At 53.3% G+C, this 57,239-nt stretch carries 56 protein-coding genes and 1 tRNA gene (1 of these 57 running past the window's edge); 22 read left to right on the top strand and 35 right to left on the bottom strand.

Features of this window, described 5'->3' with window-relative positions; all coding sequences use genetic code 11:
* On the bottom strand, positions 1-1,053 hold the 5' portion of the coding sequence (locus DYY88_RS22810) for a Zn-dependent hydrolase (RefSeq protein ID WP_039728797.1). It extends 225 nt beyond the left edge of the window; the window shows 1,053 of its 1,278 coding nt (coding positions 1-1,053); its start codon is at positions 1,051-1,053; its stop codon lies off the left edge, out of view.
* A 154-nt stretch (positions 1,054-1,207) separates the two neighbouring features.
* On the opposite strand from DYY88_RS22810, the gene DYY88_RS22805 reads away from it, so the two are divergent.
* The 3 genes from DYY88_RS22805 (at position 1,208) to hydA (ending at position 4,056) form a co-directional block, all read left to right on the top strand.
* Positions 1,208-1,909, top strand: coding sequence for a GntR family transcriptional regulator (locus tag DYY88_RS22805; RefSeq protein ID WP_039728796.1), 702 nt, complete (start codon positions 1,208-1,210; stop codon positions 1,907-1,909).
* A 296-nt stretch (positions 1,910-2,205) separates the two neighbouring features.
* Entirely contained in the window at positions 2,206-2,604 is a 399-nt protein-coding gene (locus DYY88_RS22800; protein WP_039728795.1) for an allophanate hydrolase-related protein, read from the top strand.
* A gap of 36 nt (positions 2,605-2,640) precedes the next feature.
* On the top strand, positions 2,641-4,056 hold the full coding sequence (gene hydA, locus DYY88_RS22795; RefSeq protein WP_039728794.1) for a dihydropyrimidinase: 1,416 nt from the start codon (positions 2,641-2,643) through the stop codon (positions 4,054-4,056).
* Positions 4,057-4,163: 107 nt separating this feature from the next.
* Here the strand turns inward: hydA and DYY88_RS22790 are convergent, their stop codons facing one another.
* Both DYY88_RS22790 and DYY88_RS22785 read right to left on the bottom strand, forming a co-directional pair.
* Positions 4,164-5,183 (bottom strand): glycosyltransferase, encoded by a 1,020-nt coding sequence (locus tag DYY88_RS22790; protein WP_242517663.1) that lies wholly within the window; start codon positions 5,181-5,183, stop codon positions 4,164-4,166.
* Positions 5,184-5,269: 86 nt separating this feature from the next.
* On the bottom strand, positions 5,270-6,175 hold the full coding sequence (locus DYY88_RS22785; protein ID WP_039728791.1) for a LysR family transcriptional regulator: 906 nt from the start codon (positions 6,173-6,175) through the stop codon (positions 5,270-5,272).
* Between the two features lie 266 nt (positions 6,176-6,441).
* Here DYY88_RS22785 and DYY88_RS22780 point away from each other — a divergent pair, with 266 nt between their 5' ends.
* Positions 6,442-6,741: a hypothetical protein gene (locus DYY88_RS22780; RefSeq protein ID WP_039728786.1), complete on the top strand. Its 300-nt coding sequence runs from the start codon at positions 6,442-6,444 to the stop codon at positions 6,739-6,741.
* Positions 6,742-6,922: 181 nt separating this feature from the next.
* Here the strand turns inward: DYY88_RS22780 and DYY88_RS22775 are convergent, their stop codons facing one another.
* A complete protein-coding gene (locus tag DYY88_RS22775; protein WP_039728784.1) occupies positions 6,923-7,303 on the bottom strand; it encodes an MGMT family protein in 381 nt (126 codons plus the stop codon).
* A 311-nt stretch (positions 7,304-7,614) separates the two neighbouring features.
* Here DYY88_RS22775 and DYY88_RS22770 point away from each other — a divergent pair, with 311 nt between their 5' ends.
* The 3 genes from DYY88_RS22770 (at position 7,615) to DYY88_RS22760 (ending at position 9,132) form a co-directional block, all read left to right on the top strand.
* Positions 7,615-8,409 (top strand): pentapeptide repeat-containing protein, encoded by a 795-nt coding sequence (locus DYY88_RS22770; protein ID WP_052288620.1) that lies wholly within the window; start codon positions 7,615-7,617, stop codon positions 8,407-8,409.
* Positions 8,410-8,607: 198 nt separating this feature from the next.
* Positions 8,608-8,748 carry a CAB/ELIP/HLIP family chlorophyll-binding protein gene (locus DYY88_RS22765; RefSeq protein WP_039728783.1) on the top strand — a complete coding sequence of 47 codons (141 nt, stop codon included), beginning with the start codon at positions 8,608-8,610 and terminating at the stop codon, positions 8,746-8,748.
* Between the two features lie 177 nt (positions 8,749-8,925).
* Positions 8,926-9,132, top strand: coding sequence for a hypothetical protein (locus DYY88_RS22760; RefSeq protein ID WP_039728782.1), 207 nt, complete (start codon positions 8,926-8,928; stop codon positions 9,130-9,132).
* Between the two features lie 56 nt (positions 9,133-9,188).
* On the opposite strand, the gene DYY88_RS22755 is transcribed toward DYY88_RS22760, so the two are convergent.
* Positions 9,189-9,677: a hypothetical protein gene (locus DYY88_RS22755; RefSeq protein ID WP_130199569.1), complete on the bottom strand. Its 489-nt coding sequence runs from the start codon at positions 9,675-9,677 to the stop codon at positions 9,189-9,191.
* A gap of 243 nt (positions 9,678-9,920) precedes the next feature.
* Between DYY88_RS22755 and DYY88_RS24375 the strand changes: the two genes are divergently transcribed.
* A complete protein-coding gene (locus tag DYY88_RS24375) occupies positions 9,921-10,082 on the top strand; it encodes a hypothetical protein (protein ID WP_160299602.1) in 162 nt (53 codons plus the stop codon).
* Here DYY88_RS24375 and DYY88_RS22750 read toward each other — a convergent pair.
* A complete protein-coding gene (locus DYY88_RS22750; protein WP_039728781.1) occupies positions 10,079-10,489 on the bottom strand; it encodes a bactofilin family protein in 411 nt (136 codons plus the stop codon). The genes DYY88_RS24375 and DYY88_RS22750 overlap by 4 nt on opposite strands.
* Before the next feature lie 585 nt (positions 10,490-11,074).
* Between DYY88_RS22750 and DYY88_RS22745 the strand changes: the two genes are divergently transcribed.
* Complete coding sequence (locus tag DYY88_RS22745; RefSeq protein WP_039728780.1) at positions 11,075-11,548, top strand: orange carotenoid protein N-terminal domain-containing protein; 474 nt, start codon at positions 11,075-11,077, stop codon at positions 11,546-11,548.
* Positions 11,549-11,692: 144 nt separating this feature from the next.
* On the opposite strand, the gene DYY88_RS22740 is transcribed toward DYY88_RS22745, so the two are convergent.
* Positions 11,693-11,920 (bottom strand): hypothetical protein, encoded by a 228-nt coding sequence (locus DYY88_RS22740; protein ID WP_039730375.1) that lies wholly within the window; start codon positions 11,918-11,920, stop codon positions 11,693-11,695.
* A gap of 466 nt (positions 11,921-12,386) precedes the next feature.
* On the opposite strand from DYY88_RS22740, the gene DYY88_RS22735 reads away from it, so the two are divergent.
* On the top strand, positions 12,387-14,324 hold the full coding sequence (locus tag DYY88_RS22735; protein ID WP_039728778.1) for an ABC-F family ATP-binding cassette domain-containing protein: 1,938 nt from the start codon (positions 12,387-12,389) through the stop codon (positions 14,322-14,324).
* Between the two features lie 30 nt (positions 14,325-14,354).
* Here the strand turns inward: DYY88_RS22735 and DYY88_RS22730 are convergent, their stop codons facing one another.
* The 6 genes from DYY88_RS22730 to DYY88_RS22705 all read right to left on the bottom strand — a co-directional run bounded on the left by DYY88_RS22730 (position 14,355) and on the right by DYY88_RS22705 (position 21,789).
* Entirely contained in the window at positions 14,355-15,653 is a 1,299-nt protein-coding gene (locus DYY88_RS22730; protein ID WP_052288618.1) for a putative bifunctional diguanylate cyclase/phosphodiesterase, read from the bottom strand.
* Between the two features lie 122 nt (positions 15,654-15,775).
* On the bottom strand, positions 15,776-16,747 hold the full coding sequence (locus DYY88_RS22725) for a response regulator (RefSeq protein ID WP_052288617.1): 972 nt from the start codon (positions 16,745-16,747) through the stop codon (positions 15,776-15,778).
* Between the two features lies 1 nt (position 16,748).
* Entirely contained in the window at positions 16,749-19,814 is a 3,066-nt protein-coding gene (locus tag DYY88_RS22720; protein WP_130199568.1) for an ATP-binding protein, read from the bottom strand.
* A 737-nt stretch (positions 19,815-20,551) separates the two neighbouring features.
* Positions 20,552-20,875, bottom strand: a complete 324-nt coding sequence (gene grxD / locus DYY88_RS22715; protein WP_039728777.1) for a Grx4 family monothiol glutaredoxin — start codon at positions 20,873-20,875, stop codon at positions 20,552-20,554.
* 54 nt (positions 20,876-20,929) lie between these two features.
* Complete coding sequence (locus tag DYY88_RS22710) at positions 20,930-21,190, bottom strand: BolA family protein (protein WP_039728776.1); 261 nt, start codon at positions 21,188-21,190, stop codon at positions 20,930-20,932.
* 56 nt (positions 21,191-21,246) lie between these two features.
* Entirely contained in the window at positions 21,247-21,789 is a 543-nt protein-coding gene (locus DYY88_RS22705) for a tetratricopeptide repeat protein (protein WP_039728775.1), read from the bottom strand.
* A 216-nt stretch (positions 21,790-22,005) separates the two neighbouring features.
* On the opposite strand from DYY88_RS22705, the gene DYY88_RS24975 reads away from it, so the two are divergent.
* On the top strand, positions 22,006-24,081 hold the full coding sequence (locus tag DYY88_RS24975; protein WP_044151387.1) for a S8 family serine peptidase: 2,076 nt from the start codon (positions 22,006-22,008) through the stop codon (positions 24,079-24,081).
* A gap of 389 nt (positions 24,082-24,470) precedes the next feature.
* Here DYY88_RS24975 and DYY88_RS22695 read toward each other — a convergent pair whose 3' ends face one another.
* The 6 genes from DYY88_RS22695 to DYY88_RS22670 all read right to left on the bottom strand — a co-directional run bounded on the left by DYY88_RS22695 (position 24,471) and on the right by DYY88_RS22670 (position 28,958).
* Positions 24,471-24,698 (bottom strand): ferredoxin family protein, encoded by a 228-nt coding sequence (locus DYY88_RS22695; RefSeq protein ID WP_039728772.1) that lies wholly within the window; start codon positions 24,696-24,698, stop codon positions 24,471-24,473.
* A 77-nt stretch (positions 24,699-24,775) separates the two neighbouring features.
* The gene (locus DYY88_RS22690) at positions 24,776-25,993 is read right to left on the bottom strand and encodes an ATP phosphoribosyltransferase regulatory subunit (RefSeq protein ID WP_039728770.1); all 1,218 of its coding nucleotides are present in this window, start codon (positions 25,991-25,993) and stop codon (positions 24,776-24,778) included.
* The gene (locus tag DYY88_RS22685) at positions 25,994-26,947 is read right to left on the bottom strand and encodes a J domain-containing protein (protein WP_039728769.1); all 954 of its coding nucleotides are present in this window, start codon (positions 26,945-26,947) and stop codon (positions 25,994-25,996) included. It abuts the gene before it with no gap.
* Between the two features lie 149 nt (positions 26,948-27,096).
* Positions 27,097-27,945 carry an inositol monophosphatase family protein gene (locus DYY88_RS22680; RefSeq protein WP_039728768.1) on the bottom strand — a complete coding sequence of 283 codons (849 nt, stop codon included), beginning with the start codon at positions 27,943-27,945 and terminating at the stop codon, positions 27,097-27,099.
* A 30-nt stretch (positions 27,946-27,975) separates the two neighbouring features.
* Entirely contained in the window at positions 27,976-28,518 is a 543-nt protein-coding gene (locus DYY88_RS22675; RefSeq protein WP_160299601.1) for a thermonuclease family protein, read from the bottom strand.
* 71 nt (positions 28,519-28,589) lie between these two features.
* Positions 28,590-28,958 carry a 2Fe-2S iron-sulfur cluster-binding protein gene (locus DYY88_RS22670; RefSeq protein WP_039728766.1) on the bottom strand — a complete coding sequence of 123 codons (369 nt, stop codon included), beginning with the start codon at positions 28,956-28,958 and terminating at the stop codon, positions 28,590-28,592.
* A 258-nt stretch (positions 28,959-29,216) separates the two neighbouring features.
* Between DYY88_RS22670 and DYY88_RS22665 the strand changes: the two genes are divergently transcribed.
* A tRNA-Ser gene (locus DYY88_RS22665) sits at positions 29,217-29,303 on the top strand.
* A 229-nt stretch (positions 29,304-29,532) separates the two neighbouring features.
* On the opposite strand, the gene DYY88_RS22660 is transcribed toward DYY88_RS22665, so the two are convergent.
* From DYY88_RS22660 to DYY88_RS22620, 9 genes are all read right to left on the bottom strand, one after another.
* Positions 29,533-30,450: an NAD(+) kinase gene (locus DYY88_RS22660; protein WP_039728765.1), complete on the bottom strand. Its 918-nt coding sequence runs from the start codon at positions 30,448-30,450 to the stop codon at positions 29,533-29,535.
* Positions 30,451-30,523: 73 nt separating this feature from the next.
* Positions 30,524-30,832 (bottom strand): NADH-quinone oxidoreductase subunit NuoK, encoded by a 309-nt coding sequence (gene nuoK, locus DYY88_RS22655; protein ID WP_039728763.1) that lies wholly within the window; start codon positions 30,830-30,832, stop codon positions 30,524-30,526.
* A gap of 112 nt (positions 30,833-30,944) precedes the next feature.
* Complete coding sequence (locus tag DYY88_RS22650) at positions 30,945-31,565, bottom strand: NADH-quinone oxidoreductase subunit J (protein ID WP_039728762.1); 621 nt, start codon at positions 31,563-31,565, stop codon at positions 30,945-30,947.
* Positions 31,566-31,629: 64 nt separating this feature from the next.
* The gene (gene ndhI, locus DYY88_RS22645) at positions 31,630-32,232 is read right to left on the bottom strand and encodes an NAD(P)H-quinone oxidoreductase subunit I (protein ID WP_201279223.1); all 603 of its coding nucleotides are present in this window, start codon (positions 32,230-32,232) and stop codon (positions 31,630-31,632) included.
* A 59-nt stretch (positions 32,233-32,291) separates the two neighbouring features.
* Positions 32,292-33,410: an NADH-quinone oxidoreductase subunit NuoH gene (nuoH, locus tag DYY88_RS22640; protein WP_039728760.1), complete on the bottom strand. Its 1,119-nt coding sequence runs from the start codon at positions 33,408-33,410 to the stop codon at positions 32,292-32,294.
* Positions 33,411-33,672: 262 nt separating this feature from the next.
* A complete protein-coding gene (locus DYY88_RS22635; protein ID WP_039728759.1) occupies positions 33,673-33,969 on the bottom strand; it encodes a DUF1816 domain-containing protein in 297 nt (98 codons plus the stop codon).
* An 80-nt stretch (positions 33,970-34,049) separates the two neighbouring features.
* Positions 34,050-35,057, bottom strand: coding sequence for a 23S rRNA (guanosine(2251)-2'-O)-methyltransferase RlmB (gene rlmB, locus DYY88_RS22630; protein WP_039728758.1), 1,008 nt, complete (start codon positions 35,055-35,057; stop codon positions 34,050-34,052).
* A 76-nt stretch (positions 35,058-35,133) separates the two neighbouring features.
* Positions 35,134-35,622, bottom strand: a complete 489-nt coding sequence (locus tag DYY88_RS22625) for a Mini-ribonuclease 3 (RefSeq protein WP_201279070.1) — start codon at positions 35,620-35,622, stop codon at positions 35,134-35,136.
* A 50-nt stretch (positions 35,623-35,672) separates the two neighbouring features.
* A complete protein-coding gene (locus DYY88_RS22620) occupies positions 35,673-36,014 on the bottom strand; it encodes an STAS domain-containing protein (protein ID WP_039728757.1) in 342 nt (113 codons plus the stop codon).
* Between the two features lie 394 nt (positions 36,015-36,408).
* Between DYY88_RS22620 and DYY88_RS22615 the strand changes: the two genes are divergently transcribed.
* Positions 36,409-36,753: a ribbon-helix-helix domain-containing protein gene (locus DYY88_RS22615; RefSeq protein ID WP_039728755.1), complete on the top strand. Its 345-nt coding sequence runs from the start codon at positions 36,409-36,411 to the stop codon at positions 36,751-36,753.
* A 360-nt stretch (positions 36,754-37,113) separates the two neighbouring features.
* Here DYY88_RS22615 and DYY88_RS22610 read toward each other — a convergent pair whose 3' ends face one another.
* Complete coding sequence (locus DYY88_RS22610) at positions 37,114-38,727, bottom strand: cation:proton antiporter (RefSeq protein WP_242517661.1); 1,614 nt, start codon at positions 38,725-38,727, stop codon at positions 37,114-37,116.
* Positions 38,728-38,973: 246 nt separating this feature from the next.
* On the opposite strand from DYY88_RS22610, the gene cysE reads away from it, so the two are divergent.
* Positions 38,974-39,705, top strand: a complete 732-nt coding sequence (gene cysE, locus DYY88_RS22605; protein ID WP_039730367.1) for a serine O-acetyltransferase — start codon at positions 38,974-38,976, stop codon at positions 39,703-39,705.
* A 17-nt stretch (positions 39,706-39,722) separates the two neighbouring features.
* On the opposite strand, the gene DYY88_RS22600 is transcribed toward cysE, so the two are convergent.
* The 3 genes from DYY88_RS22600 to DYY88_RS22590 form a co-directional block, all read right to left on the bottom strand.
* The gene (locus DYY88_RS22600) at positions 39,723-40,487 is read right to left on the bottom strand and encodes a hypothetical protein (RefSeq protein ID WP_039728754.1); all 765 of its coding nucleotides are present in this window, start codon (positions 40,485-40,487) and stop codon (positions 39,723-39,725) included.
* A 231-nt stretch (positions 40,488-40,718) separates the two neighbouring features.
* A complete protein-coding gene (locus DYY88_RS22595; protein WP_039728753.1) occupies positions 40,719-41,090 on the bottom strand; it encodes a DUF3082 domain-containing protein in 372 nt (123 codons plus the stop codon).
* Between the two features lie 26 nt (positions 41,091-41,116).
* The gene (locus tag DYY88_RS22590) at positions 41,117-41,662 is read right to left on the bottom strand and encodes a DUF1643 domain-containing protein (protein ID WP_044151385.1); all 546 of its coding nucleotides are present in this window, start codon (positions 41,660-41,662) and stop codon (positions 41,117-41,119) included.
* A 358-nt stretch (positions 41,663-42,020) separates the two neighbouring features.
* Here DYY88_RS22590 and DYY88_RS22585 point away from each other — a divergent pair, with 358 nt between their 5' ends.
* From DYY88_RS22585 to DYY88_RS22560, 6 genes are all read left to right on the top strand, one after another.
* Positions 42,021-43,328 carry an MFS transporter gene (locus tag DYY88_RS22585; RefSeq protein WP_039728751.1) on the top strand — a complete coding sequence of 436 codons (1,308 nt, stop codon included), beginning with the start codon at positions 42,021-42,023 and terminating at the stop codon, positions 43,326-43,328.
* Between the two features lie 197 nt (positions 43,329-43,525).
* Complete coding sequence (locus DYY88_RS22580) at positions 43,526-44,122, top strand: PEP-CTERM sorting domain-containing protein (protein WP_039728749.1); 597 nt, start codon at positions 43,526-43,528, stop codon at positions 44,120-44,122.
* Between the two features lie 152 nt (positions 44,123-44,274).
* Positions 44,275-45,471 (top strand): N-acetylglucosamine-6-phosphate deacetylase, encoded by a 1,197-nt coding sequence (nagA, locus tag DYY88_RS22575; RefSeq protein ID WP_201279069.1) that lies wholly within the window; start codon positions 44,275-44,277, stop codon positions 45,469-45,471.
* 34 nt (positions 45,472-45,505) lie between these two features.
* Complete coding sequence (locus DYY88_RS22570; RefSeq protein WP_039728748.1) at positions 45,506-45,832, top strand: hypothetical protein; 327 nt, start codon at positions 45,506-45,508, stop codon at positions 45,830-45,832.
* Positions 45,833-46,145: 313 nt separating this feature from the next.
* Complete coding sequence (locus tag DYY88_RS22565) at positions 46,146-47,129, top strand: protochlorophyllide reductase (protein WP_039728747.1); 984 nt, start codon at positions 46,146-46,148, stop codon at positions 47,127-47,129.
* Positions 47,130-47,530: 401 nt separating this feature from the next.
* Complete coding sequence (locus tag DYY88_RS22560; protein ID WP_044151383.1) at positions 47,531-48,022, top strand: cupin domain-containing protein; 492 nt, start codon at positions 47,531-47,533, stop codon at positions 48,020-48,022.
* Positions 48,023-48,122: 100 nt separating this feature from the next.
* Here the strand turns inward: DYY88_RS22560 and DYY88_RS22555 are convergent, their stop codons facing one another.
* Entirely contained in the window at positions 48,123-48,800 is a 678-nt protein-coding gene (locus DYY88_RS22555) for a DUF8692 domain-containing protein (protein ID WP_039728746.1), read from the bottom strand.
* A 109-nt stretch (positions 48,801-48,909) separates the two neighbouring features.
* Between DYY88_RS22555 and purN the strand changes: the two genes are divergently transcribed.
* Entirely contained in the window at positions 48,910-49,551 is a 642-nt protein-coding gene (purN, locus tag DYY88_RS22550) for a phosphoribosylglycinamide formyltransferase (protein WP_039728744.1), read from the top strand.
* Here purN and DYY88_RS22545 read toward each other — a convergent pair.
* Positions 49,535-52,789 (bottom strand): efflux RND transporter permease subunit, encoded by a 3,255-nt coding sequence (locus DYY88_RS22545; RefSeq protein WP_039728741.1) that lies wholly within the window; start codon positions 52,787-52,789, stop codon positions 49,535-49,537. The genes purN and DYY88_RS22545 overlap by 17 nt on opposite strands.
* A gap of 85 nt (positions 52,790-52,874) precedes the next feature.
* Positions 52,875-54,158 carry an efflux RND transporter periplasmic adaptor subunit gene (locus DYY88_RS22540; RefSeq protein WP_039728738.1) on the bottom strand — a complete coding sequence of 428 codons (1,284 nt, stop codon included), beginning with the start codon at positions 54,156-54,158 and terminating at the stop codon, positions 52,875-52,877.
* Between the two features lie 298 nt (positions 54,159-54,456).
* Between DYY88_RS22540 and DYY88_RS22535 the strand changes: the two genes are divergently transcribed.
* Positions 54,457-55,536: a TIGR00341 family protein gene (locus DYY88_RS22535; RefSeq protein WP_063776203.1), complete on the top strand. Its 1,080-nt coding sequence runs from the start codon at positions 54,457-54,459 to the stop codon at positions 55,534-55,536.
* The last annotated feature ends 1,703 nt before the right edge of the window (positions 55,537-57,239 follow it).

Genomic DNA, 57,239 nt, shown 5'->3' with positions numbered 1-57,239 from the left:
ATAGCTGAGGTCAAGGTCTTGGCACACTTGCGCGATCGCATGTTGAATGTGGGAATTGGCCGGGGCAGGTTCGTTGTCGAGCCGCTGCGCCATGGAAATGCTGGTGCCCGTCGCGGCGGCAATCTTGTCGATCGCTTGCCGGATTTCGGCGAGCAGTTGGTCGAGGCGATCGCTTGATAAGTCTCGCAAATCCAGACTCATTTCGACCCGACCCGGAATGCTGTTGGGCACGTTGGGATGCAGATCCATGCGGCCCACGGTAGCCACTTGGTCGCCCGGTTGGTTGCCCACCTGGCTAATCGCTAAGACCACCTGTGAAGCGGCGACCAGCGCGTCCTGACGCATGGGCATGGGCGTGGTGCCGGCATGGCTCGATTGCCCTTCCACCGTAATCCAGTAGCGGCGCTGACCGACAATGCCCGTAACGACGCCGATTTGTTTCTGTTCAGCGGCGAGCACAGGGCCTTGCTCCACATGCAGTTCCACAAAGGCGGCAATGGACTCAGGCGTGCGCCGGGCATGGTCGATAATGTCCCAGTCACCCCCGACCCGCTCCAGACAGGCTTGAATGGGTTCGCCATCGCGGCTGCGATACAGTTCCGGATCGGGCAGGAGACGACCCGCGATCGCTTTGCAGCCCACCATGGTCCGTTCTTCATCGGCGAACACAATCACTTCAATGGGATGATCCAGGCGTCGCCCCTGCTCTGATAAAGTCTTGACCACTTCAATGCCGGCCAGCACGCCATAAGTGCCGTCGTAGTGGCCCGCATTGGGCACCGTGTCGATGTGGGAACCCGTCACCAGTGGCGGCGCATCCTGAGCGCGACCAGGATAACGGCCAATCATATTACCCGCTTCGTCAATGGATACAGTCATCCCGGCTTCCACCATCCAGCGGCGCACCAGCGATCGCGCGTGACAATCTTCGGGACTAAAGGCCAATCGCTGCACCCCCCCGTTGGGCAATTTTCCCAATTGGGCCAGTTGCCGAATCATGGCGGTGAGGCGATCGCCCTTGACCGCGAGGGTGGAAGCTACTTGGTAAACCATGCACAAACCTCTTGGCAGAAACCCTGCCGTTAACTGTTCATAAAAGAACTTTATGTCTTGAAGCGTATACTGTATACAATAAACGCTCTGTAAAATGATTTACAACCTGTGGATACACTGAATTGAATCTTCCTCGCCTAAGGACGCTGACCTGGTGACCCTAACGAATCCGCTGCCGCGCCGCGCCTCTTTGCATGAGCAGACGTATCAGACTCTGCGTACCAGTATCTTGTCGGGGGAGCTGCCGCCCGGCGATCGCCTGGTGGAAACGCAACTCGCCACCCAACTCGAAGTCAGTCGTACCCCCATTCGCGAGGCGCTGCGCCAGCTCCAGCGGGAAGGATTGGTGGCAGTGGATTCTAGTGGTGGCCTGCGGGTGATTTCGGTGTCGGTGTCGGATGCGGTGCATTTATACGACTGCCGTATTGCGCTAGAAGAAGCAGCGGTGCGCGACGCCTGCCTGAATGCCAGCGATCTCACTCTGGATGAATTGCAACAATCCATCGCCCAGTCAGAACGGGCCGTGCAGCGTGAAGCCTCTACCCTCAACACCTTTGAAATGTTGAACCTGGATTACCAGTTTCACCGCAAGATTGCCGAGAGCACGGGCAATCCCTGGCTGACGGATTTGCTCGATCAAGTCTTTGACAAGATGATGTTGCTGCGGGTGCAGACGACTCGCCACAATCCCCGGGTACTGGAAATTTGCCACGAACATCGGCAAATCTGTGGGGCGATCGCGTCCCGTGACCCAGCAACGGCGATCGCTTCGATTACAGAGCACCTCAATGCCAGTAAAGTCCGGGTCGTGAGCGCGTTAGAAGCGCTACAAACCCCGCAGTCAGTCGATGTTTAAGGTTGGTTGCAATCTGTGATGGTTTTGCAGCCTTGGAACTTTCGTGAACCGCTCCCACGTTCAATAGAGCAAGCGCTCGGCGTCGCGGGGTAAATCGGGAAACATGGGGCACACTACGCTTCCTGGTAACCCCAGGACAGAGATTAGGCGAAAGTTGCTGTTGCCGCTTGGCTCGCAGTGTTCACCATGGTTGCAGACACATCCAACCTTGCCTGATCAGCGCTTGTCAACCGCCAGCGTTTAGCTTGCCCAGTGATGGCATTTCCAACGATTTCATTGTTTAAGAGGTAGACCTGATGACCACATCCGAAACCAAACTCGTGTTTATTTGCGGCTCGGCGCTGCGGGGCCAGCCCGATCATGGCAACTTGCAAGGGGCGGCGTTTGTCAGCGAGGCGCAGACTGCCCCCAAATATCGCCTGCACGCGGTCAAAGATGGCTGGCATCCCGGCATTTATGAAACAGATTCTGACGGAATATCGATTCCAGGTGAACTTTATCAACTGTCTGTGGAGCAATATAACCATCTTGTGTCGACCGAGCCCCCCAATATGTATCCTGCGGAGGTGACCTTGCAGGACGGGGGAACGGCGATCGCCATGCTTTATCCCAAAGCGCTGATCGATGAGCATGGTTGGCCCGATATTTCCGATATCGGGGGCTGGGCGGCTTACAAAGCGCAACAGTCAGTCTAATTTCCTCAAACTGCGCAATCAGTTTGGAGCATCCCCATGGGCAAAGCGCTAATCAAAGGCGGGCGCATCGTCACCGCTGTGGACGATTACGTGGCCGATATTTTGGTCGATCAGGGCCGCATTGAGGCGATCGCCCGCGAAATTCCCGCTGAGGATGTGCCGACCTATGACGCCACCGGGTTAATGGTGTTTCCCGGTGGCATTGATGTCCACGTCCATATGGAAACCCCGATGGGCAACGACATCTACACCTGCGACACCTTTGAAACCGGGACTAAATCAGCGGCTTTTGGCGGCACGACGACCATTGTCGACTTTGCCCAGCAGTTCCAAGGCGAGAGCCCCAAAGCCGCGCTCGATCGCCGCCTCGCCGCTGCCGAACCCCAATGCAGCATTGACTATGGCTTCCACGTCATTCTCACCGACGTGAACTCTGAGTCGCTGGCGGAGCTGCCCGATCTCATTACCCAGGATGGCGTTTCCAGCTTCAAGCTCTACATGGCCTACCCCGGCGTGCTGATGGTAGATGACGCCGACATCTACCGCACCATGCGGAAGGTCGGCACCCACGGCGGCATGGTCAACCTCCACGCCGAAAATGGCGTCGTCATTCAAGCGCTGATCGAAGAAGCGCTAGAGCAGGGCAACACCTCGCCGAAATATCACATGCTCACCCGCCCCCAGCTGATGGAAGGGGAAGCCACCCATCGCGTAATTCGCATTGCGGAACTGGCGGAAGTGCCCGTCTACATCGTTCACCTCTCGGCGGAGGAAGCCCTGGAAGCGGTGGTCGAAGCCCGCGATCGCGGCATCCATGCTTTCGCTGAAACCTGCCCTCACTACCTGTTTTTGACTAACGAAGAATACGATCGCCCCGGTTTTGACGCAGCGAAGTTTGTGATGACGCCCCCCCTGCGGGATCACAAGTGCCAACATGCCCTGTGGCGCGGCCTCAAGTTTGATGACCTGCAACTGGTCGCGACGGATCACTGCCCCTTCTGCTTCAACGAAAATCGGTTCGGCCTCCTCAAGTCCAAGCAGTTAGGCAAAGACGATTTTTCCAAAATTCCCAACGGGGCACCCGGGGTCGAGTTTCGCCTGCCGCTGCTGTACGATGGCGGCGTTCACGGGGGGCGCATTACCCTCAATCGCTTTGTGCAACTGACCTCCACCGCCCCTGCCAAAATGTTCGGCATGTTTCCGCAAAAGGGGACGATCGCCGTCGGCAGCGATGCCGACCTCGTGCTCTTTGATCCCAACGAGCGCCACACCCTCAGCGCCGACACCCACCATTCCAATGTGGACTATTCCCTGTTTGAAGGGCGCGAAGTGCAGGGCAAGGTGAAGCAGGTCTTTTTACGCGGCGAGCTGATTGTCGATGGCGACGAGTGGCATGGTCGCGCTGGCATGGGCCAATATTTGAAGCGATCGGCTTCCGGGCGCATTTTGTAATCAGCCATTTTCAGGGGACGGGTTCCTGCATTCTCAGGGGACGGGTCCCTCGGTCTTGATACAACGAGATCGCAATCACCAGCAGGGACCCGTCCCCTTGAACCCACTCATTTTTGAGCGATCGGCAGTTTCTGGCTGACCTTTTGCCAAAAGCGCTGGAACCGTAGCTTTCTGATGCGCTGGGGCGAAAGCTGCGGCACGTCGGCGGGGTGCTGCGCTACGTGGTCAAAAAATTGATTCACTGCCGTCAAGATTTCCCGCAGGCGTAGAACGATCTTGTCTTCGCGATAAGGGTCAAAAAAGTCATCGGGCAAGGGCTTTGCCGTAGGGGCCTGAATTGCCGTCAAAATCCGCGCCACGTCATAGGCTGTGGAGTAAGTCCCGATCGCCTCACAGTTGAACCCCGGATCGAGATAATCTGCCAGCGCTCCATTCACGCTAGAAAAGACCTGGCACCCACAGGCCATCGCCTCCATCGGCGGCAGTCCAAAGCCCTCGGTCACCTGATACTGCGCCCAATATTCCGCCGTGTCGTATAGGTAAACTTTGCTGCGGTTAAACAGGCCCGCCAAATCATCGACAAACTGGTCGAGCAAAACCACGTTGCAATGCGGCTGTAAGGCCGGGACGAGCTGTTTCAATAAATATTCCGACGACTTGCGCACCTGCACCAACACGTCGATGTCTCTGGGTTGGTCGCGATCGCTAAACTCCGGCGAAATCTGATTCGGCAACCAAAAAATGGGCGAACTAGGGCAGAGTTGTCCCCAATAGCCCATGGTGTTGCGGCTCACCGTGAGAATCGGCACCCGACTCGGCAAGCGAAATCCATAGCCCGCACTGTGGGCGTGATAGACCACCGCCCGCCCCTGCAACCGCTTGACCAGTTTGGGCACATGAAAGCCCCAACTCACCACAAAAATGATGTTGCGCGTATCTTGCTGCAGCACATCATCGAGAAATAGCGTGTTCGGCTCCCGCTGCTGATACGTGACCACTGCCACGTCACAGACCTGGCGCGCCAATTCCATCGTTTTCAGTTCGGCAAAGAGGCCGCCACAGGCAAACTTACCATCGGTGCCCGGCAACAAAAAGTAGAGCGATCGCACTGGTCGTTCCCTCGTCACGCTATCCCCGGATTTTACGGTAATTCAGTGTGCAGAGCATGAGCGTGTCCCCTCACACTAGCCACCCTCATACCCTCACAGGCTTCCTATCCCACCTGTGCCGAGGCAAATGCCCCAATCCCTTGCAGCGCATCCAAGAAGGCGTAGACCGCCGGACTGTGCAGGGCATCTTTTAGCAGCGTGGCCCCAATGGGGCGAGAGAGCGGAAACGGCAGGCGGCAAACACCGACTCCCTCGGGAATCGGCTTAGCGGCGAGTTCAGTCATCAGGGCAATGCCAAGCCCCTGCTGCACCATACTCGCCATCGAAGAGTCGTGACGGATGCGGTAGGTCACTTGCAAGTCTTTGTCGAACTCGCGGAGGCGATCGCGAATCCGCACCGAGCAGCTATCGTGGCTCGAAGAAATCAACGGATATTTATAGAGATCTTCCATTGCCAGTTGGGCATCTCGCAGACCATATTGAGGCGGCATCAGCGCGATGTAATGGTCATCCAGAATGTGAATGGTTTCAAATTCAGCACCACAGAGCATTTCGGCCACACAGACATCGGCCTGGCCCTGGCTCAGCGCTTGCTTGAGCTGGTACAGCTCATCCACTTCCAGAATCGAGATTTGGATCGCGGGATAAATATGGTGCAGCCGGGCGATCGCTTCAGGCAACAGATGGGTCGCAATGCTGCGAAATGTCGCAATGCGAACCGTCCCGCCGTCGACTCCTCGCTCTTGCACCGCCGCATTCGTAATATTTTCTAGCAAGGTTTGAATCTGGCGGGCATCTTGTACCATCCGTTCGCCCACTGGGGTTAGTTGCGCCCCATGTCGCCCTCGGTGAAACACCACCACACCGAGCTCATTTTCGAGGGAGGCGATCGCGTGGCTGACGGTCGATTGGGTCACGTCTAGTTGTAGGGCTGCCTCACTGAAGTTGCCATACTCCGCCACCGCCAACAAGGCTCTGATTTGCGATAGCTTCAACTTCCAAGGATTCATGGGCAGAACCAAGCAACATCCACAGCCCAACCCTATCTCAATCGTTAATGTCTCTAGTATCAATTTTTTGCATACATGCCATCTACATTGTGCGTGGGTCTTTTCTGTCGCTTTCGCTACATTTAAATCAAAGCAAATGATTCATCGCTATTCATTACCGACGCTCTCCTGGTATCCGGTCTAATCGGCCCTTATCCATGGGCTTGCGCCGCACATCATCTGCTTCACACACTCCATCACATTCCAGTATTTCAGAGGCCACCGTTATGCATAGCTATACTGACAACTCCAACTTATTTGACGCCCGCAGCCATGGGCTTGGCGCACTTATTGGTCGCCCCCGCTACACGACGGCTTACCATCCCAGTCAGCTGGGAAGATTGCTCAGCCGTGCCAGTCAAAGCGTGATTCATTGGTTAACCACTGGTTCCATGCCCCGCGTTTCCAAAGAAATGCAAGGCGACACGGAAGTCTGGAAGGTTCATGATCCCGTTTCACACTGCACCCGCTACTTTGATCATGAAGATGCGCTGCGGGTGTGGATGGAAGCCCGTTACTATCAGTAATGGCTTAATGGCAACAGCACGGAATTAAAGGCTGATGTGGGGCGTCAAACCAAGTCAACGAGGCCCCGCAGACAGATAATTCATTTCTTATGACAGGGGAACGGCGATACCGCTGTTCCCCTGTTACTGTGTTTAGGCCGCTTTTTACTGCCAGAGCCTCCGTGGAGGATCAACGCAAGGATTAATCTGGGTGGCTGGCCATCCCTAATGATTGTTGAATGCGGGCGATCGCCGTTTCGAGGGCTGCCGTATCAGCAATCCAGCGATAGCGTTGCAAATCAAGTTTCCCCGCCGCATCAAACTCGATGCCTTCATCTTCTAAAAGCGACTGTTGTAAATAATCAGTGCCATTGCGGTGGGGCGATCGCGATACTTCCCCCTTGGCATTGATCACCCGATGCCAGGGAATCTCGTCCGCCTCCGTCACTCGATACAGGGCATAACCCACTACCCGAGGCTTGCCAATCAAGCCTGCTAGTTCTGCCACCTGACCATAGGTCGCTACCTGACCCACGGGGATTTGGCGCACCACCGCATAAATTAAGTCGTAGGTGTTAGCCACGCTGCACCTCCATCACTGGCAATTTCACAAAGCAGCCGTATTTCTCGCAGAGAGTTTACACGTTTCTTAATGGTTGATTAAGTTCTGGCTAATGCGATCGCTGATTCATCCATGCCTCATTGCCATCCCCTATATTGGGACTAATGCATCTTCACCTCAGCTAATTGCGATCGCCGCAACTCGATTCGTGTCGATGATTCCCATCATCGGCATAGCTTCGTTCAAACGTCATCAAGCCCTCGAATAAGGGGAGCGATCGTCGACTTCTGCCATCATGCCAATTCCGCTCAAGTCACCCTCAGTGAAGACCCATGACGAACAATACTCTCCACAATTTATTGAATGCTTTTGCACAGGGGCAAACCGCCTTTGACAACGTGTTGATCAAAAATGCCAACTTACAGGCCCAGCTACTCCCCTTTGTTAGCCTGCGAAAAGCCTGTATGCCAGGAGCTAACTTTCGTCATGCCGTTTTGCCAGGGGCTAACTTTGAGGGGGCTATTTTTCGCGGCAGCAATTTTGAACACGCCAATCTATTGGCCGCCAACCTGGCTTGGGCTAATTTGGCGCAATCCGACCTCGGGCATACTCTTCTAGCCTCTGCCAACCTGGTCGGAATTAACCTTGCTAATGCCAACTTAGTGGGCGCATCCATGCCAGGGGCTGACCTCACCTCAGCTAATTTGCGTAATGCTAATCTCACCGGGGTCAACCTCAAAGGGGCAAACTTAAGCAAAGCTAACTTGTTTGGCGCACGGATTGATGCCAAAGCATTATCCGAGGCCATTTTAGAATTTACAGTGATGCCCAATGGTGAATGCGTTACCCACCCTCGAGAACAGCATCCGACCATGCCCAATCTGGCTAATGTCATGACGTATACACGCCTCGCTGTAGCGTTGGAACCCCATCGCGGTATTCAGCCTGCGAGTTCAGCCCCAGCATCATCCCAGGCAAACACGCAGGCTACCGCCGCCAACCCAAGACAGGAATCAGTATCCTCCGCATCCTCTGAAGCCCAGCAAGCCAGCAAGCATATCTGGTTTCAGTTCACCGAAAATCGTGCTGACTTAGACCTCACTGTGACCACGGCTCAAAAGCTCTGAAGGTAATCAAGACTGTTTGGCTGTTTCAAAATCCCCCTGCGACCTTGAAACAGTGGACCAGGAATAAGCATTGATGAACCGCATAATCACTATCAAAAAATCCATCGATAGTGTCACCCACACTCAAAGTTGCCTGCGTTACAATATGTAACAAGTGTTTGAATTACATTCAACATTAAGCATTAGGAGCTAAGTGTCATGGAAAACGAAAACAAGTTTGGTTTTGTTAATTTCGCAGAAACCTGGAACGGTCGTTTAGCAATGTTGGGTTTCATTATCGGCATTGCGACTGAATACATCACTGGTCAAGGCATTCTTTCCCAAATCGGCTTGATGTAATTTTTATTGCTTTAGAGTCTTTGAAACGGGGTTGCAAATTTTGCAACCCCGTTTTTTTGGCGATATTGGCCATTGGCTGCGCTTTTCAAACAAGACTTATCCTCTACCGAAGCAGCCTTCTTTGGGATTGGCGGCACTCTATTAGCTCAGTACAAATCACATGGAAGGAGCCGGCCAATGCAAGGTGCTGAAAGATTTTTCGTTGGCTTTGGTCGGCAGTCGTCAGGACTCTGGGGGCGACGATCGCTCATCTCAACTGGGAACCAGCAAAATCCACTTCGTTTCATGGCAGAGGTCGAAGATATCGCGCTGGAGCTGATTTTCCAGGAAATGCTACCTTCACTTATCTTCTGCAAGGCGATCGCAACTATAGCCAAAGGGTAAAGTAACCTGGCAACGTCTACTGCGGATGCCTTGTTGAACCCCAGCCAGGCCTCGCCTTACTCTTGAACAGTCAGCGAATAGCTAAATCGCTGACCTTGCTCGTGAGCCCCTACCCAAATGCGGTAGGTGCCAGCCCGCCAATTATTGTCAGCAATTTGGGCATCTAAGTTGCTACGGCTGATGTCTTGACCGCAGTGAATGGAATTATCATCTGGACCTTGCACCAACAGCGTCGTGTCTTTGCCACTGTTGACAGTGATGGTGAGTGTCGGAAAATCACTTTGCAAAGTCAGAATGTGATCTGGGTTGGCATCGGCAAACCCAGCACAAAGATTGCCTTGCTGATCACTGCCAGCAATGTTAGCAAGCGAAAACGAGCCCACAATACTACCGCTAACACTCGCAGTAGCGGGTGGGTACGCAGCCAAAGTAATGCTTTCAGAGTTGGCGGTCTGGGCCAAAACGGGAGAGATACTGACCAGGAGAGCTAAGCCGCTGAGCGCTGCCAAGGGGCGGCGCAGCCGGGTAATCAATTGAGAAGTCATGGTCATTGCCCTCACTCAGTCGCTACACGGTTAAGCAAAATGCTGGTGTTGCCGCTTACTTAACTTAGAAATTCGTTAGATACTCTTATGTTGAGTGACGCTGCCAAGACTCAGCTCAGCGATGGGCAGGATCTTCAAGTGTCACGGTAACTGGCACTTTTTGAACAAGCCACGAATCGCCACCTAGCTGAAGGTACCCTAGCAGATGATGATTGCCCACTGGAGTTGTGAACAAAGTTAACGATGAGTTTTATCTACTGCTTGATTTTAATCGCGATCGCTTGGGCGCTATCAACCTTTATCGATAGCTTGGCTAGTATCGGCGCTCTGTTCGGTGGTTTGCCTATGTGGTTGGGACTGGCTGTGGTGGCAGGCGTGATGGCTTGGCTAGTCGGTGAGCCTTAAGGATTGAGGGATGGCGTATCCGTTGTTCCGTACAATTCAGGCAAATCGCGGGAAGGGGGCAAAGATTTCGCATCCTGCGTTTCAATGAACCCGGTGTAATAAGCCCCGGCCTCAATTTCCAAGGCCCCGGCGATCACATCCCCTTCGAGGCGAGCGGTGCGGCTTAGCGTGAGCTTACCTTTTGCCACAACCCGGGCTTTGAGCACACCGTGCACAACTAGATTGTGGGCTTTGACCTCCGGCCCTTCCACCAAGCCCGTAGATGAAATTTCCATGTCGCCATGCACATCGACGGTGCCGTGAACAATGCCGTCAACGCGCAGCATACCCTCGGCATGCAGCGTGCCTTCAAATTCGGTTTTTTGGCTGAGATACGTGAGTAGGGGAGCGGACTTACGCCTGAACATACAGAGTGCTTGCCTCAGTGAACGTTTAGACTAACGACCGGACGTGGCCATTCATTCAAAATAGTACTTTCATTGCACCGCTTGTATGGTCGAAGATAGCAGAATAATGAATCCCCTTGCATTCATGGACTCCACAAATCACTCAAAATTACCTATCGCTTTAGTAATTTATTTGTGTCTGAGGATACAAATCGGCTCTTGACATTGAAAACACAATACGTTGATCCCCTATCGTTATTCGTCACTTTGAGCCAAATCAAGCCATCATCTGACACTTGGTGAAAATCACTTGCTAGAAGCTGAAGAAAAACCTAAAGATTCTCACCAATGGCTCATTTTTGGGGATCAATGGAATAGTCAGGCTCAACTCGACTGAGTTTCTCTAAAACCCTTGATCCCTAAATTGCGTTGATGGGCCTCTGTGGGCCTCATTAAGGCAGTTTGAGCAAGATTGGCGATATGTTGGCGACACTCCGTGATTGCGACGCAGGCGAGATGCCTCCGTCGCTACATTTGCTCAACGCTGCCTGTTGCAGAAGTCAGTCTGATTTATTTTGACGGCCAATCAGAACTTAGGATCTCACGATGAAAACCATAAATTTAACTTCACATCAAATAGACAACTCTATTGATCGCTTTTTTGCCGCGAGTGCCCATACCCAGTTAGTGATTTTGAACTACTTGGCGCAGAAAATTCATCGGGCTTCCAATACGGCAACGCCCAGTGCCTTTTTCTCGCAAAAAGTCCAAATTATGATTCAGCAATTGCATCAGCTGCCCCGCGAAGATCGACATCTTGCGCTGGAAGAAATTTTGCATGGTGTGCCGACTCGCCTGACTGAAGCCTACAGTGACTTAGATACCAATATGAGAATGGCTTTCTGGTATCGCTTGGCCAATAGTCGTCGTGATGAGTCGCTGTTATCGCCCAAGGCGTTAACGGCTTGGAATCAGGAACAGCATATGTTGTTGTCGGATTTAGAAACCCGAGATTCTAATGAGTTGGTGACTTTTTTGCGGCAGGCAGTGACTGACCGCGAGGTAATGGCGATCGCATAATCCGGTCTCGGGCCGCAATGGGCCAACGGCCTACCCTTGCTAGCGCTGATTAGCCGCAACCCCCGACCTGGTGAGCTTGATGTGAATCTTGACTGGGTTGGGGGTTTGAGACGCCCGCAGCGGCGCGTCGAATAGAAGGCGTGGTTAGGAAGACTTCACGGACTCTTCGCTACGTTCGAGCAGGTTGGCGTCGATGTGAGCAGTTTGCTTTCGCTGTTCGGCCATGGCGGCGCGGGCTTTGGCTTCGGTCGTGGTGGGATTTTGCTGATGGAGCTCTTCCTCGGAGCGTTCGTGCAGGGAGTCTTGGCGGCGATCGCCATCGTGACGCTGTTGGGCGAGTAATTCGCGGGCACGTTCTGTGGGCTGATTCATCAGATCCTCCTGATTAGAGTGAATGCCTACTTCTTTCGTAACCTGCGGCGACAAATTTATGTAAAAATCGATACATTTTTCAAGGCTTCTCGCTGCCTTGAAGCTCGCTGCACAAGTCTCGCTGACTCTTGGTGAACCCTAATGATGGATTTGCGAGGGGAGCTGCAAGCCCTAAAAACTGGGCTTTGGACATTACCTGGTGCTTAGGCGGAGCCATCCCCAAAGAACTGGTTACCTTCGCTAGGGAAATTTTGCCTTGTGCAGCGTCAAAACTAAATCTCCGGGTTAGTCGTAGGCCGCGCTGTGTTTGACTCACGCGATAGCGAATCCGAATTTTTTGCATTGATGGAGCACTCTCGATCCATGGGGGCGATTGGGACAATGCAGAGCGAGTGCGTTGTTCCCGAGGGTGAGCCGCAGCGTTAGACTAAAACACGGTTATCCCTTCAATTTGCGGCACTTTGCCATGACATTGCTCACTCTCAAATCGGTTCAAAAAGATTTTGGTATCAAAGAAATCCTGCGGGATGCCAGCTTTAGCTTGGAAGAGGGCGACAAAGTTGGGCTGATTGGGACGAATGGGTCGGGCAAATCTACGCTGCTAAAAATGATTGCGGGAACTGAACCAATCGACGGCGGGGAGATTTGGCGCAATTCTGGGGCCAAAATTGTTTACTTGCCGCAGCAGCCGGATATTGAGGGCGATCGCACTGTGCTAGAGCAGGTGTTTGCCGACGCGGGCGAGCAAATGGCCCTGATTCGGGAATATGAAGACATCTCTCACCGGATGGAACGCGGGGAAGGCGATTTGGATGCACTGATGTCGCAACTGTCGCGGGTGACAGAAAAAATTGAAGCGGCAGACGCCTGGGATTTGGAAACCAGTGCTAAAGTCGTGCTGACGAAACTCGGCATTCAAGACTTTGATGCGCGCGTGGGAGATTTGTCGGGGGGCTACCGCAAACGCATTGCGATCGCCGCCGCGTTGCTTTCAAATCCGGATGCTCTGTTGATGGACGAGCCGACTAACCACTTGGATGCGGAATCGGTGGAATGGCTTCAGAGCTATCTCAACGGCTTTCGCGGGGCGTTGCTGCTGATCACCCACGATCGCTACTTTCTGGATCGGGTCACTAATCGCATTTTGGAAGTGGATCGCGGTGATCTGTTTGGCTATGCGGGCAACTACAGCTACTACTTAGAAAAAAAGGCCGAAATGGAAGCCTCGACCGCCAGTAGCCGCCAAAAGCATGCTGGGGTGTTGCGCCGGGAGTTGGAATGGCTAAAGCGTGGGCCTAAAGCCCGCAGCACTAAGCAAAAAGCTCGCATTCAGCGGATTGATGACATGCAGGATCGCGAGTTTAAAGAAAGTTTGGGCAAGGTGGATATTGCCACCGCTGGGCGACGCATCGGCAAAAAAGTTATTGAGCTGGAGAATGTGACGAAGGGGTATGGCGATCGCACTCTGATTCGCAACTTCACCTACATTTTTAATCCCCGCGATCGCATTGGCATCATTGGCCCCAATGGGGTCGGCAAATCGACCTTAATGAACCTGATTACCGGACGAGAGGAGCCCGATCAGGGCGCGATCGAAATCGGGGATACCATTCATTTTGGCTATTTTGATCAGCACTCCGAAGATGTGATCAAAAACCCTAACCAGCGGGTGATCGAATATCTCAAAGACACTGCTGAGTTGGTCAAAACGGTGGATGGTAGCGTCATCACCGCCTCTCAAATGCTGGAGCGTTTCCTCTTTCCCCCCGATCAGCAATACGCCCCGATACACAAACTTTCGGGGGGCGAGCGGCGGCGGTTATTTTTGCTCCAGGTGTTGATGCAGGCTCCTAATGTCTTGATTTTGGACGAGCCAACGAATGATCTGGATGTGCAAACACTCGCGGTGCTGGAAGAATATTTGGAAGAATTCAATGGCTGCGTCATCGTCGTTTCCCACGATCGCTACTTCCTCGATCGCACCGTCGAAACAGTGTTTGCTTTCGAGGACAATGGTCACATTCGCCAATACCCGGGTAACTATTCTGTTTATCTCGATTATCGACAAGCAGAGGCAACTGGGCCGAGCTCTGAAGCAGTCGATAATGGCAAAAAGGCAGATGAAAAATCAGTAGTTTCTTCTGCCGCTAAGAATGGCACACGCTCTGTCGCCTCTGCTAAGCCCCAGAAGCTTTCTTACAAAGAAAAACGGGAATACGAACAGCTAGAAACCCAAATTCCTGAACTCGAAGCCGAGAAAGAAGCGCTGGAAAAACTGCTCTACGACAATTCCGACAGTGGGTATGACGAGATGAAGACCCTCTCGGAAAAATTGGCTACCCTCACCCAGACTATCGATGCCGCGACTGAAAGATGGATGGAACTAGCTGAAAGAATTGACTAAAGTGTAGCTACTTCAGTGAGCAAACAGGGGTTAGCTGGAGGTCCTAGCGATCCCATTTGAGCTTCTGGTCATCAGCAATTCTGTCGCCGCCGCAAGTGATAAGGCCGGGGAGAAAGCATAGCCTTGCACAGCATCACAACCGAGTGCCGTGAGTTCTTGCACTTGCCAACTGTCTTCTGCACCTTCGGCTACGGTGCTCATGTTTAGGTTTTGCGCCAATTCAATGATGGTTCGCACAATACTGTGGCCGTTGCTCGACATTTCGTCCACAAAGGATTTGTCAATTTTTAAGATGTCGATTGGAAATTTGCTGAGATATTTCAAAGAGGAGTAGCCGGTGCCAAAGTCGTCAATACTCAAACGGATGCCCCGCGCTTTAATTTGAGTCAGAGTTTCTAAAATATTGCTGGACTGTTCTAGCAATATCCGCTCGGTAATTTCTAGCGTGAGATGGTGTGGTGATACGAACATTTTTTGCAAAGTCTGGTCCAGCATGGACAACAGATCTGGATCGCGAAAACTTTGTCCAGAAATATTGATTGCAATGCGTAAATCGTCCGTCATTAAATCATAGTTTTGCCAGTGCTGAATGGCTTCACACGTTTGTTGAATCACTTGCTGGGTCATGGCCACAATTAAGCCGGTTTCTTCAGCAAGATCAATAAATTCTCCCGGCATAATTAGGCCTTCTTCCGGCTTTACCCATCGCACTAAGGCCTCAAATCCAATTAATTGATATTCGGGCAAAGCGTAAATAGGCTGATAGTAGTTAACAAATTGATGGTGATCGATCGCACTGTGCAGATCATTTTCTAAATTGACCCGTTTGACGGTCATTTGCAGCATGTCGGCGCCGAAAACTTCGTAGCGATCGCGTCCCCTTTCTTTGGCCTGATACAGAGCAATATCCACATCGCGGAATAAGTCATCGCTAGTGGTGTAACTATTGTCGTTGATAAGAATGCCAATACTGGCCGATGTTCTTAAGATTCGCCCTTGAATTTCAAATGGCTTCTGAAGACTGTATTTAACGCGATTGGCTACTTGAATGGCCTCCTGTACATCGCTCGTATTTTCTAGCAAAATGACAAACTCATCGCCACCAATCCGTACAATCACATCAGTCTCTCGCAAACAACCTTGCAACCGATTGGCAACGGCGATCAATAGCTGGTCACCCATCAAATGCCCAAGCGTGTCGTTGACCGATTTAAACTGATCAAGATCCAGCATTAACAGACCAAACTGACAATTTTGATGATGCCGACAACGCACCAATTCTAAATCGAGTTGCTGTGATACAGCCTTTTCCAGTCTCGTGAGATACACTTAGTATGTTTTGGAATTTGCTAAGAGACAGGGATGAAAGCTTACTCTATCGAGTTCNNNTCAAGGAAGTTTCTTTGACAGACATTAAAAACTGGTTTACAAATTGCTGCTACTGCACCTCACTAGAGTGAGAAATGCTGTAACCAGTTCCGGTTAGGCAGTCTGGTCAAGTTATCGTGCAATGCCTCATAACGCAGCTGTTTCTCGATTTTGAGGCGTTGCGTCACATCGCGCGAACTGGTTACTACCCCGGTCAATTGTGTGTCATCCCCTGTTAGAGGACGAGCCAGCGTTTCGACCCAAACGTAGTGACCGGCCTGACAGCGCAGCCGATAACAGCTCGTAATCACTTGAACGGGTGAGGTGGCGGGCTGAAAACAGCGCTGAAGTAAATCGATATCTTCTGGATGGCAGAACGACAAGAGGTTTTGGCCGTGCAGAGTTGCTGGGTCATACCCGAGTAATGCTTGGCAAGAAGGGCTGACATATTGCAGGGTGCCGTCGGCCTGATGTAAACACACCAAATCGCTCATGTGGTTGGCAATCAACCGATAACGGGCCTCACTCTGGCGCAACTCCGCTTCGATTTGTTGACGGAACTGCACCTCTGATTGCAAGGCCTGGTTTGCCTGGGCCAGTTCCGCAGTGCGTTGGTTTACCTGAGTTTCTAAATCTTGATTAAACTGCTGAAGTTGCAGGCGTGCTTGTACTAGGCTGAGCTGAGTTTGAATGCGGGCAATGACTTCAATAGTTTTGAGGGGTTTGGTAATGTAATCGACTCCGCCCACTGCAAATGCCCGAGCCTTGTCTAACGGTTCATCTAACGCGCTGATAAAAATAATAGGAATCGCGGCGGTGCTGGGGTCAGCTTTGAGCCGTTGGCAAACTTCGTAGCCATTCATATCGGGTAGTCGCACATCCAGCAATATCAAATCCACTGGGGTGGAATGTGCGACTGTCAGAGCCATTTTGCCGGTTAAAACACCGCGAACTTCATAACTGTGCTGCTGCAGCTCTTGGGTCAGCAGCCGCAGATTTTCGGGCACATCATCGACGACTAAAATGGTCGCGGTAAGGGGGGTATCTGAAGTCATCTCAGCCCTTTGCTAGCACTATGATCTTGTCATAGTTGAAATTAATAATCCAGTGATGTAGCTTATGGCGTAGCGCTGTTTGCTCACTGGGTATTTGCTGCAATAGAGTGAGCAGAGTCGCCTGATCGGCTTGGGTGGCGTTGCGGTAGAAGGCCTCGCGCCAGACAGCATCAAGGGTTTGCCAATCCTCTAATTCTTGAGCTGATAGGGTCGCTAATGACTGCGCTGATGGGGCGTCGGCAGGGGTCATTTCGGCGTAGATAAATTCAACGCCAAGGTGCTGCTGGAGTTTGTCAATGATCTCTTCGCGTTGAAAAGGTTTGCGAACAAAATCATCACATCCGGCCTCCAACACCAAGGATTTTTCGGATTCAAACACACTAGCGGTGAGGGCAATAATCACGGTTGCTGGTTCGGTCGATTGCGCTTTAATGCGTTGGGTGGCGGCATAGCCGTCTAGTTCCGGCATGTGGATATCCATCCAAATGAGATGGGGGTGCCAGGTTGCCCAGAGGTCGATCGCGGTTTGGCCGTTTACCGCAACTTTAACCTCAAAGCCGAGTTGCTCAAGTAATTGCTGCAGTAGTAAGCGGTTGCTGGGGTGGTCGTCGGCAATGAGTAAACGATAGGGCGGTTGATTAGGGGCGATCGCGATCGCTTGCTGTGAGGGTATGCAGGCTGCATCAACTCGATCTAAGGCTGCCCTTGATACCTGCACTGGCACCGCAAAACCAAAACAACTCCCTTGGCCGACCGTGCTGGTGACATGGAGGTTGCCTCCCATGAGGCTGACAAATTGATCGCTAATGCGCAGTCCTAAGCCGGTGCCGGTTTGACTGTTTTTGCCGGCTTGAGCTTGGTAGAAGGCTTGAAACAAGCGCTTTTGCTCAGGTGGGGAGATGCCGGGGCCAGTGTCGATTACTTCAAATTGCAGCCACGCGCGATCGCCATCCTGCGAGTCGACTCCATTGGGGGCATGGGAAATCTTGAGGGTCACTTGCCCCTCCTGAGTAAATTTGACCGCGTTGCCCAATAAATTGATCAGTACCTGGCGAAGTTTCCGTTGGTCGGCCTGGATGAAGGTGGGCAAATCAGGCGATCGCTCCACCTCAAAGCGAATCCCTTGAGACGCGGCTTTCAGGTGAAAAATTGACTCTAAATGTTCAAGCAGTTCCTGCAGGCTAAAGTAAGTTTCGTGCAGCGTGATGCGTCCCGCCTCGATTTTCGCCAGATCGAGTACATCATTAATCAGATCCAGTAAATGTGTCCCACTCTGGTGAATTTGCCGCAACTCGGTGCGGTGATCTGAGAGCGTCGGATTGCGGTATAGCAAATCGGCGAACCCCAGAATGGCATTGAGTGGGGTGCGCAACTCGTGACTCATCGTGGCCAGAAAATCGCTCTTAGCCTGATTAGCCGCTTCGGCGGCTTGTTTGGCCTGCTGAATCTCTTGGAATTTTTCTGTGAGAGTCGTCGCCATCTGCTGAAAGTTGCGCACCAATGAGGTGAGTTCATAAACCGGGCTCTGGGGCCAAGCAATCTGACGTTTTTCGATCAGTTGATTGGGCAAATTATGCGTTACCTGCGCTAGCTGAGACAGCGGTTTCACTAATTGCTGGCTGACTAAGGTGGCCAAAGCAAAGGCCAACCCCGAGACCACCATCAAAATGGTCAGGTTACGGGTGTGAAAGGTTTCGATCGCCTGCACATCATCCGCAGCGGTTGACGCTAACACAAGCGTCCATGGGGCTGAGGTCTGGAGTGGCGTTTCCATGACAAATAAGGAATTTCGCCAGCGCACCATAAACACCGGGCTGCCATCAGTTGGCAACCATTGATAAATCTGGTGATGAATCTGGGCATTGACTGGCTGACGCTCTCCCGATTGGTGAATGATCAAGGAACGACCCGGCAAATTTTCTGACTCGGTACTCGCAATAATTCGCTGTTGGCCATCAACCAGAGTGGCCTGCATCGGCAAGCTGGCTAACGTGTCGGTCATCAACTGCTGCAATTTGTTGAGGTTAATTTCTCCCAAAACATTGCCGACTAGCTGGCCGTTCTTAAAGATGCCTTGCTGCAATATCAGTGCATTAGACTCGGCGACGCCTGCGGTGATGAGTCGAGCCTCAGAGTCAGTCGGGGTGGAGGTTGGCGCCACGCGAGTCATCGGCTCGCCCTCACCGCCACTCGGCGAAGCGGCCACCACAATATTTTGACGGTTGGCGATCGCGATCCTTTGAAAGTCGGGAATGACCGTGGTGAGGATTTGAGTCTGCTGCTGTAGAGCGTCTAAGTTTTGCGATGTCGGCGCGGCGGGGCTGGTAAAGAAATCCTCTGCCAGCGGCTCCAAAGCGGCCATAGCTAGACGATGTTGCTCGTACCAACTGTTGATCAGCGTGTCAATATGGGTCGTCGCATCATGCAGTTGGTGGGTTTTCTCAGTTTTAATATTGTCAACGACTTGGTAACTGCCGATCGCCATAAACACCAGCGTGGGGAAAAAGACAAACGCCGCCAATATATTGAACAGGGTTTGTTGCAGCGACAGGGCACTCCAAGTTTGAGGTCGACCTAGCCAGCGATGCAGCGGTGTATAGGTCAACAGCAGACTAGCCACTAAGGCATTGAATATGCCATTGACGGCCTGCTTGAGCATAATAATTTGGGCCTGAGTCGGCTCGACCCCCAACACCTGGCGATAAAATAGCCAGACCAAAGGCATGCCAATGGCAATCCAATAAATCCAGTTCAGAATGGCTAGATTAAGTTTGTAGCGCTCGTAGAGTAAACCGACAAAGAGAAATTCGCAGGTAAAAATTACGATGGCGTAGGGATGATGCCAAAGAAAATAGGTGACGCTGGCTGAGGCGATCGCGGCAATTAGGCCCCACCGCCAGCCATAAAGACACAGCACCAACCACACTGCGATCGAGCCAAATAAAAAATCGATATTAAAGAAAAATGACCAGCGCCAGTAATTTCCTAGCACTCCCAGCACCATTAGCCCTGCCAAGCCAAGGGTTTCTCGTCGCCAGGTATGGGAGATCGGCCACCTCAGTAACATCGTTAATCGCTCCTGATTGATGGATGATGGAAAGTGCGGTGAACTTTTCTAGTATTCAGATCGGCAAGACATTTGTAGTGGAGTCAGCAGAATGTCGTTAGCCCCAACTCTGAATCGACGGTGAGAATTATTGTGGTGGCGCTTCCCTCAAACCTCATTCGAGGCAAAGCGCAGCCCGAGCAGCAGCTTCAAGCGCAAGATGTCAGTACTCCGGCCCAACTCTAGTTCCCAATCGCGAAGTGGTTTAAGGGTTTTCTAGAAATGAATCTTCCCGCATCAGTTAGTGTCGAGGCAGGAGATCCAACTGGCTTTATTCTCGCATCGGGTTGGATTCCCTGACGTTAAACACCCCCTACATCCAGACGGTTACAGGAAAATTTTGTTGTAGAGATCTCCTTATCACGCCGCTAACAACCGCGATCCCTCTTTACGCTTGCTGGAACTCATCAGGCCAATCAATCCCTTAATACATGCACCATTTTTGAAGATTACCCAAATACTGATACGGCAAAATCATCCTGTTGTTGATTTGTAATGCACAGACTAACCAGTGCGACACACTTTCAGCTGATCCTAATAAAGACAGGGTTTGTCAGAGGTAAGCGTTTCTTGAGCGGTTCATCTCTCAGGAGAACGTGAGGCAAAACTAAATTGCCCAGCTAGATTTGGCATCTGGCTGGGCAGGCAATAGTCGTAATCAACGACCAGAGTTCATATTTCAACAAGAAAATTAGAGCTTATGAAGCCAGTGCAACTTCCACGGTCTCTTGTAATTGTCCGTTCTGGTACAGTTCAATCAAGATGTCAGAGCCCCCGAGAAATTCACCGTTCAGGTAAACCTGGGGAATCGTGGGCCAGTTGGAATATTCTTTGATGCCCTGGCGCACGTCGTAGTCAGAAAGCACATCAAACGTCTCAAATGGGACGCCCAAAACATTCAAAATCTGCACTACGTTGTTGGAAAAACCGCACTGGGGCATCAACTTGTTGCCCTTCATAAACACCATGATTTTGTTGTCATTGATGAGTGTTTCGATGCGTTCTTGAACCTCTGGAGCCATGGGAGATTACCTCGTCGTTGGAATGCAAGTACAAAGGGAGAAAGGACTTAGCCATTAAGCGCTCTGGCTAACTTTTGACCAAGTTTCTGGCGTGTAGGTCTTCAGTGCGAGGGCGTGAATTGCCTCGCTAGACATCGCTGATTGCACAGCTTTGTACACTAACTGATGTTGCTGTACTAAACTGCGCCCGGCGAACGCTTCTGATACCACAGTGACTTCCAAGTGGTCGCCTCCGCCGGTCAGGTCGTTAACCTGCACTTCGGCATCGGGCATGTCGGTTTGAATCATTGATATGACTTGATCGGCTGTGACCATGCATTTCCTCTGATGAACGGGTGTTTGCCCTAGTCTATCAAGTTAGTTTTCCTGACTTAATTAAATTCGTAGGGGGCTTCGACAAATCCCATTTCAAACAGTTGTTGGTATGCCTGTTCGCCCAAATCCCGCGTGGGTTGCTGACTCCGCAATACTTCCATCAATAGGGGAATGGCTTCTTCGGGTTGACCTTGGCTGCGATAGATGAGGGCGAGTTGATAGGTGGTTTCGTCTCGCTTTTGGGCAGCTTCGATCGCGAGGTCACGGTTGCTGCGGTTTTGCCGGGTATCGACCCCAAAGAACATTTGCGCGAGCTCTTGATAAAAGAGGGAGAGCTGGTTGTAGAGTTCGCGAGCTTCGTCTAGTTTGCTGATCGCTTCCGTGTAGTCTTGTGTCGCGATCGCGGCTGTCCCCTCGGCCACCAGGCTGTCTGCATGGGGCACGCTAAAGTCGCTGGTGGATACGGAGTCAATGCGTCGCACTTCCGACTCTTGCGCTAGCACTGTTGAGCCCATGCCGCTGAGGAGGCCGACAGCTAACAAGCTGCCGCCAAGCCAACGCTGCAAATTACGAAAATCGGAAGTGAAAGGAACAGCCATGGGGGAACCTGAGTGCAAATGTTGACAGAATGCAAAAATACCGATGTATCTTACCATTTCACCTGAAACTTGAAGTTAAAACCTGACTCGCGATCAACGGGACGGGTATTCGCTACAGTTGAGTCACCGTGCTGACATTGGGGGTTAACGATCACCCATGCGCGAGCTAAGGCGGTTAGACGCTGGCGCTCAGCGAAAGGTTCCAGAGGGGCAGGGATGACAAATCGTGGCGGTCAATTTGGTCCTGGGCTCATTTTGCAGCGGGGCGGTGAAGAACTGTTGTTGAGTCGGGTGGGCGATCGCTTCACCACCCGACTAACGGCACCGACCTCGCTCGATGAATTGCGATCGCTCATCACCCCCCTGGCGGTACGTCCGGTTGCTCAGGGTCAACTGGTGGAATGGCAGGTCAACCCTGAGCGTTTAGAGGATGCGCTAACCGCCGCTCGCCAAAGTGCACGGGTGCAGTTCGCCAGTCGGGTTTATCGCTTAGTGGCGAGCCCGCGCACGTGGATTTATCTCACTGATCAGATCACCGTGCAGTTTGCCCCCACCGTCATGGCGGCGCAGCGTCAGGCGATCGTGGCTCCGTTGGGCTTGGCGATCTCGCAAACCCTGGCAGGCATTCCCAACACGTTTGTGTATCGGGTGACGTCACAGGCGAGTGAAAATCCCCTCAAAATTGCCAATCGCTTGATGCGGTTGACCGAAGTGCTCACGGCAGAACCGAACGTGGTGATGGCGACCGCGCCCCAATATCGCCCGACCGACCCGTTATTTCGACAGCAATGGCACCTGACATCCGTCGTCAGCGCCCTCGTCAAACCTAACGCCCATATTTCCGCCGAAGCGGCGTGGGATCTGACCCGAGGCACGCGCTCTATTGTGGTAGCCGTCTGTGACGATGGCTTTGATCTCACCCATCCAGATTTACAAGGACTCGGCAAAATCGTCGCGCCCAAAGATCTCAAAGCGCAGGATGCCGTGCCTCTGCCGGATGGCACGACGGATAATCACGGTACCGCTTGCGCCGGACTCGCGATCGGTGAAGAGAATGCCAGTGGTATTGTCGGCGTTGCCCCCGGCTGTGGGTTGATGCCCATTCGCATGACGGGCTTTTTAGACGATACGGCGATCGAAGACATGTTTCGGTGGGCGGTGCAGCAGGGCGCTGCCGTCATTTCTTGCAGCTGGTCCCCCGCCGCGATCAAGTATCCCCTCTCGCTACGGCAACGCCTGGCACTGACTCAAGCCGCCACCCAAGGCCGTGATGGCAAAGGCTGCGTGATTGTGTTTTCAGCCGGGAATGCCAATCGTCCCGTGCATGGCACTGTGACCGAGCGGGACTGGCCACGCAATGCGGTGCGCGGTCGCACGGAATGGCTGAGCGGCTTTGCGGTGCATCCTGACGTAATTACCGTATCGGCTTGTACCAGCCTCAATGGCAAGTCGGCTTACAGCAATTGGGGCCGCGATGTGGCCGTGGCCGCCCCGAGCAATAATGGGCATCCCACCGTGTCGCTGCCGGAGACGGGCAGCATCAAAACGGGGCCACCCATTACGACGGCGACTCCCGGAAGGGGAATGGTGACGAGCGATCGCACGGGCACCGCCGGTTACGATCGCGACGCTTACACCAACACCTTTGGCGGCACTTCTAGTGCTTGCCCTGAGGTAGCTGGCGTGGCGGCACTGGTGCTGTCGGCAAATCCATCCCTGACGGCGCGAGAGGTAAAGCAAATTCTTCAACAAACGGCGGACAAAATTACTGACACCACCCCGGATCCCCAACTGGGCACTCGCTATGGCACCTACGACCAGCAAGGCCACTCCCAGTGGTTTGGTTATGGCCGGGTAAATGCCTATCGCGCCGTCAGGGAAGCGAAAAGACGACTATGGCAAGGTCGCACCTACACCCGCATGGTGGAGATTAAGGACGAGGTGACGACTCCAATTCCCGATAATCAGCCCCTTGGGATCACCCGCACACAGCCGGTACGCACCCCAGGCATAGTGCAAGATTTAATCGTCCACGTCACTCTTCAGCACGATTACTTAGGTGATATTGAGGTGTCTTTGCAGCTACCCAGCGGACAAGCGTTATTGCTGCAAGGCCGCACCCTGGGCAATCAGCAGCAACTCGACGATCACTACACGGTGCAAAATACCCCCATTCTGATCGAGGCTATCGGCAGTGCTGCTACCGGAGAATGGGGCCTCAGAGTGAGCGATCGCGCCCCCGGCCACACGGGACAACTCCTGAGTTGGCACCTCACCCTCGCTGTACAATAAAGCCCGCCCGCGGCTGTCGATAACTGCCAACTATCGCGACTGATGACTGGCCCTAAATGTAATAACCCCCAGCACACAAGGCACTGGGGGCGCTTAAATATAGCAAGTTAGGTTAAATAAGAAGCTAGGCTTAGAAGCCGTTCAAGATAGGTGTCTTTCGACAGTTTCATAATGCCCTCTTCTACCCAAAACCTCCCGCCACAATTGGTTAGATTTACGGAAAAAAGGCAATTTGTCTCAAGTGTTTGAATTTTAGGGAAAGTGTATTCGTCAACACGTTGATTTATGAAGGCTGGTGATAACACTGTCGTCACCCAGCTATCCAGCCACCCAATGCCCCCATCACCTAGCTACTCACTTCAACCGGGAGCTCAATTCCTTGCCCATCTCTAAGCCGGGGTTTGTTGCAACTCGGGCTGCTCTTCCGGCAGGATGGCGCCCTCAACAGGGCACACCTGTAGGCAAATCCCGCAGTCAATACAGGTAGAAAAATCAATCCAATACCAGTCAGTGCCTTTGGCGTTTTTACTGGGACCTTCGTGGATGCAAGCGACTGGGCAGGCATCTACGCAGTCAGCTACCCCTTCACAAACGTTGGTCACAATTGTATGAGCCATGATCTCCTCTCTTAATCGGCGTCTTCTGCGATCTGATTTCCCAGAGTTTTACTCTGTCTAGAGAAATCAGCTTGGGTTTAGTTTACCGCTTCGATTTCCGGCGGGTGAGTGTCCGTAATCCAAGCGATGCGACTGATATTGCGATCGCGGGCCCGCTGGCGAATCACCTCAACGTCGTCTTCAGGCTCCAAATACAGTTCGACTCGCACCAGCGCTTCGGCCTCGCGAATGGTTTCAGCATACTGAAAGGCCGCGATCGCGGCTTGGGGCGTCTTAGGCACCACCAACCAGTCACTGGGCGGAATCATTTCGGGCAAACAGCCTGTCCCGGTTAGGGCTTGATGCAGCGTTTCAACATTGAGCATGAAGCCAATGCCGGGATAGCTGCGCCCTTTGGGATCAAACACACCGAGCAGGTTATCGTAACGTCCCCCCTTGCCCACGACTTGTCGGCCCTGGGGGGTGTTGACGACGGCCTCAAAGACAATGCCCGTGTAGTAATCAAACGACTGCACCAGGCTCAGGTCAAGAATGACCGGCGAGTCGGGCTTAGCGCGATCCAACAGCTCAACTAAAGACTTGAGTTCATTGACGATCGCCTGTTGTTCGAGCGTGAGGGGCAGTTGGCTGACGGTTTGCAATACGTCTTGAGGACGCCCTCGCAAATCCATCAGCTGTAACGCTCGCTGCCGCAGTTCGTCCGGCAAATCGAGGGTTTCCAGGGTGATGCGGTCGAGTTGGGCGATCGCCCCTCGCACTGTGTCCCGCAGCCTTTCCGGAAATGCCTGGAGTAGAGATCGGGTCAGATCCGCATTCCCCAAAATTAATTGCCAGTCGGTGAGCTGCAAGTTTTTGATACAGCTCAGGAGCAGCCGCAGGGTTTCCGCATCGGCTAGGGTGCCGCTGGTGCCCAGCAGTTCGACCCCGGCTTGGTAATACTCTCGCTGTCCGGCCTGCGATCCTTTGGGCGCACGGCTAAACACATTGGCGGTGTAATAGAGCCGCTGGGGATAGGTCACTTGCGCCATGCGGGTCACGGCCGCTCGGGCGATCGATGCCGTGAGTTCGGGTCGTAAGCCAAGCCGCTCCGGTCCATCCCCCTGGAGTTGAACCACCGACGACTGGGCGATCGCGCCCCCGGCCATCAGCGTATCCAGGCTTTCCACCGTCGAGGTAATGATGCGGTGATATCCCCAACGTTGAAACATCGCCTCTAGGCGCGCCTCAATCCAGTACTTTTGGGCGACATCGAGCGGCAATAAATCGCGGGTTCCGGACGGTGGCTGATAACTCATTTATTTTTGCTTTCCTCCAAACAAGCCAAATAGGCCGCCTTTCGACTTCGACGGTGTACTCTTTTTCGCCTGACTGCTTTGCGTCCCCTTGTCCCCAGTGGCCTTATTCAGCTTGGGTTCTAACTCTTGTGCCAGGGTATTGCCGGGATCTAATTCTAAGGCTCGCTTGAGATGAATCTTGGCCATTTTGGGCTGCCCTGCCTGCAAATAATAAGTTGCTAGCTGAGCATGGCATTGCCCATTTGTGGGATTTGACTTGATCGCATCACGCATTTCCAAAATGGCGCGGGAATAGTCTTTTTTAGAGGCAAATTCGGCAGCCCGGCGTTGATAGCTTTCAATAATGGCTTCCCGCTGCTGTTTAGGTGAGGGGGGCGGTGGTGCCGCAGTTTTACGAGACGCTGACGGGTTGGCTGCAGTTGTCGGGGCAGTCGTAGCGGTGTTCGTGCTGCTAGTAGCAGGATTGGCAGCCCTTGCGCCGCTCCCTCCTGACGTACACATGAGGTAGGCCAAATTCAGCTCGCTAATTTGACCGATGACATCCAGCACTTGATCAATCGTTTCGTACTGGGTTTCAGCTAGGGAGTTCAGGCTATTGACATAAGCCGAGCTGGCATTATTGCTTTGCGCGATCGCCTTGGCCGCCTCGGACTGTAAATTAATCGAGGTATCTTGACTTAAGCGTTGCCCCCGCAGCCGCAACACAATCATGTGCTCGGTCATTACTTTTTCTTGGGAGAGACTTTCATAGGCGGGGTTAACCATTTTGGAAAGCAGTTCATTCGCCTTTTGCCGCTCTTCATTAGTATTGTCACGCATACTGTCGGGGTGCAGCTTACGGGCGATTTTGAGATATCGCTTGCGAATCGCCTTGGCATCAGCATCCAAGGCCACCCCTAAGATGGCGTGATAGTCGGTGAGGTCAAATTGGAATAACCCTTGCTCTATATTCATACCTATTAACGTTTCCCTCGCCTATTGAGGCATTCTCCCGATTTCTGTCTGTAGTGCAGCGTGCGCTGCTTGAGATTACGCTTCTGCCCTGAAAGGTAGAGTGCGCCGAAGGGCGGTGACCCAGTGCCTCCGTCATCGTGATCAAGTCATCATGGTTCAGCGATCGCAATGGGCTGAAAGTTTGCTAGCGGTTGCACCTGTTCTAACACTTGGCTAAGGATAGTGTGGATGCGACCATTTGTCGCCAGAATGCGACCAGATTGAATATCAAAATCAGTTTCATCATAGGCGGTTACGTGTCCGCCCGCTTCTTCGACCAATACCACCCCAGCGGCCATATCCCAAGGCGATAGTCCCCGTTCCCAATAGCCATCCAGGCGCCCGCAGGCGACGTAAGCTAAATCGAGGGAAGCGGCCCCACCGCGTCTCACCCCTTGAGTCAGGTGCGTCAGGTGACAAAATTCGGCGTAATTATTGTCGACGCGCTCGTGGCGATCGTAGGCAAAACCGGTCACGAGCAGGCTATTGGCCAATTTGTCGGTGGTGGATACGCGAATCGAGCGCCGGTTGAGCGTAGCGCCTTGCCCTTTGGCAGCTCGAAAGAGATCTTCGCGAAAGGGATCGAAGATGGCCCCGACTGCGGGATGGCCGTCAATCAATAACCCGATTGACACGGCTGAAAAAGGATACTGGTGCGTGTAGTTGGTCGTGCCATCAAGGGGGTCAATGGCCCAAAGCAGGGGACTGTCGCTGGCCGCTCGCAGACTACCCGACTCTTCGGCCAAGATGGGGTGATCTGGCAAGTGTCGGGTCAGCACATCTAGTACGACGGCTTCTGCCGCTTTGTCGGCTTCGGTGACCAGATCGCCCGGTCGACCTTTTTGTTCAATGTGCTCTAGCTTGCCCCAATAGGTTTGCAATACGGCCCCAGCGGCCAATGCCGCTTCGGTCGCGACTTCTAAGTAGCGCTGCAAATCGTGATCGCTAACAGCAGTCATACAGATTCCTTGGGCGGTTCATCCCCTAGTTTAAGGGGAAGGCGATCGCTCACGAAATTGCTGGGCGGTTTCTCGTAGCGGACTTTCGGGATCCCAGATGCCTAACCCCAGCAGGCGCGATCGCTCTTGCGCGTAGAGCAACTTTTGATAATACGGACTGAACTGGTCGGTGGGATCAGCCAGATAGGTACACCCTTGAGCTAAAGAAGTCGCGTTAATTAAATCGCGATTTTGCCAGCCATAAGCCCACAACCGGTTGTAGGTATCGGGTTGATCATCGACTAATTCCAGCTGAATAATCTGGTCTTGCAAGTCGGTTAAACAGTCGCGCGATTGGGAGCCCCAAGGTGCTTGATCGCGGTCAGGTGCCTCAATCGCCGCTAAGCGAATTGCGGTCACAGGTTGTTCCGGGCTGAGCTCAAACAGTAGTTCCAGGGTGTTGCCACTTTTGGCGTAATCAACGGTGGCCGTCAAGTTGGCTGTTGCTGGGGGTATGCCAGTCAATACCAGGGCGATCGCTAAAAGCGCGATGCCAATGAGCCGCGATCGCGGTTTCAAGATCGGTAAAAACATGCCCATACTGCCTCTGCACAGAAAGTCGCCAATGCACTGTGTCTGGTTGCAGTATGCCCGGGCCAACGGGCTTAATCTTCGTCTAGCGGCAAGCCAAAGCGGACTTTACCTTTGCCAAAATAGCGACCAAACTGCAGTTCATAGACCTCGTCTTCGTCCTGAGTTTCGACCTCTAAATCAGTCCGGGGATAGCTCACACAGAGCAAGGCATAGCCTTTTTTCCGCAGGTCAGGCGAGAGGCCCATCGCTTCCGGTTGTTCAACTTCTCCTGACAAAATCCGTACCGCACAGGTCGTACAAGCGCCATTACGGCAGGCAAAGGGCAACTTTGCCCCCTGATTTTCTGCTGTTTGTAGGATGTAGCGATCTTCGGGCACCTCGACGGTAAAGTGCTGATTGCAATCGCGGTGATGAATATTGATGCGGTGAGAGCGGGTCATGCTAATAGTCAATCGATGAGAATGAAAACTGAGATTTATCAATGTAACGGCAAACTATGAACGTTGGCCGCATCGTCTATGCTCTCACAGGATTCTGCGTTTGCGGGGCAGACAGACTACTGGGCTAAGGAATCTGGTTTCGAACCAGCCCAGCCCAGTTTTCGCAGACTTTTCAAAGGCGATCGCGCCTCAGTCTAGTCATTCTCTGGTAGGATTAGACACTGTAATTGATTCCTTGCGAATGAGTTACCACAATTTGGAGAGGTGGCCGAGCGGTTTAAGGCGCAGCACTGGAAATGCTGTTTAGGGGCAACTCTAACGAGGGTTCGAATCCCTCCCTCTCCGTTTTAGAAAGTCTTGCTAGCGAATACTTAGCGTCTGAGGTAGGACACCGACGCAAGGTAACTACTGAGCAACTTATTCACGAGCAAATTTGATTATTGGTTTGATTGCTAGAGCGCGCAGGTCGTCACCCTAAAAACGCTCGATATCATTCCCTAATAGCGAGCACATTTACCTTTTGCCTAACCAATGCCTGAAAGCGTTTTGAAGGCAAAACGATTGGTGCCACCCATTAATTGCGATGGTTATTGTCGTAGCGAATGCGCGCTCCTGCCCACTGCAGTTTGCTACGCAAGGTGCGGTAGTAAGAATATTTCTTAGACAGAATGATAAATTCTGCCCACTCCGGAGCCACTCGGACGTCGACCCGTTGGCCGGGCCAAATGGCCGTTGCCATCACGCCATCCATCCATAATTTAGTGCTGTGCTCTGGATCAGCTAAGGGCCAGACGCTGACTACGCACCCCGGCGGTAGCACAATGGGGCGACTCGACAGGCTCAGCGGGCAAATTGGCGTGACGATCAATGCATCCATGCCGGGGTGAACAATGGGGCCATTCGCTGCCACGGTGTAACCTGTTGAACCGGTGGGCGTACTAATCAGAAGACCATCGCCCTGATATTGATCAACCACCTCGCCATCAATTTCCATTTCTAAGATGGAGGTGATCATGCGGTTGGGCGACGCTGGCTTGACGCACATCTCATTTAGGGCGAGATAGGTGTCGCTTTCTGGCTCCATGTTGGAGCGATCACCGTTAAAAGTCTGTGCCTGCAACATCATGCGGCGCTGCATAGCAAAGCGATCGCCGAGTAACCGCTGCCAAATTTCTGAAAACTCAGTGTCGTTAGGCGACTCACTCAGAAAACCGAGATGGCCACCAATGTTAATCGCCAAAATAGGCACCTGGTCAGCGGCGAGATTACGCGCCGCCGCCAACGCTGTCCCGTCTCCTCCTAGCACAATAGCAAGGTCAATTTTTTGCTCGGCTGATGCCAAAAAAACAGGATAGGGATTATCTTTAGGGCCGCTCGGACCGACCAAGGTCTTACAGCCCAACTCGTTCAATTGTTGAGCACATTGCTCTGCACGGCTTTTGCTTAGCTGATTGCCCGCTTTATAGGCAATGATGACCTGATTTAACTCCACAACCGAGCGATCGCTCCTAATGAGTTCTTCCTCATTTTAAGGATGTCGCTCCCGTTTGCACGTTCCAGGGGTCTTACCACTTCAGCAGGTTAAAGGCTTCCATATCCACCGTGTCGCGATTGCGATAAATGGCTAGCACAATGGCTAGACCAACCGCCGCCTCTGCGGCTGCGATCGAGATGACAAAAACAGTAAAGACCTGTCCCGTTGCGGTCGCTGGATCGAGATAGTTAGAAAACGCCATCAGGTTGATGTTGACTGCATTCAACAACAGCTCAATCGACATCAAGACTCGAATAACATTACGGCTCGTCACCAAGCCATAGATACCGATGCAAAACAGCGCAGCTGCCAGCAACAAATAAAACTCCAAAGGAATCATGGTTTGAGGCTATCCTTTTCCAAACGGTGAGCAATCTTTCTGTAAACACTAACTAAAGGCAACGGCTAGGCCCCGAGTCGATTATCCTACCCAGTCAAACAGGTGAAGAAAATCAGCCTTCTGGCGACTCGCTGCCTTCGCGCCCGGCTGGCACCAGCTCACGGGGTCGCTCAGGTAGCTTTAGGGCTTCTGCGATAGTGTCTGTCGTCGGCTCATCAGGAACGAATTCCCGACGGGCCAGAATGATGGCCCCTACTAGTGCCATCAGCAAGAGCACTGAGGCTAATTCAAAGGGCAACAGAAAGTCAGAGAAAAAGTGTAGTCCGATCAGTACTGTGGCACCATCGCCGACAGGCGTATCGGTTGAAATCTGCCAGGGAGTGCCCAAGATCATGGTTGACAACAGCGTAAACAGACCGAAGCACACGCCCCCCGTAGCGATGAGTCGAATCCAGCCGCGTCGCACGGGCGTAAACGGTTGATTCTTATTCACCAGCATGATCCCAAACAGGATCAAAACGTTGACCGCTCCAACGTAAATCAGCACTTGAGCGGCGGCCACAAAGCCCGCATTCAATAAAACGTAGAGCCCCGAAATACTGAGGAATACGCCCCCTAACAAAAAGGCGGAGTAGACAATGTTGGATAACAGGACAACCCCCAGGGCTGTACCAATCACCAGGGCGGCCAATAGGCCAAACAGTACGAGTTGAACTCCTTCAGCAAGTGTCACGGTCGTGACTCCAAATGAACGGCATCTAAATCATCCCTCACCAATCATGGAAGGGAGCAGGAACTTAGTTATCAGCGCCACTGGCCGCTGATTCAGCTTCTTCGAGAATCTCTTGGGGCAGCTTGCCTGCCCGCCGTGACCCGGCTGGTAAATCATGGGGATCAGTAACCCCCTTGGGCAAATAACCATACTCGCGCAGTGGGGTCACCATGGGGTCTTGAGTGACCTTGTACGGTAGCCGCCCCATTGCCACGTTGTCGTAATTCAACTCATGGCGATCGTAGGCAGCCATCTCATACTCTTCGGTCATTGAGAGGCAGTTGGTCGGGCAATACTCTACGCAGTTGCCACAGAAGATACAGACGCCAAAATCAATACTGTAGTGGTTGAGGGTCTTCTTCTTACTCGCCTTATCAAACTCCCAATCCACGACTGGGAGATTGATCGGACAAACCCGGACGCACACTTCACAAGAGATACATTTGTCAAATTCAAAGTGAATGCGGCCCCGATAGCGCTCCGAAGGAATGATTTTTTCGTAGGGATACTGGACGGTGACAGGCCGTCGCCGCATGTGGTCAAAGGTAACGGACAGCCCTTGACCAATGTATTTTGCCGCCTGGACGCTTTCTTTAGCGTAATCGCCGACTTGTTTGAGAAAGTTCAACATGGTGTTGGGTGCTGGGTTAATAACGACAAATGAAGGGTTGGCTGAGCGATCGCTGGCTAACCACCAAAAGCAACAGGGAAGGTAATCTTTAAGGCAGCAGTGAGCAGGAGATTGACCAAAGCCACTGGCAACAAGAACTTCCAGCCGAGATCCAAAAGTTGGTCAATGCGGACACGAGGGACTGTCCACCGGAGCAGTACGGCTAAGAAGACCAACAAGTAGGCTTTAACTACCGTCATCACAATGCCGATCGCCGCAGTAATTACCTGTAACCAAGGCGTTGTCTCACTTACGCCAAAGAGGCTTGATAGCAGGCCTACCGACACGGGTGACTCCCAACCGCCCAAATAGAGCACAGAGAAAATCAGGGCGGAAAGCACCAAGTTGACATACGACCCGACGTAGAAGAGGCCAAACTTCATACCGGTATATTCAGTCTGATAACCGGCGACCAGTTCTTCTTCCGCCTCAGGTAGGTCAAAGGGCAAGCGCTCACACTCTGCCAGAGCAGCAATCCAGAAGATGAGAAAGCCAACCGGTTGACGCCAAACATTCCAACCTAAGATGCCATAGCCGGATTGCTGTTCAACAATGTCGATGGTGCTCAGGCTATTTGACATGAGCACGATCGCGAGCACTGCTAATGCCAGGGGAATTTCGTAGCTGATGGACTGAGCGGCAGCGCGCAACCCCCCCAACAATGAATACTTGTTATTAGAGGAATAGCCCGACATCAATAAACCAATCGGCGTAATGCTGGACAAGGCAATCCATAAAAAGATGCCTACCCCGATATCGGTAATGACCATGTTTTGGCCAAAGGGGACGATGAGATAAGACAGAAACACTGGAATTACCACCAGCGCCGGACCTAGAGTAAATAGAATCGTATCGGCCTTAGCGGGCACGATGTCTTCTTTAAACAAAAGCTTGATGCCGTCAGCCGCCGCCTGCAAAGTACCTAACGGCCCTGCGAATTCTGGACCGATACGCTGCTGGGCAGCGGCAGAAATTTTTCGCTCTAGCCACACAGTGACAAAAATACTGACCGTAGCCGCGATCAGGATTAGCGTCATTGGTAAGGGGAGCCACATAGCTTTTGCCACCCCCGCTGGCACCCCAAACTGGGTCAAGAGTTCGACAAAACTTCTTTGGAGATCAATTCCCTGGCTCATGCGAAAGCCTCAATACGTCAGCGATTAGTAAGCATTTCGTTACAGTGATCAGTATATCGTTCGGACGTAACGCCACCACCCCCCGCTGATAGGAAGTTCTGCCTTTGGTTATAGAGAGGGCTCATAAATCACGCCGATGGAGAGCCCACGAAAAAAGCGAAGTAGAGTTAGCTCTGCTTCGCTTTAGTTGAAAATGATGACACTGATTACTGATTAATGACGGCAGTCATGAAGTTGTTGGGCTGACTTGACTGTCGGATCTTTATGATTGACCACTGAAGGCTGGGGTCGGACCAGGCGCTTGATCGTCCATGCCCTCTTCGTAAACGGTGAGTTGCTGAGGCGGCCCATCTAAAGCCACAGCTTTAGCAGACAGCACCTTTGACCCTTCTTGCTGAAGATCATCGATGTAGCCTTGTTGCTGTAGCTGCGCTTCTTGCTCGATTTCGAACGGCCCGAAGTAATAAGTGCAAGCTGGCTCGGCGGTCTTGATTTCAAGCCACCATTGTTGCCCGGCACCAGTCAATAATCCAACAAGCTTCTTAAACAGATTTGCCATAATGTATACCCATCAGATGCTGTCTTATCAAGTCTCGATCAGAGAGCGGCTATTTTTCGATTCAGAATGTTTATACTCTGTTACTTTGCTTTTTGCAAAGAATTTAGATTCAATCGCCCAGTCCACTGTTGACGATAAATCTCGTACAGGGCCATGCCGGTCGCAACCGATGCATTGAGGCTTGCCGTTTTACCCGCTAAGGGAATAGCCACGACTTCGTCACAGCTTTGCTGTACCAGTAAGCTAAGCCCGTCCCCCTCGGCTCCTACTACGAGTACCGTAGCACCACTAAATTCAACTGTGTGTAGTGAACGATTCGCTTCAGCGGCCAGACCATAAATCCAGAAATTTTCAGTTTTGAGCGTCTCTAGCGCCTGACGGAGATTGACTACTCGGGCGATGGGCAGGTGCTCGATCGCTCCCGTTGCCACTTTTGCGACTGTTGAGGTAACACCTGCTGCCCGCCGCTGGGGAATGATCAATCCCTGGGCGCCAAGGGCTTCAGCGGTGCGAATAATGGCCCCCAGGTTGTGGGGATCAGTGATGCTATCCGCAGCCAGCAATACGGGACGAGTGGTGGCTTGTTTCGCATGGGTGATTAGAGCATCGAGTTCCCAATAGTCATAAGGAGCGACTTGGGCGATGATCCCCTGGTGGTTTTGGCCTTGCGCAAGCTGATTTAAGCGACGCTGATCGACTTCGTCGATTACGACACCGTTGGCTTTCGCTTCATTAATCAGAGGTAAAAACCTGCCGTCGAACCGATAGCGATCGTTGATCCACAGGCGGTTGAGAGTGCGCTCACCTTCGAGGGCTGCCTGGATGGCGTGGCGGCCAAAAATCATGTCAGGCGATTCTTGCGCGTTCTCGGCTTCGGCCTGGACAACGGGCTCGGAATGGTCGCGCCTTACGGGCTTTGCAGGGCGGGAGCGATCGCTTTTGCGGCCCCCGCCCGCCCGACGATCACCTCGAGGTTTCCGCGAAAAGCGATCCTGGCTATACCGTTTGCCGCCGCTACGCTTTTGCGGCCGACTCGACGAGGGGCCAGAGCCCGTAGATTTTTTGACAGGTTTTGGGCGATCGCTCATATCATCAACATCCAAGTAAAACAAGTAGAGAGGGGCACGCTGGCCGCCGATATAGCGCTGTACTGAGGGCCAAAGTTCAAGGTTGCGTTGCCTCTGCCGGTATCACTTCAGGGGTAATCGGCAGATAAGACAGGATCTCAATTAACCGTTGGGCATCAGTGAGATAGAGATAGCCCAGCAAGGCTTCCAAGGCGGTGGCCTGACGATAGTCGCGCAAGCTGGCTCGCACTTTGCGTCCAGATGCGGCATTGCGAGCCCGACGCAAAATATCTTTTTCTGCCGCTGATAGGTAAGGTTGCAGGCACTCTAGGTATTGCGCCTGCTGCTCAGCACGCACATGACTGACGACCTGCCGATGAAACGTGCGTACCTGCTGCGGGGGCCAGAGCAGCCGACTCCGCACGAATAACTCAAAAACTGCATCACCTATATAGGCTAACGCCAAGGGCGATAGCGATCGCAGCTGCTGTTCTGAGTACTGAGCTAGACCCTGAGTCGGACACAGCAAGCCTTCCAGCGGCATCGGCAACCTAGGGGTCGGAACATCTTGGGAATCTTGAGCCATAAAGTTTCCTTGAGCTCTGCCCAAAGTGCCACCCACAGATCTAACGCTAACTAAAGATTCGCGATCGCTTCATCCACCGACGGTTGAATTGCTAAAAACTTTTCTAAACGCACTAGCTTAACCGTTTGCATAACCCGAGGATTCGCAATTAACTGCAAGCTCCCTTGTGAGTCTTTGGCCTTCTTTACCAATTGCACCAATGCTCCGAGGCCCGAACTATCGACAAAATCAATTCCAGAAAGGTCCAGAATTAGGTTGCTAGGACCTTGGGTCACATAGTTTCCCATCACCTTCCGAAACGTCGGTTCTGAGAAAGCGTCCAAGAGTCCAGTGAGGCGGAAAATTTGACAATTAGCCCTAACCTCTCTGGTGCCTCTTAAACTTACGGTCAGGGTCAGCTGTTCAGCGATGGGAAACCTCCCAGTACGTCACTCAGAATTTGAGCTCTAAGTATATGACAGGACATTTGGAACCGCAAGCTTCCTATCTAAGTCGGTTAAAGCATGGTGCAGTAAGCGATTCAGGGCTTGTTTGCCCTGAAAAGTTGTCATTATTAATAGTCGGTCAATGAAATTTCGCAAACTCTCTAATTTCTGGTTGACTGGAATGCTCGGATCATCGGGTTAACTTGGGTAACCAAGGGCAGCAAAGTAACCGGGGCTCGCATTATTAGGCCGGAAATCTGTTACTTTATTGCTGGAATACTACACCCGTAATACAAAAGTAATTAGACTATGGGGTAGTTGTTCAGAACATTGTGTTGAGTCTTTGGAGGTGTCTTCACCCATGCCCACCCTTTCCCGTGCATCCACAACTGATATGGAAGTGACCAGCATCCGCCTGGAAAAAGAGCTGAAAGAGAGCTTGAAGGCGATCGCGGGTAATCGCGGCTACCAAGCGTTAATTCGGGAAGTGTTGTGGGCTTATGTGGAGCAGCAATCGGGAAAACCGACAGGAACCCTGAAACGCCAAGACATTCGAGCTACGATTCCCGCTACAGCAGAGCGGGCCGAACGATGTTTGGTCACCGGACGGGCGATCGCTCCGGGGGATGACATGCTGTTGGGGTTAACGCCTCAAGGGGCCTTGGTGCCCATCTGCAACACCGCAGTTGAGTCCGTCGCTCCGTAATCACGCGATTCATCAAGTTTTAGCCGGTCAAATTGATGCCTAACGCCTGATCGTGATGCGGCACTTGGCGAGGAGAATGTAGATCTCTGGCGTCTTTAGCAGCTGCTTGTCTTTCTAGCAGCTGCGCATCATTGAGTATCAGGCGTCGGCAGCACATCAGTTAATCAGAAGGGGTTGCCATGGGGGAATCTTTCGCTGCTAGTTCCGAAAGGATGTGCTGCCCCTTTGCCAGGGCGAGAGTCACCGGGGAAAGCGCGCGAAGACAAGCAAATATGTCACGGCTAAGACAACCATGATGTATCGTCTTAGCCAGCCGTCAAGACTTGTATTTATGATGAGAGGAGCGTTTTAAGGAATCAGCTAGCTCGGATGGCTGATGGCACGCTCTATCACGGAGGGAGGAATCTCTTTTAAGAGACCCTGCTGGACAAAATTGGTGTAAGTCAAAGTTTCAATGGCAACCAATTGAGCTTGGTGTTGCTGGAGAATCAATCCCTCCAATAAGGGATGAGCTTCCCGCATGGCAGCGAGTTGATTTTGGGTCTCAGTCAAGGTGGTTTTAACGAATGCCAACTCTTGCTGAAATTTATCGGCGGCGATGACGGGTTTGCGATCGCCATCTAGTAAATAGGTCAGAATTTTTTGCAGGGCATCTCGTTGAGCCACCAGAGTTAAGTATTGCTGATACAGCTTTTCGTCGGTGAGTAGATTCAGGCGATCGAGCAAAAACTTGCTCGTGAGTCCTTGAATGAGCAGGGTAAAGAGTACAACGCCAAACGAATTGGAGATGATCTGTTGGCGATCGGGAACCCCATCAGGAATGCTCAAAGCTAAAGCGATCGCCACCGACCCACGCAACCCCACCCACCACAGCACAGTTTGCTCAGCCCAGGGAATGGGATTTTGGGTGACCCAGCCACTGATGGCGCTAAAACCGTAGATGGCGACACCACGGGAGACCAATACCGCAGCGATCGCGACCAAGCTTGTATCGATATTCTCTAAAAAGTACGGAAATAAGATTTGATCGCCCAACAGCAAAAACACAATGGAGTTCACCAAAAAAATGATGAATTCCCAAAACTCGATCATGGTGCTACATTTTTGCGGTTGCTCACCCGGCACCAGACTCAGGTTGCCGATGATGAGTCCGGCGGTGACAACGCCGATTACACCCGAGCCGCCCAAGTCTTCGGCCAAAATGTAGCCGCCATAGGCGGTCACCAAACTCAACGTTTGCTCGACCCAGGCCAAGTCATAGCGCTGGGTTAGCAGGGCCACGATGGTGCCAATGACACCCCCAACGCCGAGACCGATGGCGCTGACCACCACAAATTGCAGCAGCGTCGTGGACAAATCAATCGGTTGCGGATCGACCGCCTGCTCTAGCAACACGCTAAAGGCCACCACTGCGGCCCCGTCGTTAAACAAGCTCTCGCCTTCAAGCAAGGTGGTGAGCCGCTTGCCCGCCCCCACCTCGCGAAATACGCCCAATACTGAGGCGGAGTCGGTGGCAGCCAAGCAAGCCCCCGTTAGCAGCGCTGTCGTCCAAGAAACCTGCATCCACTGGTGCAAGGCCCAGCCCACGCCCGCTACGGTGATGGGCACGCTGCCAATGGCAAACAGACTGCTGGGCAGCAACTCGCGCTGAAGATCGGGCCACCGCATTTTCCAGGCGGCTTCGAATAGAATCGGCGGCAAGAAAATTAGCAGAATCATGCCGGGCGAGAGGTCGATTAGCCGCACTTCGACCAGCGCCAACCCCAAGCCGACAATCACTAGCAGCAGCGTGTAGGGAACCTGACGCAAAAAGGGAAAAATGCGGGGTAGGCTAGCCGCACTGAGCGCCACCAGCAGTACTGGCAAAAACTCTTTGAGATTGCGTTCAATGGCCAGATCGGTCGCATCGGTCAAAAGGCTCATCAGCACTGTGCCGATCGCCGCAAAATGATTGCTCCAGACTGTTTCTAACACCTTGATCTGATTGCGCTGTGGCCCTCGTTAATCTATGCCCATATCGCTCTAGGCTGCGGCTAAATTTTAGAGTAAGACGATATGTAAAGCAGTCAAATGGCTCACCCCTGACCGTCAATCTCGCGCGGGTGGCCTTCGTGCCACTGACTAAGACGAGCGATCGTGGGATCCTCACCTCGTGGACTATTCCCCAGGGCTGTGAGTAACGCTAAAATTGCACAGTGTGTTTTTCACGAGGCGAAACAAGTGCTGAAAGCATTGCGAGCTGATTTCAAAATTGTTTTTGAACGCGACCCGGCGGCCCGCAATTGGCTAGAGGTAATGTTTTGTTATCCGGGCCTGCAAGCGCTGATGTTCCATCGGTTTGCTCACTGGCTGTGGAACCTGGGGCTACCGTTTGTGCCGCGTTTGTTGTCCCACATCAGCCGTTTCATTACCGGCATCGAAATTCACCCCGGCGCGACGATTGGTCATAGCGTGTTCATTGACCACGGTATGGGTGTCGTCGTCGGTGAGACGGCGATTATTGGTGACTACTGTTTGATTTACCAGGGCGTCACTCTGGGCGGTACGGGCAAAGAATCGGGCAAGCGCCACCCCACGCTAGGAGAAAATGTCGTGGTGGGTGCAGGTGCGAAGGTGCTCGGCAATATTCAAATTGGCAACAACGTGCGCATTGGCGCGGGGTCGGTGGTGCTGCGCGAAGTGCCGTCTGACTGTACGGTGGTGGGCATTCCCGGACGGGTGGTGTATCGCGCCGGGGAGCGAGTGGGACCGCTAGATCACGATCGCCTGCCTGACTCTGAGGCCCAAGTGATTCGCGCTCTGGTAGATCGGATCGAAGCGTTGGAAGAACAATTGGAAACCTTGAAAGAAGACAAGGTGAGTCAGAAAGAGCTTGTCGCGATCGGCCAAAGCAAAAGCTGTCGCCTTGACGATCGCGTGATCACCGAATTTTTAGATGGGTCGGGAATTTAGGGCTGCTTATTCCAGCTTCAAAGCAACTTGTAGCGTTGGAGTTCGCTTTCGACTTTGGCTTTAAGTTGGGCTTTGAGATCGGTGGCATTGTGGAAAACGATCTGCTGCTCTGAGGGAATTTCAAAGGGAAAGTGACCGGGCAGGTCGTCGCGTTCTTGACGAGCGAGGATGATTTGCTCGGGGCGTTTGCACTGGAGGGCATAGCCCAACTCAACACAGACGCTAGCGCTGGGCAGCAATGACGGTGGCGCACCGGGTAATTGGGCCACCGAGGTGCCGTCGGCGATAAAGAGCAGGGATTTACGGAGTTTACGCATGAGGGGGCTGTTGCGCTTTAGGGCTCCGGCTCCAGAGCGATTAGCTTCCTCAAGACTGAGGGCGAGGCGAGATCGCTGATTTACCTTTTCGAGCAGCGCTTCCAATCCCTCACGGAGTAAGGCACTCGACTCGGCGTAGTCGGTTTGGTAAGAGAAGAAAATCGACGGGTCTTGCTGGACTAAAGACTCTTGTTTGATGAAATAAATTTCGTGGCTGAGCAGGTCGATGTTGGCGATCGCGTAGGTGCCGCTGCCTTCGATGTAAAACTCTACGGCTTCGCCCGCGAGATAGCGTTGAAACCAATCGGCTTGGCGCACCGCTTCACTATCGTCGAGAAAGTCAGCCCGCAGTCCTGATTTCAGCAGGCTATTGCGACTCAAGCGCAGATCTTGCGATCGCTTCTCCAATTCTTGAGCAGGCTCATACTGTTCTAGATACCAGGCTTTGAGGGCAATGATCGCCATCGACGACGTCCTTGTTGAAAAAAACGGGGCAGGGCCAATAATTACTCGATACTTTACGGGGCTTCCCAGCAAAATCAAGGGCGATGAGGAAAATTCCCGATAGTTTTAATGAGCGGGCGCAGGGGCGGAGGAGCAGGGGAGCACGACAAACTGGGTTCGGAGAGCGACCAGATGGCGCAGGGCCTTGGCAACCTCACCGAAGAACTTTGATTATAGATCAAATGTACTGTATTAGTCTTGGGCTTCTGGCGTGGTTGTCTCAGCATCACTGGGATCGTTGGCGCGCTGCCAGATCATTTGCAAGCCCAATAGGAACAAGCCGATCGCAGAGATGGCAAACACGCCAGCCCCAAGCGTGATGCTGCCCATGACCAGGGTGCGAACGGCAGCTGAGAGGTTAATCACGGTGATGTTGTCGGAGGTGACAGGCTTGTTGGCAAAGGAGGTGGCGATCGCGACCAGCATTTTGTAAAACAGCATGGCAAAGACCGCCGCCATCATGGAGCCGGTGAAAGCGCGCAAGATGCGTTTGGTGGAGAGGGGGTTTTCGGCAGGGGGGGCGGTCGCAGAGTCTGTTTTACTCGGTGTTGCCGGGGTGCTCATAGGGCCAACAAATTTTGAGACGGTCACTATCCTGCCACAGAACTCTGGGCCATTGATAACTTGCTCAATGAATCGTCAGCGGTGATGGTTGGTGGAGTTAACCAGGGTTGCAGGGGCGTGTGGCGTGGCAAGTATAGGGGATGACGCGGTTGGCCGGTGCGATTAAGCCCCAAACAATTGAGGCGATCGCGAAACGGGTTGAGCAACCTGAGGACCGCTTGGTCGCGCTGGTGCAGGGAGCCCCAATTGCCCCAGGCCAATACAATGCAATCAGCCGATTGGCAGGCTTCCAGGATGTGGGCATCGTTGTCGGAACCGATGGGGGCAGCGACCGTTTTGAGGACCTTGGGTGAGGCGGTGCAGTAGGCAAACAAATTTACCACGGTGAGGCGACCGAACTGCCAGTGCTGAGCGAGGCTAATGCAGCGGCGCAGGGTGGGGTCGTCTTGGCGGTGATCAGCGCGACTAGGATTCAGCATAATGAGGGCGATCGCTCTCCCCTCTGGCTGCCACTGCCGCTGGAGCCAATATCGATATTGCCCGGTGGCATCAAACAGGGCGGATCGCTGCATCGTGAGGGTAGAGCTCAAAACAATCGCGGTGGGAGGAACATCTACGATTAATTGTCGGCTAATTGTCGGCTGTAAGCGTGCAGTTATCAGATGGCGCACCACCGTAGCTGTGCCAGTAACGACAGGCAGTGGTGGTGCGCCGCCGCGATCGCCGCCGCGTGAGAATAAGGCCGCTAGGTATGGGGCATATTAACTTTGAGCGACGGGCACTGCCGTCTTAAACGTGGCTGATTTGGCCGCTGGACTGGACAGCCGCGCGGTGAGCAGTTGAGGAATCCGTCTGCCGGTAGAAATCTGAATTCGAGAGTGTTTGTTACATTTGTTAACAGTCTAATCTGAGCTGATTGGGAAAGCTGCTGTGAGAGTATTCGCCTCATTTGACTCGGCCTTGCGTTGGAATTTAGCCATTTTGTTTGCGGCGGGGCTCTGCTTTTGGGCCGGGCTGGCGGGCCTTTTGCCTACGCTGCCGCTATTTATCGAAAGCTTGGGCGCCACGGGGTCGCAAATTGGCATCGTCATGGCTTCCTTTGCGTTCGGCCTCTTGGTCGCACGCCCCTGGCTCTCCCGCTTGGCCGATGAACGGGGGCGCAAGTTGGTGTTGATGATTGGCATGGTGTCGATCGCGATCGCGCCCTTTCTCTATCTATTTGCGCTGTATTTACCACCGCTCGAGTGGCAGCTGAGTTGGGGCGATCGCCTGCTCGATGTCAACGGCATTTTGCTGCTACTGATGGCGTTCCGTGCCTTTCATGGCTTGAGCATTGCTGCGTTTGTGGTGGCTTACAGCGCCCTGATTGTGGATATTTCGCCCCCAGCCAATCGCGGTGAGTTAATTGGCTACATGAGTTTGGTGAATCCGATCGGGATGGCGCTGGGGCCAGCGTTGGGCGGCTTTTTGCTGGAGTGGAATGACTTCTCATTCGCGTTTATGGCGATGGGCCTGCTCGGCATTGTTGGGGTGATCTGCATTTCTCAGGTGACAGAAACCTATACCCCCTTAGTCGATCGCCCTGATCCGCATGCCCCACGTCCTCAATTTTGGAGCTTGCTGCTGACGCCTCGGGTGAAAACGCCGGCTTTCATGTTGCTGCTGGTGGGGTTAGCCTTTGGCACCTTAAGTACGTTCATTCCCTTGTTTGTGCGTGAGACTGGCATTGCCCTGAATGTGGGATTGATTTACACCGCGTCGGCGATCGCCAGCTTCGGCATTCGGCTGGCGGTGGGTCGAGCTTCGGATCGCTTTGGTCGTGGGCGTTTTATCACAGCGGGACTGTTGCTTTATACGCTGTCGATGCTGACGTTTTGGCAGGCGGACTCGGCGCAAGTGTTGCTGCTGGCAGGGCTGATTCAGGGCGGCGCGGCGGGGACCCTGATTCCCATGGTGGCGGCCATGATGGGCGATCGCTCCGCTCCCAATGAACGCGGCAAGGTGTTTGGTCTGGTCATGGTCGGCTTTGATGTGGGCATTGCCTTTGCTGGCCCCGTCTTTGGCACCTTTGCCGATTTCGTCAGCTATCGCGGTTGTTTTGGTTTGGCGGGGCTGATGACGTTTTTGGGGCTGCTCATCTTTATCACCACCTCCAGCAAAGATCTCGACCATTCCCTCCGGTTTTCGCTCGGCCAGGGTCGTGACCTTTACGCAGTAGATTTACCAGCAGGTAAGTAATCGTTTTTTTATTTGGTGGCGTTTCACTTCATACCATTACCTAAACAAACAGTTCATTAAAGATTGGGTGAGGAATTTTACTTCAACCTTTACGTATCTTGGTGGAAACACGTAACTTGTACATGTTGTCAAGTAATTCACATAACGTGCATCCATCCAAGCACGCTTGTACACATCGTAGATTTCTGGAAATAATTATGTTTAAACAAACCATCCTTGCACTGACGAGCGCAGCCGTGAGCGGAGTTGGCTTTGCTGGGAGTGCTGAGGCAGCCAGTCTGAATTTGGTAAAAGTAGGCAATATTGTCCAAGATAATCGCACCGACTTATCTTGGTTGGATTTATCTCAAACTGATGGAATGACTCCTATGCAGGCCTTGAGTGCGTTTCCCGAATATCGCTTGAGTACCACTTCAGAAGTTGCAGAGTTGTTAAAGTCAGCGCAAGAAGATTTTGGCGGAGTTGTTCCTGACTTAAATACTGGTGTAATAAGTCAACCATTAGGGGGTGGTTTGCGTACACTTTTTGGCGGGACAGGAGGATTTGGGTTCATGGGAGGCCGTTTTGATGATGGAAATGGAAATGACGTATTTGGGGCCATTCAGTATTTCCCTGGTGTCGCAGGTTTAGGATTTCGAGAGGATGTAGCTGGCCCTATTGCTGAGTATGGAGTACTTTTAGTCAGAGGTGAAACGGTCTCTGAATCCGTCCCCGAACCCGTTTCACTACTTGGCATGGCTACCGTTGGTGTCGTTGCGGCGGGTGGTGTACTTAAGAAGAAAGCGACTGCTTAGGTTTTTGGACTCTTCTTGGGAAGTTTATCCACTGCAACATCATATTCCGAGGCCCCCAAACATCTGGGGGTTTTTTGTTGTCTATTCGGGTCATTCTAGAGCTGAAACCGGATAACATTCCTGCAAAGATATTGCTGGTGGTTTAAGTAGAGATGGCGGCAATGTGGGCGCTGACAAATTGTCGGATTTACACCGGGGCGGAGGTGCTGGACGATCGCGCCTTGGTCATTCAGGGCGATCGCATTCAGAGTCTCATGTCGGTGACCGATCTGCCCAAGGATTGTGAGCGGATCGATTTGGAGGGAGCCTCCATTACTCCCGGTTTTATCGACCTGCAGCTCAACGGGTGTGGGGGCGTTATGTTCAATGACGCGATCGCGCCAGAAACGTTGGACATCATGCACCAAACGAATCTGCGGAGCGGCACGACGAGCTTTTTGCCGACGCTGATCACCACCTCAGATGCCGACATGAGATCGGCCATGAGTGTAGTTAAAGCCTATCGCCAAGATCAGCCCCACTCGGTGTTGGGTCTGCATCTCGAAGGGCCGTATCTCAATCCCAAGCGCAAGGGCATTCACAATGGGGATTTTGTGCGATCGCCCGATGCCGAGATGATTGCCGCGATCGCGCAAGCTGGGCCAGAAACGGTACGGCTTGTGACTTTGGCCCCAGAAATGGCGACGCCTGAGGACATTGCCCAACTCGCGCAAGCTGGGATTGTCGTGTCGGCGGGGCATACCAACGCTAACTATGACCAGGCAGTGGCGAGCTTTCATCAGGGGGTGACGATGGCGACCCACCTGTTCAACGCCATGTCGCCTTGGCAAAGTCGACAGCCGGGCATGGTGGGGGCGGTGCTCGATCAGCCGGAAGTTTACACAGGCATTATCGCCGATGGTCATCACGTTCATTTCACGTCTATTTCGTTGGCTCACAAATTGAAGGGCGATCGCTTGTTTCTCGTCACCGACGCCACCCCCCCAGCAGGCACCGAAATGGACTCCTTCATGATTGGCGGCCAGCGGGTGTTTTATCGTGAGGGCAAATGCATCTCGGCGGAAGGCACGCTGGGCGGTTCGGCGCTGACCATGATTGAGGCGATCGCCAACTGCGTTCACCATGTCGGGATTCCTCTGGCAGAAGCGTTGCGCATGGCTAGTCTGTATCCGGCCCGTGCCATCCATGTGGACGAGCAGTACGGTCAACTTGCACCGGGCTATATTGCCAACGCCACTATTTTTGACTCTGCCCTACGCATTCTCGGAGTCGTCGACCGAGGCCGGTTGCAGCGCTTTAATCCAACTGTGACAGCGCCTGCCTACGCCCAGGCAACCGCGTTACCTTAAAGGGGTTCGGTAACTTCTCTTTCTCTGAATCACCATGCAAGCCAAATTTTTGATCACAGCGGCGGCGCTGGGTACCGCCGGATTGCTAATAGGCACTGCCGCCAAAGCTGAACCGGCTCCCTTAGCAGCTGAAACTGGTCTCACAAATCTGCCGTCGCCGACAGCTGCCCCAGCTCCGGCGACGACCACCTCCGATGCGACCCCAGCGGTGGCAGAGGGTGAGCCGCTAGTTTGTCCACCGGGACAATTCCCTTCGGCCTTTGCTGACGTTTATCCCTGGGAGTGGGCTTACCAGGCAGTCAACAATCTGGCGTCGCCATCGATGACCTGTTTCGATTTGCCGGAAGATCGTCCTCAGTAAGGCGAACTTTTGGGGCAAGTTATCCACATTGAAAGACGCGATCGCTCGTTTGTTGACGGGCGATCGCTTGCTTTTTTGCATTACTTTATAGAGTCTCGGCGGGCTGACTTCAGTCAAGCTGGGAGGTCTCTTTCTGGCTTGAGATCTAGGATTCAGCGCTTTATGAAGGTGCTTCTCTCTAGTTTTGGCAGACACAATTTCGCAATCAAAAGATCGGGCTCTTAAGGTTTATTTCAGTGTCGGCTTTGTTGCGTTGGATGTGCGATTCTAAACAGTGTTAACGCAACCCTACGTTTGAAAACGATTCATTAACATGGCAGATACTAATCAGCCGACGGTCATTGTTACAGGTGCCTCTTCTGGGGTCGGGCTGTACGCTACTAAAGCCCTGGCCAAGAAAGGTTGTCACGTTGTCATGGCCTGTCGCAACCTCCCCAAAGCCGAAGCCGCCGCCAAAGAGGTCGGTTTGCAGCCTGATCAATACACCGTGATGCGCCTTGATCTGGCAAGTTTACAGAGTGTGCGAGATTTTGTGGATGCCTTTCGGGCCAGTGGTAAAACGCTGAAGTCGCTGGTGTGTAATGCGGCAGTCTATCTGCCTTTAGAAAAGGACCCCCAATACAGCGAAGACGGGTATGAAATCAGCGTCGCGACTAATCATCTGGGACACTTTTTGCTGTGTCACCTGATGTTGGACGACTTGAAAAAATCGTCGGTGGATGACAAGCGCCTGATTATTTTGGGCACGGTGACGGCGAACCGCAAAGAACTGGGTGGCAAGATTCCCATTCCGGCTCCCCCTGACTTGGGCAATTTAGAAGGCTTTGAACAGGGCTTTAAAGCGCCCATTTCCATGATTGATGGCAAGAAGTTCAAGTCTGGCAAAGCCTACAAGGACAGCAAGCTGTGCAATATGCTGACCACTCGTGAGCTGCACCGTCGGTATCACGATGCGACGGGCATTACCTTCAACTCGCTGTATCCCGGCTGTGTGGCCGATACGCCGCTGTTCCGCAATCACTTCAAGGCGTTCCGCACGATTTTTCCCTGGTTCCAAAAGAACATCACGGGGGGCTATGTGTCGCAAGAACTCGCGGGCGAGCGGGTGGCGATGGTCGTGGTTGATCCAGAATTTAAGCAATCTGGCTATCACTGGAGCTGGGGCAATCGCCAGCAGCAGGGTCGGCAAGCCTTTGTGCAAGAGTTGTCGGCAGAGGGTAGTGATGACCTGAAGGCCAAGCGTCTGTGGGAACTCAGCGAACGGCTGGTTGGGGTCGCCTCGATGGTGAGCACTTAATTGCAGCGACGCCCCATAGGAATGAGAATTTAATTCAGTGTGGACAGCCGTCTCGGCTGTTCAAGAGCAGGCAAGATGGTTGCCCGACAAAACTTGAATTTTATAAAACTCTGATTCCATATCCTTTTGAAAACGGTTTCGGACGCAGAAAGCTGAGAAGAGCGATCGCTGTCCGAAGCCGTTTTTTGTGGTTTATGGGTTGCCCTTCTTTTACAAAACCTGTAGTTCGCTACTGTCTCTGATGGATGCGCCCTAGAGTCAAGGCAGGACGAGATTTGTCTTAGCCATCAGCGTTGAAATTGTTTTCTAGACACAAACGCTACGGCAAGGCGGGATGAATTAGCGTCTAATTTGGCTAAATCGCTGTTTGCTGTCGTATTTATTTTCACCCTTCTAGACCCATGACTCAGACATCCTCTGCTGTAGCATCGGCCACGGACACCGCGCAAGATTGCAAGCTAGCTGTGGTGAAGACGTACCGAGATTATCAGGTTTATCGCATCAGTCCAGAAGATCGCAATCGTTTGGCGATCGTGTTTGACCCCAAGACGGCGGATGTATCGCTGACCTACTGTGTCGAAATTTTTGAGGTGGGGGGAGAGACGCCCTCCCATCGTCACAACTCGGCGGTGGAAATGTTTTATGTGCTGAAGGGCGAAGGCGAAGCGGTTTGCGATGGCCGGGTGGTGCCACTGAAGACTGGGGACAGCATTTTGATTCCCAACAGTGGCACCCATGAAGTGCGGAATGTGGGCAGCGATCGCCTCTACATGCTCTGCATCATGGTGCCGAACGAAGACTTTGCTGAACTGATTCGCAATGGAGTGCCGGATGAGCTGGATGAGGAAGATTTGCGGGTGCTCAGCCGTACGGATGTGCTGATGCCCTGTTGAGATCATGGCAGACGTTGGCAGATCCCGATTGGGAGCAGTGGCTGAGTGGCTGGCTGGCAGAGTGAGTTACAAGCCGACTGTTAAGGCTATCCCGAACTCTCTATGCCGGATGGGTCTCCGACGGTAGGGGCTGGGTGAGCAGCTTGACGGTGAAGACGGCGAAGGCGTAGAGGATGATGGTTTCGCCGCAGAGTTCGGCAAACTCTTCGAGGGTGATGCGCAGGTATTCAGCCCAAGCGGCGACTTCGGCGGAATTTTGGGCCGCCGTGGTGGCGATCGCTCCTTTCAAAAACTCGGCCCCAAAGCCGCCGCCGAGAAAGATGGCCATGCCCGTTGCCACTCTGATCAGAGTGATGCGGTGGATTTGCCAGAGCCAAACTAAATCCCGCCAACTCAAGATCGGAATCGCCGCGAGTAAGCCGAGATAGAGAAATTTCCAGTTGATCTGGTCGAAGGTGAGGTGCAGTTTGGTGAGTTCGTCGAGGCCACCGAAGAGGCAGAGGCAGGCTAGCGCTAGCGGTAAATACCAAGAATAGGGGGCATGGAGTCGCGATCGCTGCATCAACAGCACGAGACACAAACCGCCGATGGCAAAGAGATGGATCGCTTGCAGCAACGAAGGGAGCGTGCGCAGACCGTTGAAGTTCAACAGGTGGGGAACGCTGCCCCGCTGCACCATGCCCCAAAAGTAGGCGATGGCGAGGCCCAGTTCTAACCCAATGAGGGAGATCGTCCCTTGGCGCAGAATTTTGGAGGTGGACACGGATCTTTCACCCATCAACGGCTGTGCTCAGCGTGCCCGAATTTGGGGTGTCGTCGCCAGCGAGCAGAGTCGGATTTCGTCGGTAGAATGGGCGGTGCATGTTGAGCAATTTGATGAATGACCCGTGAGTGACGCCCTCATTTCTCCTGCAATTCCTTCCTCATCCCAGCTTCAAGCCTCGCCGATGCGCCTGGCAGTGTTGGCTTCGGGCAAGGGCAGCAATCTCGCCGCGATCGCCAATGCGATCGCCCGTGGGGAACTGAACGCGACAATTCAGGTGGTGATTTACAACAATCCGGCGGCGGGGGTGGTGCAAAAGGCGGAGCACTACGGCATTCCGACAGTGCTGCTCAATCACCGGACGTTTGCGAGTCGGGAAGCTCTCGACACCGCCATTATCGAAACGGTGCAGGCTCACCAGGCCGATTGGGTGATTATGGCCGGGTGGATGCGGCGGGTAACGGCGGTGTTGATCGACGCTTTTCCGCGCCGGGTGCTGAACATTCATCCCAGTTTGCTGCCCAGCTTTCCGGGGGTGCGGGCGGTGGAGCAAGCGTTAGCGGCGGGCACCAAAATTACCGGCTGCACGGTTCATTATGTGGAGTTGGTAGTGGATAGTGGCCCCATCATTATGCAGGCGGCGGTGCCGGTGTTGGCGGACGATACCCCAGCAACGTTGCAAGCGCGCATTCAGGTGCAAGAGCATCAGATCTATCCAGCGGCGATCGCTTTGGCGGGGCAAGCCCAGCTTACGGCAGCGGAGTAGCGGTGGGCGGTTTAGTGGCAGACGCATCGGGGGCGAGTGGCGCCAGCTGGTCCGCAGTGCCGCCGTCGGTGCGGGAGCCGTGCAGCAGCGTGTAAAAGCAGGGGATGATAAACAGCGTCAGCAACGTCGCGAGGGACAAACCCGAAAAGACGACGATGCCCATGGGCTGCAAAAACTCGGAGCCGTCCCCGATGCCCAGAGCCAAGGGCAGTAGGCCGAGGACGGTGGTGACCGTGGTCATCAGGATGGGGCGGAGTCGTTGGGGGGCGGCTTGCAAGATAGCGGTAGTGCGATCGCACCCTTGCTCCGCGTAAATTTGGTTGGCAAGTTCCACCAAAATGATGGCGTTGTTGACCACAATGCCCACCAGCAGCACAGCCCCGACAATGACGGTTGCGCCAATGGCAGTTTGGGTAACGAACAGCCCCAAAATGCCCCCCGCCAGTGCCAGCGGGACGGTCAACATAATCACCAGCGGGTCGATCAGGGAGTTGTACTGCACGGCCATGACGGTGAATACCAGGAAGGCGGCGAGGCCACCGAGGGTCAGCAGCGATCGCTGGATGGCCTGATTCGCTTCGGCGCTGGAACTGGGGAGGACGGTGACGCCTTCGGGTAGGTCGATGGTGGCTAAAATGCGTTTCATTTCAGCGATCGCGTCGCCCAAGGTTGCCCCCTCGGCCAGTCGGCCCTCGATGATGAAGACTTGACGCTGGTTAATGCGCTGAATTTCGGCAGGGGCTTGGCCGGGTTCGACGGTGGCCACATCGCCTAGCCGCACGAGCTGCCCCCCGTCGGTATAGACCGGTAGTTGCCGTAGCTTGGATGGTGTGTCGATGGCCGCATCGGGCAGCTGCACCCGAATATCCACCAAGCGATCGCCCCGTTGTAGCTGAGTGGGGACAGAGCCATCGACGAGGGTTTGTACGGTGTCGCCAAGGGTCGCAGCAGAGAGATTCAAATCAGCTGCGCGTTCCCAGTCAGGGCGAATCTGGGTTTCGGGTTGGGGGGGATCGGCGTCGGGACTGTAGCTGGCTAAGGTTGCCTGTTGGTCAAAGGTGTCGAGCACTTGGCGACCCGCCTGCTGCAAGCGTTCGCGATTGGCGCTTTGCAAAATGATGTCGACATCGGCCCCGCGCACGGGCGAGTTACTGGTGATGAGACCGCGCACCGACTCGGGAAATAGCCGCAACCGAATATCCACCAGATTGAGCTCGGCAAGAGCCCGATTGGCCTGACCGACAAACCGCCCCACGGGCGTTCCCGGCTTGAGGGTAATGGTGCTGGTGCCGCGCAGGGCGTTGGCGCTGGTGATGCTGGCAAACAAAAAGCCGCCCGAAGTGGTGAACACATAGTCAACTTCCGGCTGGGCCATCAGGACCTCATCTATCGCGGCCATGACTTTGCGGTTGTCGGCCAGGGGAGTACCGGGGGGAAACTGAGCAAACAGCCGCGCCTGCCCCGTGTCAATCGAGGGCAAAATTTCTTGGGGAATTTGCCGCACCATGAGCAAGCTGCTGCCCCCCAACACGAGCACAGCGATCGCAATTACCATCAGCCGCCGACTTAGCACCCGCCCCAATAGCCGTTGATATTGTCGCGTTAAGCCTTTGAGGCGTAAGTCAAACTGCCGGAGTAAAAACCAGTCTTTGACGCCGCTGGAACCGGGCAGGGTCAGCAAACGAGCGGTGAGGGTGGGCACGACAGTCAAGGCCACCACCAGGGAAGCGGCGATCGCAAAGCTGATGGTCAGCACCAGTTCATTGAACAGCAGGGCGATAAAGCCCCCAATCAGCAAAAAGGGCAGCACGGAGACGAGGTTCGTTGAGGTCGAAGCGAGTAAAGCCGACTCTAGCTGTTGGCTGCTCTGCTCTGCTTGGGCAATCACTTCGTCCTTGGGGGGTGCATTTGATGACCTCAGCGCAGCCCCGTTGCCGTTGCTAGCATGGCGGCGAGCCAGCCTTTCAGCTCCCTGGGCGATATTTTCAAGCATGACGATGGAGTTATCGACCACGATGCCGACCCCTAAGGCCAATCCTCCCAGGCTAAAGACATTCAGCGAGAGGCCAAACACGCCGATCAAAATGATGGCCGTCAGCGTGGCAAGGGGAATGGCGAGGACGATAATCAGCGTCTGGCGCAGCGACCCGAGGAAAAAGAAGACCGCGATCGCCGCCAGGGTGGCCCCGGTGAGCCCCGCGATCGCCACATTGCGAATGGAATTTTGCACGAACACCGATTCGTCCAGAACGATGTTGATCGCTACGTCGTCGGGAAAGAGATCCGCAGCTTGCAGTTGGGCCATGCGACTTTTGACCACATCAACCACGGCGACGGTATTGGCGTCAGGCTGCTTTTGCACACTGATTTTGACCGCGGGTTGTTGGTTGAGCGACACGTAGATGCGCTGCTCGGCAGTGCCGTCAACGACTTCGGCAAAGTCGCGCAGATAGACCTGTTGAGAGGCCTCCGGGCCGCCCACCGTGAACTGTAGATTCCGAACTTCGTCAGCGCTGCCAAATCTTCCGGTGACCCGTGTCAGGGTTTCTGAATCGGTGCCACGAATCCGGCCGCCGGAGGTGTCTTGGTTGCGGGTCTCTAATTCAGTAAGCACATCGGCCAAGCCCAAACCCAACGCTTGCAGGCGATTGGGATCGATGTTGATTTGCACTTCTTCTTCTAAGCCCCCGGTGACATCGACGCTGGCCACGCCGGGCAGGGTCGTCAGCTCCCGCGCCAACTCTTCTTCGGCAAAGATGCGCAGATCGCTGCCGGGTAGGGACTGTGAGGTGAGGGCCAGTTCGTAGACGGGGAGCTGTGACGGGTCAAATTTGAAGAGGCGAGGTTCGCCCACGGTGTCGGGCAGTGCATCGCGGGATCGGTTCAACGTGGCGGTGGCATCGTTAAGGGCCTGATCAATATCACCCCCTGGTTCAAAAAACAGGTCGATGCTGATGCGGCCTTCTCGCGTTTGCGAATAAATTTGCACCACCCCTTCCGTCGCCGCTAACCCTTCTTCTAAAGGGCGGGTGATCTCATCCACTGCGACTTCGGGGGATACGCCGGGAGCATCTAAGCGTAGGCCGATGCGGGGATAGGTGATGGAGGGCAGTAGATCAACGGGCAACCGGGTAATGAAGAACAGGCCCATCACGACCACCGCGATCGCCAGCATCAACACGGCAATGTGGCGACGAATCGAGAGCGTGGTAATACTGCTGCGAGGGGAAGAGGTCATAGGGTGTCAGGGTGGCTGGGTGTGTTGGCGAAGCCTGCCCGCAGGGCTTGGGTGGCAGCGGAACAGGGTGTGAGGCTCAGAATATTTACTCGGTTTCGGACAGGATGCTGAGTTTGACGACTTGGCCGTCGCTCAGGTCGCCGCTGCTGCGCACCACCACAACCTCGTCCGCCTGCAAACCAGACAGGATCTCGACCCGGCTATCGTTTTCGCGACCCACTTCGACGGGGCGGGCAGCGACGGTGGCCTCCTGCTCGTTCACCGTGGTCAGCACAAACAGAGTGGGGGCGTCATCGCTGGCAATCTCAAGGGCTGGTTTAGGAATGGCGATGCGATCGCTTCCGGCTCCCTCCAAAGTTACCCGTGCTAGTAAACCGCTGCCAATGCGGCCCGTAGCGTTGGGAATGGTGACTTCAACCGGAATGAGCCGAGAGGTCGGGTCGGCGGCGGGGGCAATGCGCGTAATGCGTCCGCCGATGGTTTCCCCTGGCAAGGCGTCGAGCTGCACGTCTACGGGCTGCCCGACGGAGACTTGTGCCAGGTCGCGATCCGAAACTTCAATCACCACCTTGATGCTGCTGAGGTCACCCAACTGCATCAACTCGTCGCCCGTTTCGGCATAGTCGCCCACTTCGACGAATCGCTCAATCACCGTGCCTGACAGGGGCGATCGCACCACGGCATAAGACAATCGCTCTTGGGCCTGATCCACTACGGCCTGCTGCGCGCTGACCCGCCCTTCGGCGGCGCTCACGGCCGCTTGGCGGGTGCGAATTTGTTCCTGGGTCGATTGCACCACTTGCTGCCCGGTATCGACGGTTAACTGGGCTTGCTCTGCTGTCTGAATTGAAACGGCCCCATCAGCGGCGAGCCTGGTCAAGCGATCGGCCTCAGTTTGGGCTTGCTGGAGCCGCACCAGCGCCGAGTTGTAAGCAGTTTGGGCATCGCTTACTGCCGCCTGAGCCTGGGCGACTTCTGACTGGCGAGCTTGCAACTCGGCCTGGGCTTGGTTCACCGCCACGGTCAATAGATCGGCATCTTGACGGGCCAGGATGTCGCCATTGGCAACCGCATCAGCCACATCAACCGTCAGGGCCGTCACTTGTCCGGTGACCCGCGATCGCAACGCGACCGTTTGCACGGGCTGAGTGGTGCCCGTAAAGGTGAGTCCCGCTTCAAACGTACCCACCTGGGCGACTTGCGTGTTGACGGATACCATCTCTTCGGCCATGGCCGCCTGCGGTGGACGACCGCCCCCCTCGCCATTAGTGCAACCCACGAGGCCCGCCAGGCTAGCCATTAACATCAAACCACCCGCTGCAAGCGGTAATCGATACGTCGCCGATAATCGAGCATAATTTGACGTCACGCTTTAACCTCGTAATCCGATTGAGACTTACTGACCACTGAAACGCTCAGATATTTAACGACCAATGCAAGCTGGCAGCTTTTACACTCCCTTAACTGAGCATTCGCATGACCACCGCTGGCACTAATCACAAAACTTAATTTTTTCTATAGAATAACGCCAATCCTTCATTATTGCTGCAGGGCTGGATGGCCTTGTCGCGATCGCGGTATTGCTTTTATCACAAGAGTTAACAGGGTTTCAAAAGCTGAATTTCCCGCCTAAACTGGAATCCACCCACTCATTTCTAGGCGGGCCTATGAATCGGTCGGCAATTATCGAGCAGTTCCAGCGTTTTCGCCGCAAATATCTGTCTGCTGGGCGGCGGGTTTCTCCTCAGCAACTGAAGTACATGACCGATAGTCTGTCTGATGAGTCACGGCTAGGTAATAGTTTTCTCATCCTGACTTTGGGCTCTTGCATGATTGCGACGTTTGGCTTGCTTGCCAACAGCACAGCGGTCATTATTGGGGCGATGTTGATTGCCCCGTTGATGTTGCCGATTCGGGGCTTGTCTTTCGGCATTTTAGAAGGTGATGAATCTCTCATTCGGACGGGCGCTAAAGCCATCATCATTGGCACAGGGGTCGCGATCGCGGTCTCGATGGTCCTCGGTATGGTCGTCAACTTATCCGGCTATGGCAGTGAAGTCTGGGGCCGCACTCAGCCAACTTTGCTGGATTTAGGGATTGCGATTACAGCGGGCGCGTTGGCCGGTTATGCCAAAATTGAGGCGAAAATTTCGAGTTCACTGGCAGGGACTGCGATCGCCGTTGCCTTGATGCCCCCGCTGTGTGTCGTCGGGCTCTGGCTAGCTAAGTTTGAACTGCGCTGGGCTTGGGGGGCACTGGTGCTTTACCTCACTAACCTACTTGGCATCACCCTGGCCTGCATGCTGGTATTTTTTTGGGCGGGATACTCTCCCGTCATCAAAGCTCGTCGCCCGCTGATTTGGACGACAGCGATCACAAGTTTGCTCACGTTGCCCTTGGGGATAACTTCCTATCGACTGATTGTGCAAGACCGTCTGGAATCTAACTTGCAAGCAGCCTTGCTAGATGGCACCTTAACCTTTCAGCGACTGGAACTGGCCTCGCTGGAAACAGACTGGTTCCCCAACCCCCCAGAAGTCAGGTTGTTGGTTTACGCTAATGAACCCGTGACGCCCGTGCAGGTCAATTTGCTAGAAGAGTTTGTCGCCGACGAAATGGGCCGTCGATTCACTCTGATTTTTCAAGTCGCTCAACTCGAACGGGTGACTAGCGAACCGACGCGATCGATGGACGATGCAGATTCCCTACCGCTGATGCCTTCCACATCGCCGTGGCAGCAAAACTGACCTAACCCGGCAAATATCGTCATTACTGAGATGGCAGCTTTTGCCAACGGCAGACAAAACACCTGATCTCCTGCGTAAAACTGCCTCATATGCCTACTTCTGACATCTCCCTGCATCTTCTCAGGCCATACAATGGCCGGGCAGAAAAACCTTCACACAAAGACTCACTTAACTTTATGTGAGACTCACTTAAAAATAAAGTAGTCCCACAAAGAGACGAGGTCTTGACTTCTAATGAGACTCAAAAAAGCCAGAACAAGACTATTGGTGAGGCTTTTGAGTCTAGCAACAAGATCAACTGTTCAGTCCACATGCGAGCCCGTTTCTGGATTCCTGTGCGACGTACTGACTTTGTCTCGTTGTGAGACTTGGTTGCCGCAATTTCGGCCCAGTTAAGATTTTGGTGAGTCTTGTGATGAGATCGACTTTCTTGCGATGTCGGTATTTGAGTTGATCTTGTTTGGGTGAGCCGAGTCCGCAAACGAGGTGTTGGTGTCCTTTGTCAAAATGTCTTGAAAGGCGATATTCACTGCTGGTGCATGCAGTATCTGTAGTGCGATCGCGGATGACCGTCTGCGGAACTATCCTCCAAGCCAATAACCGAGTTTCAATATTCGAGGAAACGTATGTCTCTTAAAAGGACTATTCAATCTCGTTGAGAGACTGTTTTTGAGTTTTGTGAGTCTCATAAAGAGGCGATTCCTTGGTGTTTGCGGACGTGTTTTATTTCGTGGTGGACTCTCTTTTGTGCTGTTTTTGTCGGTTGTGTATTTTGTGCGATCGCCGAATTTTTGAATGCTCGGTGTGACGTTTGGCGAGAAAAGATCTGGTGGTTGTCAATGCCCCGCTGGCGAGTTGCTTTAAGTCTTGGTCTGAGACTGATGAAAACTGCTTCGTTGGTGGTGTTTGTAGGCGGTTAGGAGTTTGGGTGCGATCGCGGTGCCAGCAGCCCGCTCCTTTAGCGCTGCTCCACTTCAAAGAACACGGACTATAGTTGACTGTAGCCAGTCATCATCGCGGCAATTGACTCAGCTTCTTGATGGATAGACGCCCGCAAAAGCTGATGTTGCCAAGAGCAGGAACTTCCTTCTCTGCAGTCACTCCACGATCTGCAACGCATGGCTAATGAGGCACGTTGTTTTTAGTCCAAAAACAGTCCAGGTATTCAAAAATCTTTCTGAAATCTACAGCCTGAGAGCGTTTTGTTGTTTTGAGTATTTGCGTTCAACGCAACTATTCAAAGAAATGGAGAAAGCGATCGCGACAGGAGCTATTTGTGTGCTCGTCGACATCGCAGGTAGTTCTGCTTTGTGCGCCACGGCCTGTACTGACAGCAATAACACCTCAGTTTGTTAGATGTTTATTGATCGACACACAGCTCATCTGCCAGAGTCTCATTGAAAGTCTTTCCGAGATTAGCGTGAGACTTGACTCGAGAATGATGAGTCTTATCTTGAGTTTGCTTGCGCCTTTGTTCTGGTTTCGAGTTCTTGGTGGGTTTTGCTTAAATATCTGAGTTTAGTCACTGGTTGATCGGCGCAACTCGAAAACCGTTAGGTTTCACTCGGAGATTAGGGCAAGTTTGGCTTCTGGAGCGCGATTCCTTTTGCCAGGGCTAGTGCAACGTCAACGCAAAGAATTAGGGTAGTCAATACTGTTGTAGAAGATGAAACTGAGACGATGAAAGCCTTACCCCATGCCCA

This window comes from Leptolyngbya iicbica LK (genome assembly GCF_004212215.1).
GTDB classification, from domain to species: Bacteria; Cyanobacteriota; Cyanobacteriia; order Phormidesmidales; family Phormidesmidaceae; genus Halomicronema; species Halomicronema iicbica.
This window is presented reverse-complemented; position numbering and strand designations above follow the sequence as displayed.

Coding starts and splice junctions, on each gene's coding strand:
- DYY88_RS22800 (WP_039728795.1), top strand. CDS start 2,206: ATGACCACATCCGAAACCAAACTCGTGTTTATTTGCGGCTCGGCGCTG.
- DYY88_RS22750 (WP_039728781.1), bottom strand. CDS start 10,489: ATGTTCAGGCGTAAGTCCGCTCCCCTACTCACGTATCTCAGCCAAAAA.
- DYY88_RS22675 (WP_160299601.1), bottom strand. CDS start 28,518: ATGTTTTTACCGATCTTGAAACCGCGATCGCGGCTCATTGGCATCGCG.
- DYY88_RS24375 (WP_160299602.1), top strand. CDS start 9,921: ATGAGTTTTATCTACTGCTTGATTTTAATCGCGATCGCTTGGGCGCTA.
- grxD (WP_039728777.1), bottom strand. CDS start 20,875: ATGGCTCCAGAGGTTCAAGAACGCATCGAAACACTCATCAATGACAAC.
- DYY88_RS22535 (WP_063776203.1), top strand. CDS start 54,457: ATGAATCGGTCGGCAATTATCGAGCAGTTCCAGCGTTTTCGCCGCAAA.
- DYY88_RS22725 (WP_052288617.1), bottom strand. CDS start 16,747: ATGACTTCAGATACCCCCCTTACCGCGACCATTTTAGTCGTCGATGAT.
- DYY88_RS22590 (WP_044151385.1), bottom strand. CDS start 41,662: ATGCAGCGATCCGCCCTGTTTGATGCCACCGGGCAATATCGATATTGG.
- DYY88_RS22720 (WP_130199568.1), bottom strand. CDS start 19,814: ATGTTACTGAGGTGGCCGATCTCCCATACCTGGCGACGAGAAACCCTT.
- DYY88_RS22685 (WP_039728769.1), bottom strand. CDS start 26,947: ATGAATATAGAGCAAGGGTTATTCCAATTTGACCTCACCGACTATCAC.
- DYY88_RS22635 (WP_039728759.1), bottom strand. CDS start 33,969: ATGGCAAATCTGTTTAAGAAGCTTGTTGGATTATTGACTGGTGCCGGG.
- DYY88_RS22695 (WP_039728772.1), bottom strand. CDS start 24,698: ATGGCTCATACAATTGTGACCAACGTTTGTGAAGGGGTAGCTGACTGC.
- DYY88_RS22760 (WP_039728782.1), top strand. CDS start 8,926: ATGCAAGGTGCTGAAAGATTTTTCGTTGGCTTTGGTCGGCAGTCGTCA.
- DYY88_RS22565 (WP_039728747.1), top strand. CDS start 46,146: ATGGCAGATACTAATCAGCCGACGGTCATTGTTACAGGTGCCTCTTCT.
- DYY88_RS22600 (WP_039728754.1), bottom strand. CDS start 40,487: ATGGCGATCATTGCCCTCAAAGCCTGGTATCTAGAACAGTATGAGCCT.
- DYY88_RS22670 (WP_039728766.1), bottom strand. CDS start 28,958: ATGACCCGCTCTCACCGCATCAATATTCATCACCGCGATTGCAATCAG.
- DYY88_RS22690 (WP_039728770.1), bottom strand. CDS start 25,993: ATGAGTTATCAGCCACCGTCCGGAACCCGCGATTTATTGCCGCTCGAT.
- nagA (WP_201279069.1), top strand. CDS start 44,275: ATGGCGGCAATGTGGGCGCTGACAAATTGTCGGATTTACACCGGGGCG.
- DYY88_RS22595 (WP_039728753.1), bottom strand. CDS start 41,090: ATGAGCACCCCGGCAACACCGAGTAAAACAGACTCTGCGACCGCCCCC.
- DYY88_RS22625 (WP_201279070.1), bottom strand. CDS start 35,622: ATGGCTCAAGATTCCCAAGATGTTCCGACCCCTAGGTTGCCGATGCCG.
- DYY88_RS22780 (WP_039728786.1), top strand. CDS start 6,442: ATGCATAGCTATACTGACAACTCCAACTTATTTGACGCCCGCAGCCAT.
- DYY88_RS22545 (WP_039728741.1), bottom strand. CDS start 52,789: ATGACCTCTTCCCCTCGCAGCAGTATTACCACGCTCTCGATTCGTCGC.
- DYY88_RS24975 (WP_044151387.1), top strand. CDS start 22,006: ATGACAAATCGTGGCGGTCAATTTGGTCCTGGGCTCATTTTGCAGCGG.
- DYY88_RS22570 (WP_039728748.1), top strand. CDS start 45,506: ATGCAAGCCAAATTTTTGATCACAGCGGCGGCGCTGGGTACCGCCGGA.
- rlmB (WP_039728758.1), bottom strand. CDS start 35,057: ATGAGCGATCGCCCAAAACCTGTCAAAAAATCTACGGGCTCTGGCCCC.
- DYY88_RS22580 (WP_039728749.1), top strand. CDS start 43,526: ATGTTTAAACAAACCATCCTTGCACTGACGAGCGCAGCCGTGAGCGGA.
- DYY88_RS22735 (WP_039728778.1), top strand. CDS start 12,387: ATGACATTGCTCACTCTCAAATCGGTTCAAAAAGATTTTGGTATCAAA.
- DYY88_RS22555 (WP_039728746.1), bottom strand. CDS start 48,800: ATGGGTGAAAGATCCGTGTCCACCTCCAAAATTCTGCGCCAAGGGACG.
- DYY88_RS22765 (WP_039728783.1), top strand. CDS start 8,608: ATGGAAAACGAAAACAAGTTTGGTTTTGTTAATTTCGCAGAAACCTGG.
- DYY88_RS22745 (WP_039728780.1), top strand. CDS start 11,075: ATGAAAACCATAAATTTAACTTCACATCAAATAGACAACTCTATTGAT.
- nuoK (WP_039728763.1), bottom strand. CDS start 30,832: ATGATTCCTTTGGAGTTTTATTTGTTGCTGGCAGCTGCGCTGTTTTGC.
- DYY88_RS22705 (WP_039728775.1), bottom strand. CDS start 21,789: ATGGCTGTTCCTTTCACTTCCGATTTTCGTAATTTGCAGCGTTGGCTT.
- hydA (WP_039728794.1), top strand. CDS start 2,641: ATGGGCAAAGCGCTAATCAAAGGCGGGCGCATCGTCACCGCTGTGGAC.
- DYY88_RS22560 (WP_044151383.1), top strand. CDS start 47,531: ATGACTCAGACATCCTCTGCTGTAGCATCGGCCACGGACACCGCGCAA.
- DYY88_RS22755 (WP_130199569.1), bottom strand. CDS start 9,677: ATGACTTCTCAATTGATTACCCGGCTGCGCCGCCCCTTGGCAGCGCTC.
- DYY88_RS22740 (WP_039730375.1), bottom strand. CDS start 11,920: ATGAATCAGCCCACAGAACGTGCCCGCGAATTACTCGCCCAACAGCGT.
- DYY88_RS22710 (WP_039728776.1), bottom strand. CDS start 21,190: ATGGTCACAGCCGATCAAGTCATATCAATGATTCAAACCGACATGCCC.
- DYY88_RS22680 (WP_039728768.1), bottom strand. CDS start 27,945: ATGACTGCTGTTAGCGATCACGATTTGCAGCGCTACTTAGAAGTCGCG.
- nuoH (WP_039728760.1), bottom strand. CDS start 33,410: ATGAGCCAGGGAATTGATCTCCAAAGAAGTTTTGTCGAACTCTTGACC.
- DYY88_RS22785 (WP_039728791.1), bottom strand. CDS start 6,175: ATGAATCCTTGGAAGTTGAAGCTATCGCAAATCAGAGCCTTGTTGGCG.
- DYY88_RS22615 (WP_039728755.1), top strand. CDS start 36,409: ATGCCCACCCTTTCCCGTGCATCCACAACTGATATGGAAGTGACCAGC.
- DYY88_RS22770 (WP_052288620.1), top strand. CDS start 7,615: ATGACGAACAATACTCTCCACAATTTATTGAATGCTTTTGCACAGGGG.